46 protein-coding genes and 1 tRNA gene (1 of these 47 only partly in view) are annotated in these 57671 nt (G+C 68.0%); 17 read left to right on the top strand and 30 right to left on the bottom strand.

The features are described from left to right. From GWI72_RS12585 to GWI72_RS12560, 6 genes are all read right to left on the bottom strand, one after another. A protein-coding gene (locus tag GWI72_RS12585) for an alpha/beta fold hydrolase (RefSeq protein WP_161708827.1) crosses the window boundary here: on the bottom strand, positions 1–12 show its start. Its footprint begins 852 nt before the window's first position; the window shows 12 of its 864 coding nt (coding positions 1–12); its start codon is at positions 10–12; its stop codon lies off the left edge, out of view. Further along, positions 9–1070: a branched-chain amino acid ABC transporter permease gene (locus tag GWI72_RS12580; protein WP_161676546.1), complete on the bottom strand. Its 1062-nt coding sequence runs from the start codon at positions 1068–1070 to the stop codon at positions 9–11. The genes GWI72_RS12585 and GWI72_RS12580 overlap by 4 nt, the downstream gene beginning before the upstream one ends. Positions 1071–1080: 10 nt before the next feature. Beyond that, a complete protein-coding gene (locus GWI72_RS12575) occupies positions 1081–2109 on the bottom strand; it encodes a branched-chain amino acid ABC transporter permease (protein WP_161676545.1) in 1029 nt (342 codons plus the stop codon). Next, positions 2106–2831 carry an ABC transporter ATP-binding protein gene (locus GWI72_RS12570; RefSeq protein WP_161676544.1) on the bottom strand — a complete coding sequence of 242 codons (726 nt, stop codon included), beginning with the start codon at positions 2829–2831 and terminating at the stop codon, positions 2106–2108. The genes GWI72_RS12575 and GWI72_RS12570 overlap by 4 nt, the downstream gene beginning before the upstream one ends. Beyond that, a complete protein-coding gene (locus GWI72_RS12565; RefSeq protein ID WP_161708826.1) occupies positions 2824–3603 on the bottom strand; it encodes an ATP-binding cassette domain-containing protein in 780 nt (259 codons plus the stop codon). Before GWI72_RS12565 ends, GWI72_RS12570 begins: the two co-directional genes overlap by 8 nt. Positions 3604–3957: 354 nt before the next feature. Next, positions 3958–5181 (bottom strand): substrate-binding domain-containing protein, encoded by a 1224-nt coding sequence (locus tag GWI72_RS12560; RefSeq protein ID WP_161676542.1) that lies wholly within the window; start codon positions 5179–5181, stop codon positions 3958–3960. 363 nt (positions 5182–5544) lie between these two features. Between GWI72_RS12560 and GWI72_RS12555 the strand changes: the two genes are divergently transcribed. From GWI72_RS12555 to GWI72_RS12545, 3 genes are all read left to right on the top strand, one after another. Then, positions 5545–6189, top strand: a complete 645-nt coding sequence (locus GWI72_RS12555; protein WP_161708825.1) for an NUDIX domain-containing protein — start codon at positions 5545–5547, stop codon at positions 6187–6189. Between the two features lie 65 nt (positions 6190–6254). Then, positions 6255–7727: an aldehyde dehydrogenase family protein gene (locus tag GWI72_RS12550; RefSeq protein ID WP_161708824.1), complete on the top strand. Its 1473-nt coding sequence runs from the start codon at positions 6255–6257 to the stop codon at positions 7725–7727. A gap of 38 nt (positions 7728–7765) precedes the next feature. Further along, positions 7766–8518, top strand: a complete 753-nt coding sequence (locus GWI72_RS12545) for an SDR family oxidoreductase (protein WP_161708823.1) — start codon at positions 7766–7768, stop codon at positions 8516–8518. 127 nt (positions 8519–8645) lie between these two features. Here GWI72_RS12545 and GWI72_RS12540 read toward each other — a convergent pair whose 3' ends face one another. The 6 genes from GWI72_RS12540 to GWI72_RS12515 form a co-directional block, all read right to left on the bottom strand. Then, on the bottom strand, positions 8646–9200 hold the full coding sequence (locus GWI72_RS12540) for a DUF934 domain-containing protein (RefSeq protein ID WP_161676538.1): 555 nt from the start codon (positions 9198–9200) through the stop codon (positions 8646–8648). 21 nt (positions 9201–9221) lie between these two features. Further along, positions 9222–9986 (bottom strand): phosphoadenylyl-sulfate reductase, encoded by a 765-nt coding sequence (locus GWI72_RS12535; RefSeq protein WP_161708822.1) that lies wholly within the window; start codon positions 9984–9986, stop codon positions 9222–9224. Continuing rightward, a complete protein-coding gene (locus tag GWI72_RS12530; protein WP_161708821.1) occupies positions 9973–11631 on the bottom strand; it encodes a nitrite/sulfite reductase in 1659 nt (552 codons plus the stop codon). The genes GWI72_RS12535 and GWI72_RS12530 overlap by 14 nt, the downstream gene beginning before the upstream one ends. Positions 11632–11685: 54 nt before the next feature. Beyond that, positions 11686–11982 (bottom strand): DUF2849 domain-containing protein, encoded by a 297-nt coding sequence (locus GWI72_RS12525; RefSeq protein ID WP_161676535.1) that lies wholly within the window; start codon positions 11980–11982, stop codon positions 11686–11688. A 50-nt stretch (positions 11983–12032) separates the two neighbouring features. After that, on the bottom strand, positions 12033–13484 hold the full coding sequence (gene cysG / locus GWI72_RS12520) for a siroheme synthase CysG (RefSeq protein ID WP_161676534.1): 1452 nt from the start codon (positions 13482–13484) through the stop codon (positions 12033–12035). Between the two features lie 201 nt (positions 13485–13685). Beyond that, positions 13686–14852 carry an acetyl-CoA acetyltransferase gene (locus tag GWI72_RS12515; RefSeq protein ID WP_161676533.1) on the bottom strand — a complete coding sequence of 389 codons (1167 nt, stop codon included), beginning with the start codon at positions 14850–14852 and terminating at the stop codon, positions 13686–13688. A 433-nt stretch (positions 14853–15285) separates the two neighbouring features. Between GWI72_RS12515 and GWI72_RS12510 the strand changes: the two genes are divergently transcribed. Then, on the top strand, positions 15286–16080 hold the full coding sequence (locus GWI72_RS12510) for a glycosyltransferase family 2 protein (RefSeq protein WP_161676532.1): 795 nt from the start codon (positions 15286–15288) through the stop codon (positions 16078–16080). Here the strand turns inward: GWI72_RS12510 and GWI72_RS12505 are convergent. Then, positions 16077–17267 (bottom strand): HD domain-containing phosphohydrolase, encoded by a 1191-nt coding sequence (locus GWI72_RS12505; protein ID WP_161708820.1) that lies wholly within the window; start codon positions 17265–17267, stop codon positions 16077–16079. The two genes, GWI72_RS12510 and GWI72_RS12505, sit on opposite strands and share 4 nt — an antisense overlap. Before the next feature lie 346 nt (positions 17268–17613). On the opposite strand from GWI72_RS12505, the gene GWI72_RS12500 reads away from it, so the two are divergent. Together GWI72_RS12500 and GWI72_RS12495 are read left to right on the top strand one after the other, a co-directional pair. After that, the gene (locus tag GWI72_RS12500; protein ID WP_161708819.1) at positions 17614–18885 is read left to right on the top strand and encodes a BaiN/RdsA family NAD(P)/FAD-dependent oxidoreductase; all 1272 of its coding nucleotides are present in this window, start codon (positions 17614–17616) and stop codon (positions 18883–18885) included. Next, positions 18882–19334 (top strand): YaiI/YqxD family protein, encoded by a 453-nt coding sequence (locus tag GWI72_RS12495; RefSeq protein WP_161708818.1) that lies wholly within the window; start codon positions 18882–18884, stop codon positions 19332–19334. The genes GWI72_RS12500 and GWI72_RS12495 overlap by 4 nt, the downstream gene beginning before the upstream one ends. Before the next feature lie 366 nt (positions 19335–19700). Here the strand turns inward: GWI72_RS12495 and GWI72_RS12490 are convergent, their stop codons facing one another. The 4 genes from GWI72_RS12490 to GWI72_RS12475 form a co-directional block, all read right to left on the bottom strand. Next, a complete protein-coding gene (locus GWI72_RS12490; RefSeq protein WP_161676528.1) occupies positions 19701–19946 on the bottom strand; it encodes a hypothetical protein in 246 nt (81 codons plus the stop codon). Between the two features lie 475 nt (positions 19947–20421). Next, the gene (locus GWI72_RS12485) at positions 20422–21813 is read right to left on the bottom strand and encodes an aspartate aminotransferase family protein (RefSeq protein ID WP_161676527.1); all 1392 of its coding nucleotides are present in this window, start codon (positions 21811–21813) and stop codon (positions 20422–20424) included. 52 nt (positions 21814–21865) lie between these two features. Then, positions 21866–23332 (bottom strand): glutamine synthetase family protein, encoded by a 1467-nt coding sequence (locus tag GWI72_RS12480; RefSeq protein ID WP_161676526.1) that lies wholly within the window; start codon positions 23330–23332, stop codon positions 21866–21868. Between the two features lie 122 nt (positions 23333–23454). Further along, positions 23455–24393, bottom strand: a complete 939-nt coding sequence (locus GWI72_RS12475) for a GntR family transcriptional regulator (RefSeq protein ID WP_161708817.1) — start codon at positions 24391–24393, stop codon at positions 23455–23457. A gap of 217 nt (positions 24394–24610) precedes the next feature. On the opposite strand from GWI72_RS12475, the gene GWI72_RS12470 reads away from it, so the two are divergent. The 9 genes from GWI72_RS12470 (at position 24611) to GWI72_RS12430 (ending at position 35903) form a co-directional block, all read left to right on the top strand. Further along, positions 24611–25996, top strand: coding sequence for a glutamine synthetase family protein (locus tag GWI72_RS12470; protein ID WP_161708816.1), 1386 nt, complete (start codon positions 24611–24613; stop codon positions 25994–25996). A 228-nt stretch (positions 25997–26224) separates the two neighbouring features. Next, positions 26225–27310, top strand: a complete 1086-nt coding sequence (locus GWI72_RS12465) for a polyamine ABC transporter substrate-binding protein (protein ID WP_390806624.1) — start codon at positions 26225–26227, stop codon at positions 27308–27310. A gap of 116 nt (positions 27311–27426) precedes the next feature. Further along, entirely contained in the window at positions 27427–28587 is a 1161-nt protein-coding gene (locus GWI72_RS12460) for an ABC transporter ATP-binding protein (protein ID WP_161676522.1), read from the top strand. A gap of 27 nt (positions 28588–28614) precedes the next feature. Next, complete coding sequence (locus tag GWI72_RS12455) at positions 28615–29541, top strand: ABC transporter permease subunit (RefSeq protein WP_161676521.1); 927 nt, start codon at positions 28615–28617, stop codon at positions 29539–29541. Beyond that, positions 29538–30362 carry an ABC transporter permease gene (locus GWI72_RS12450; RefSeq protein ID WP_161676520.1) on the top strand — a complete coding sequence of 275 codons (825 nt, stop codon included), beginning with the start codon at positions 29538–29540 and terminating at the stop codon, positions 30360–30362. The genes GWI72_RS12455 and GWI72_RS12450 overlap by 4 nt, the downstream gene beginning before the upstream one ends. 227 nt (positions 30363–30589) lie before the next feature. Next, the gene (locus GWI72_RS12445) at positions 30590–31717 is read left to right on the top strand and encodes a GNAT family N-acetyltransferase (protein ID WP_161708814.1); all 1128 of its coding nucleotides are present in this window, start codon (positions 30590–30592) and stop codon (positions 31715–31717) included. A gap of 285 nt (positions 31718–32002) precedes the next feature. Then, entirely contained in the window at positions 32003–32698 is a 696-nt protein-coding gene (locus GWI72_RS12440) for a CoA transferase subunit A (protein ID WP_161676518.1), read from the top strand. Positions 32699–32716: 18 nt separating this feature from the next. After that, positions 32717–33346: a CoA transferase subunit B gene (locus GWI72_RS12435; RefSeq protein ID WP_161676517.1), complete on the top strand. Its 630-nt coding sequence runs from the start codon at positions 32717–32719 to the stop codon at positions 33344–33346. Positions 33347–33719: 373 nt separating this feature from the next. Beyond that, positions 33720–35903: a putative bifunctional diguanylate cyclase/phosphodiesterase gene (locus tag GWI72_RS12430; RefSeq protein WP_209000104.1), complete on the top strand. Its 2184-nt coding sequence runs from the start codon at positions 33720–33722 to the stop codon at positions 35901–35903. 88 nt (positions 35904–35991) lie between these two features. Here GWI72_RS12430 and GWI72_RS12425 read toward each other — a convergent pair whose 3' ends face one another. The 6 genes from GWI72_RS12425 to GWI72_RS12400 all read right to left on the bottom strand — a co-directional run bounded on the left by GWI72_RS12425 (position 35992) and on the right by GWI72_RS12400 (position 45733). After that, positions 35992–37737 (bottom strand): ABC transporter permease, encoded by a 1746-nt coding sequence (locus GWI72_RS12425; RefSeq protein WP_209000103.1) that lies wholly within the window; start codon positions 37735–37737, stop codon positions 35992–35994. Between the two features lie 89 nt (positions 37738–37826). After that, complete coding sequence (locus GWI72_RS12420; protein WP_161708813.1) at positions 37827–38879, bottom strand: Fe(3+) ABC transporter substrate-binding protein; 1053 nt, start codon at positions 38877–38879, stop codon at positions 37827–37829. Positions 38880–39098: 219 nt separating this feature from the next. Beyond that, positions 39099–41828, bottom strand: a complete 2730-nt coding sequence (locus GWI72_RS12415; protein WP_161708812.1) for a GNAT family N-acetyltransferase — start codon at positions 41826–41828, stop codon at positions 39099–39101. A gap of 459 nt (positions 41829–42287) precedes the next feature. Beyond that, positions 42288–43118, bottom strand: coding sequence for a universal stress protein (locus tag GWI72_RS12410; RefSeq protein ID WP_161676514.1), 831 nt, complete (start codon positions 43116–43118; stop codon positions 42288–42290). A 109-nt stretch (positions 43119–43227) separates the two neighbouring features. Next, positions 43228–44898 carry a thiamine pyrophosphate-binding protein gene (locus GWI72_RS12405; protein ID WP_161708811.1) on the bottom strand — a complete coding sequence of 557 codons (1671 nt, stop codon included), beginning with the start codon at positions 44896–44898 and terminating at the stop codon, positions 43228–43230. Between the two features lie 412 nt (positions 44899–45310). Further along, positions 45311–45733, bottom strand: coding sequence for a hypothetical protein (locus GWI72_RS12400; RefSeq protein ID WP_161708810.1), 423 nt, complete (start codon positions 45731–45733; stop codon positions 45311–45313). Between the two features lie 234 nt (positions 45734–45967). Between GWI72_RS12400 and GWI72_RS12395 the strand changes: the two genes are divergently transcribed. After that, positions 45968–47560, top strand: a complete 1593-nt coding sequence (locus tag GWI72_RS12395) for a bifunctional aminoglycoside phosphotransferase/ATP-binding protein (protein WP_161708809.1) — start codon at positions 45968–45970, stop codon at positions 47558–47560. A 4-nt stretch (positions 47561–47564) separates the two neighbouring features. Here the strand turns inward: GWI72_RS12395 and GWI72_RS12390 are convergent, their stop codons facing one another. From GWI72_RS12390 to GWI72_RS12380, 3 genes are read right to left on the bottom strand one after another with little or no spacing between them, the layout of a single operon-like run. Next, the gene (locus GWI72_RS12390; RefSeq protein WP_161676509.1) at positions 47565–47885 is read right to left on the bottom strand and encodes an AzlD domain-containing protein; all 321 of its coding nucleotides are present in this window, start codon (positions 47883–47885) and stop codon (positions 47565–47567) included. Then, positions 47878–48552 (bottom strand): AzlC family ABC transporter permease, encoded by a 675-nt coding sequence (locus tag GWI72_RS12385; RefSeq protein WP_209000102.1) that lies wholly within the window; start codon positions 48550–48552, stop codon positions 47878–47880. The genes GWI72_RS12390 and GWI72_RS12385 overlap by 8 nt, the downstream gene beginning before the upstream one ends. A 50-nt stretch (positions 48553–48602) precedes the next feature. Further along, entirely contained in the window at positions 48603–49430 is an 828-nt protein-coding gene (locus GWI72_RS12380) for a sulfite exporter TauE/SafE family protein (protein ID WP_161676508.1), read from the bottom strand. Positions 49431–50020: 590 nt separating this feature from the next. On the opposite strand from GWI72_RS12380, the gene GWI72_RS12375 reads away from it, so the two are divergent. Beyond that, on the top strand, positions 50021–50281 hold the full coding sequence (locus GWI72_RS12375) for a hypothetical protein (protein WP_161676507.1): 261 nt from the start codon (positions 50021–50023) through the stop codon (positions 50279–50281). 300 nt (positions 50282–50581) lie between these two features. Here GWI72_RS12375 and GWI72_RS12370 read toward each other — a convergent pair whose 3' ends face one another. The 4 genes from GWI72_RS12370 to GWI72_RS12355 form a co-directional block, all read right to left on the bottom strand. Next, a complete protein-coding gene (locus GWI72_RS12370) occupies positions 50582–50986 on the bottom strand; it encodes a PIN-like domain-containing protein (RefSeq protein ID WP_161708808.1) in 405 nt (134 codons plus the stop codon). Then, complete coding sequence (locus tag GWI72_RS12365; RefSeq protein WP_161708807.1) at positions 50983–51684, bottom strand: DUF433 domain-containing protein; 702 nt, start codon at positions 51682–51684, stop codon at positions 50983–50985. Before GWI72_RS12365 ends, GWI72_RS12370 begins: the two co-directional genes overlap by 4 nt. A gap of 192 nt (positions 51685–51876) precedes the next feature. Further along, positions 51877–51953, bottom strand: a tRNA-His gene (locus GWI72_RS12360). Between the two features lie 242 nt (positions 51954–52195). Further along, positions 52196–57412 (bottom strand): ATP-binding protein, encoded by a 5217-nt coding sequence (locus GWI72_RS12355; protein WP_209000101.1) that lies wholly within the window; start codon positions 57410–57412, stop codon positions 52196–52198. Positions 57413–57671: the final 259 nt, after the last annotated feature.

Below are 57671 nucleotides of genomic sequence, written 5' to 3'. Positions count from 1 at the left end.
GGCCTCCCTCATGCGCGGCCTGCGCGCAGCCGGCCAACGACACCGGTCGGGAAGAAATAGACCGACAGCACGAACAGGACGCCCAGCCACATCAGCCAGCGATCCGGAGCCACCAGCGCCGAGAGCAGCGGAATGCCCGCCGTCGCCCCTTCCGCCAGTCCCATCAGGGCCTGCAGGTAGGTCTGGGCCAGGATGAACAGCGTCGCGCCGATGACCGCGCCATACATCGTGCCCATGCCGCCGATCACCACCATCAGCAGGATGTCGACCATGATCTCCATCGACAGGGTCGTCGCCGGGCCGGTGTAGCGCAGCCACAAGGCGAGCAGCACGCCCGCCATCGCCGCCATCATCGCCGACAGCACCGTCGCCGCCGTGCGGTAATGCACGGCCTTGTAGCCGATCGCCTCGGCGCGGAAGCCATTGTCGCGCACCGCCTTCAGCACGCGGCCGAAGGGCGAGTTGACGATCCGCACCAGAGCAAGGAACAGCACCAGCGCCACGCCGAAGATGAGATAATAGCTCAGCACCTTGCCATCGATGCGCAGGCCCAGCACCGGCTCGTCGAACAGCCTGAACGCCGGCGTCAGTTCGCGCGGGATCCGGTAATTGAGCCCGTCCTCGCCGCCGGTGAGGAAGGAGAGCTGCGACACCAGCACGGCGAAGGCGCTGGCAATCGCCAGCGTCACCATGGCGAAGAAGATCGCCTTCACGCGCAGCGAGAACAGCCCGATGGCCAGCGCCAGCAGCGCCGCGAGGCTCACCCCGCACAGCGCGCCGAGCCCGGCTGCGGCAAAGCTGGCCCCGCCCAGCGTCAGCCCGAGCGCGGTGCCATAGGCGCCGAGCCCGAAGAACATCGTGTGGGCGAAGGAGACGATGCCGGTGTAGCCGATCAGGAGGTCATAGCTTGCCACCAGCACGATGAAGATGCAGATGCGCGCGGCCGTCTCCAGCGGCTTGCTGCCGGGAAACAGGAACGGGGCAAAGGCAAGGCCGACCAGGATCAGCACGAGCACAACGGTCAGCAGCGGGCTTCCCGGCCGGTCGCCGGACAGGAGTTTCATCAGCATGGCGTGCTCCTCACTTGGCCTTGACGACGGGGTAGAGGCCCTGCGGCCGCCACATCAGCACCACCACCATCAGTCCGATGGTGGAGACGAGCGCCACCTTGGGCGCGGCAAAGGCGGTGTAGTTGGCCAGAAGCCCCACCAGCAGCGCGCCGATGAAACAGCCCTCGACCGAGCCGAGACCGCCGATGATGACGACGATGAACACCAGCACCATGATCTCCGAGCCCATGTGCGCGGTGATGGTTTCCTGATAGAGGCCCCACATCACGCCGCCCAGACCGGCGAGCGCCGAGCCGACCATGAACACCACGAGGAACAGCCGGCGGATGCGGTAGCCGAGCGCTTCCACCATCTCGCCGTTCTCCACGCCGGCGCGCACCAGCAGGCCGACCTTGGTGTGCTTGAGCACATGCCGCATGGCGACGAACAGCGCCAGTCCGATCCCGACCGCCACGAGCCTGTACTTCTCGATGGCCGCGTCGCCGATCACCCAGGAGCCCTGCAGCGCCAGCGGCCGCGACAGGTGCAGCGCGTCCGGTCCCCAGACCACATGGATGAGCTGCTGCGCGATGATCATGCCGCCCATGGTGACTAGGATCTGCTTCAGGTGCTGGCCATAGACCGGCTTGATGATCACCTTCTCGAAGCCGTAGCCCATCAGGCCCGTGGCCAGCATGGTCACCGTGATGGCGATCAGCATGGCCGCCAGGTTCATGAGCACGGAGGGATGCGCCGTCCATCCGGACAGCCACGTCAGCACGGTGAAGCCGATGAAGGCCCCGACGGCGACGAAGGCCCCGTGGCCGAAGTTGATGATGTCCATCAGGCCGAACACCAGCGTCAGGCCCGAGGCCATGATGAAGATCATCAGCCCCATGGCGAGGCCCGCCACCGTCAGCGTTGCCCAGGTCGACGGATTGCCCGTCACCACCAGCCCGCCCAGCATCAGCAGGGGAACCAGCAGCAGCGGCGCCTTGTCCGCCAGTCGTTCGGCAAGCGGCCGCGCCTCGATGCGGGGCCGGATCAGGGTCTCGCTCATTGATGCGCCTCCAGGCTCAGTCCCATCAGCCGCTCCTGCAGGCCGGCATCGGCCACCAGCGTGGCCATGTCGCCGGCATGCACGATGCGGCCATCATCCATCACGGCCACCGTGTCGCCGAGGCTCGAGGCCATGGCGAAGTTCTGCTCGACCAGCAGGATGGTGGTTTCGGTTTCCTTGAGCTGGCGCAGCGCATCGGTCATCGAGGCGATGATCGCCGGGGCCAGCCCCTTGGTCGGTTCGTCGATCAGGATCAGGCGACGCGGCTCGATGATCGCGCGCGACACGGCCAGCATCTGCTTCTGCCCGCCTGAGAGGGTCCCGGCCGACGCGGTCCAGAAGGTGCGGATCGGCGGGAACAGGTCCTGCACCCAGGAAAGCCGCCTGGCGTCGATCGGCCCGGACGTGGCGGCGAGCGTCATGTTCTCCGCCACCGTCAGGTCCGTGAAGATGCCCATGTTTTCCGGCACATAGGCAATGCCGGCGCGGGCAATCGACGGCGTGTCCAGCTGGGTGATGGCCCGGCCGTCGAAGCGGATCTCGCCCCGGCTCGCCCGCCACAGGCCCATGATGGTGCGCAAGCTGGTCGTCTTGCCCGCGCCGTTGCGGCCGAGCAGCACCGACACTCCGCCTTGCGGCACGGTCAGCGAAACGCCCTGCAGGATGTGATAGGGCCCGATGTGGGTATGGACGCCGTCCAGCGTCAGAAGCGGGTCAGCCATGGGCAGCCTCCGTCACGCGCTTGCCGAGATAGGCTTCCTGCACCACGGCCGAACTGATCACCGCGGCCGGTTCGCCATCGGCGACCAGCGCCCCGTTGTGCAGCACGATGATGCGGTCGGCGAGGGTGCGGATCACGTCCATCTTGTGCTCGACCAGCAGGATGGTGCGATCCTTGTCGGCCTTCAGCTCCTGGATCAGCTTCAGGATCACGGGCACCTCGTCGACGCTCATGCCGGCGGTCGGCTCGTCGAACATCAGCACCTGCGGTCCCAGCGCGATCAGCAGCGCCACTTCCAGCTTGCGCTGGTCGCCATGCGGCAGGGCGCTGACCGTCTGGTTGGCCTTGTCGAGCAGGCGCACTTCGGCCAGCACATGTTCGGCCCGCTCGATCAGGCCGACGTGGCTGTCGGCCATGGAGAAGAGATCAAGGCCGAGGTTGGCCTTGGCCTGGGCAACCAGCCGGACATTCTCGCGCACCGTCAGGGTGGGAAACAGGTTGGTGAGCTGGAACGCCCGGCCGATGCCCTTCAGCGTCCGGTCCGGGACGCCGAGCCGCGTGATGTCCTCGCCGTTCAGGACGACCTTGCCATGGCTCGCCCGGAGCTGGCCGGAGATCAGGTTGAAGTAGGTCGTCTTGCCGGCGCCATTCGGTCCGACAATGGCTGTCAGCGTGCCGCGCTCGAAGGCGCAGCTGACATGGTCCACGGCCACATGCCCGCCGAAGCGGATCGTCAGCTCATGGGTTTCCAGAATGGGATGTTCACGCGCCACTGGATCGTTCCATGCGGGGTTGCGGGGAAGGCGAGATTGGTGTTCCGGGGCCACGGCAGCCCCGGCGAGACGCAGCGCCCCTCTCTCCCCTTGAGGGGGAGATGTCTGCGACAGCAGACAGAGGGGGGCACGGCGGTCCAGCGCAGTCAGCGCGAGACGAGAGTGCCTGGTACCCCCCTCTGCCCCCATCCGGGGGCATCTCCCCCTCAAGGGGGGAGAGGAGGCTGCGGCACTTGGTTTCAGGCCCAGACCCGCACCATTTGCTCATCCTCCACCCCCTCCCCACGAAGGGGAGAGGAAAGAGGGCACGCTGCACGGCATCCGGCCAAACCCTGTCCGGCCTGACTGACCAGCTTACTTCTTGTTGCGGATCGGGATGTTCATGTCCTCGATCGTCAGCTCGCGCACGAGTTCCGGGATGCCCCAGGCCACGTTCGGATCGACCTTGATCTTGAAGTGATACATCGACTGCAGCGCCTGATGGTCCTCGGGACGGAACACCATCTTGCCCTTGGGCGTCTGGAACTCCATGCCCTGCATGGCGGTGATCAGCGCTTCCGTTTCGGTCGACCCGGCCTTCCTGATCGCCTCGACAATGGCGATGCCGGCCGTCATGCCACCGGCGGTGAAGAAGTCCGGCGGCGACTCATGGCGCTTCCGGTGCTCGGCGACCAGCCAGTCGTTCACCGGGTTCTTCGGGATGTCGTAGTAGTAATAGGTCGCGCCTTCCATGCCCGGCAGCGCCTTGTAGGCGGCCATCGCGGCCAGGATGTTGCCGCCCGTGGCGATCTCGATGCCGAAGCGCTCCGGCTCCATGGCCTTGATCTTGCCGATCGGGTTGTTGGCACCGGCCCAGATCACGAACAGGAACTTGCGGCCCGGCTGGTCCTTCATCGCGTCGAAGATGCGCTGGGCGCTGGCGGTGAAGTCCTGGGTGTCGGTCGGGACATATTCCTCGAAGGCCAGCTTGGCGCCGGTCGGGCCGAGCGCTTCCTTGAACGCGGCCACGCCGTCGCGGCCGAAGGCATAGTCCTGCGCCAGCGTGGCGATGGTCACGCCCTCCTTGCCGAGCGCGACGGCGTTGGCGATGGCGTCCTGCGAGGAGTTGCGGCCGGTGCGGAAGATGTAGCGGTTCCAGGCCTCGCCCGTGATGCTGTCGGCCACGGCCGGCTCGACGATCAGCAGCTTCTCGTATTCCTCGGCAACCGGCAGCATGGCCAGCGCAACACCGGAGGCAACGGGGCCAACCGCGATGTCGGCATTGTCGTCGCCATAGGCTTCCGCGAGCACGGCCTTGGCGATGTCCGGCTTGGTCTGGGTGTCCTTCTCGATCACCACCAGCTTGCGGCCGTTCACTTCCATGGTGCCGCCGGTGGCGTATTCGAGACCCATCATCAGGCCGATATGCGACTGCTTGGCATAGGCTTCCAGCGGGCCGGTCTTGTCATAGACATGGGCGATGCGGATGTCCTCCGCCTGGGCCGGGCTGACCAGTCCCGCAAGCGGGGCGGCAGCGGCAAGGCCGAAGACGGTGGCCAGCGCCAGGCGTCTCAACGTCGACTGCAAGTTCGATTTCATGGGCAACATCCTCCCGAGTGCCGGACGCGCTCCCCCGCGCCCTGAAACATCCGGCCCCGCAAATCCCTTGCAAGATCAGTCCAGCCCCGGGCGGGGCTGCGGTGGCGATGGGGCACATGCCGAACTGATGTCCAGACCTGACCGGGCCGAACCGTGCTTGCGGCAAAAGCCGTGCTGCGCTGGTTCATGTCGCGCGGGTCCGGGTCGGGCAGGCCGGTACGGCGGCAACCGGATGCCAAATATGAAACCTGAATCATGCGTCATGTCAAATGACAGTTTCGCGTCTGGCGCGAATTTGTGTCGCGCGGCTATCCTGCATCGGACACCGAACAGGAGCATGACGCCCGCCATGACCAGGGTCCGATGAGCAAGCCGTCCGTCCCGCCCGCCGCCTCCCTCGCCGGGGATGCCGCCGGCATCGAGATCCTCTCCCGGCGCGAGGTCTACCGGGGCCGGGCGACGGTCGAGGAAGTCACCTTGCGCCAGCGCCGGCGCGACGGTGGCCACCAGGAGATCACCCGGGAGATTGTCCGCTATGGCCGCAACGTCGTGGCGGTGCTGCCGCTCGATCTGGAGCGTGGCTGCCTGCTCCTGTGCCGCCAGTTGCGCGTGCCCATGCTGGTGGACCAGGGGGATCCGCGCCCGTTCGAAGTCTGTGCCGGTCGGCTGGAGGAGGGGGAGGACGCGGCCGACGGGGCGCGGCGCGAGCTTCTGGAGGAGTTCGGCGTCGCGGCCCTGAGCCTGACGCCGGTGATGGTCTGCTACACCAGTCCGGGCATCCTCGGGGCGCGCGCCGACCTGTTTCTCGCCGGGTATGACGGCGCTGCCCGTGCCGCGGGTGGCGGCCTCGTGGCGGAAGGCGAGGACATCGAGGTGCTGGAGGTCGGCTTTGCCGAGGCGGCGCGCCTGCTGGCCGAAGGCCGGCTGCGGGACGCCAAGTCGGTGATCCTGCTGCAGCATCTCATGCTGAGACACCCGGACCGGTTCGGGCCCCTGGCCGGCCCTTGAGCGCATTGCGGCCCTTGACGGGTTCCGCTAGCGTTCCGGGGACAACCGACGCGGGAGACGCAGCGATGCCGGAGGGAACGGGCCACACAGGCGAGATACTGCGGCCGGGCGCCGTCATCGACGGCACGGTCGGCCCGGCCACCGGGGATGACCGCTTCGACAGCCTCTGCCCCTCCGATGGCCGGCTCATCGCCCGCATCCCGCGCTGCGACGCCGCCGATGTCGGCCGGGCCGTTGCCAGCGCCCGCCGCGCGTTCGACGAGGGCCCCTGGCCACGCCTCACCGCGCTGGAGCGGGGCCGTCTGCTCACCCGGCTCTCGGCCCTCGTCAGCGACCACGCCGGGGAACTGGCGGCTCTCGAGTCGCTCGACACCGGCAAGCCGCTGCGCCAGGGCAAGGCCGACATCCTCGCCCTCGCCCGCTATTTCGAGTTCTACGGCGGCGCGGCCGACAAGGTGACGGGCGACACCATTCCCACCGCCGACGGCTTCCTCGCCATGACCCTGCGCGAACCGCTCGGCGTCGTCGGCGGCATCATCCCGTGGAATTATCCGGCGCAGATCATGGGCCGCGTCGCCGGGGCCGCGCTCGCCATGGGCAACACGCTGGTGCTGAAGCCGGCGGAGGAGGCCTGCCTCAGCGTCCTGCGCGTCGGCGAGCTGGCGCTGGCAGCCGGCTTTCCGGCCGGCGTCTTCAACGTGGTTCCGGGGTTCGGCCACGAGGCCGGCGCTGCCCTTGCCAACCATCCGGGCCTTGATTTCCTCACCTTTACCGGCTCGCCCGACGTCGGCGTGCTGATCCAGACGGCGGCGGCGCGCAACCACATCGGCTGCACGCTGGAACTGGGCGGCAAGTCGCCCCAGATCGTTTTCGAGGATGCCGATCTCGAACAGGCCGTGCCGGTCATCCTCAACGCCATCTTCCAGAACTGCGGCCAGACCTGTTCGGCCGGCAGCCGGGTCCTGGTGCAGCAGGGCCTCTGGCCGCCGCTCGCCGAGGCCTTGCGCGCCCGCGTGCGCACGCTGGTCGCCGGTCCCCATGACCGCGATCTTGATCTCGGCCCCCTCATCTCGGAAGGCCAGCTGCGCCGGGTGCGGTCCTTTGTCGAGCGGGCGGCCAGCGACGGCATTCCCCTCATTGCCGAAGGCGCCATCGCCCCCGATGCCCCGCAGGGCGGCTTCTACGTGCCGGCCCGGATCTACGGTCCCGTCCCGCCGGACCATGTGCTGGCGCGCGAGGAAGTGTTCGGCCCGGTCCTGTCGCTGATCCCCTTCCGCGACGAGGCCGAGGCGGTCCGGCTGGCCAATGGCACCGACTACGGCCTGGTCGCCGGCGTGTGGAGCCGCGACGGCCAGCGCGCCCTGCGCGTCGCGCGGCAGGTCCGCGCCGGTCAGGTCTTCGTCAACGCCTATGGCGCGGGCGGCGGCATCGAGCTGCCCTTCGGCGGCTTCAAGAAATCCGGCCACGGCCGCGAAAAGGGCTTCGAGGCGCTGTATGAATTCTCGGCGACCAAGACCCTCGTCCTGCGCCATGGTTAGCCGGCAAAATAACTAATCGAAACCGGGGAGGAACAGGCATGGCAGACAGGCTGAAGGGCAAGGTGGCGGTGATCACCGGGGCGGGGTCCGGCTTCGGCGAGGGCATGGCCAAACGCTTTGCCGAGGAAGGCGCAAGGGTCGTGGTGGCGGATCTGAACGGCGACGCCGCGGCCCGCGTCGCCGGCGAGATCGGCGCCTCTGCCGTCGCGGTGACCGCCGACGTCACGCTGCGCGCCGATGTCGAGCGCATGATCAAGGCCGCATCCGGGGGCTTCGGCCGGCTCGACATCCTCATCAACAACGCCGGCTATTCCCACCGCAACAAGTCACTGCTCGAGGTCTCGGAAGAGGAGTTCGACCGCATCCTCGCCGTCAACGCCAAGGCGATCTACCTGTCCACCCTCGCCGTCGTGCCCATCATGGAAGCCCAGGGCGGCGGCGTCATCCTCACCACCGCCTCGACTGCCGGCCTGCGCCCCCGTCCGGGTCTCACCTGGTACAACGCCTCCAAGGGCTGGGCGATCACCGCCTCCAAGTCGATGGCGGCCGAGCTGGCGCCAAAGAACATCCGCGTCAACGCGCTCTGCCCCGTGGCCGGCGAGACGGGCATGCTGCATCTCTTCATGGGCGAGGACACGCCGGAGAAGCGGGCGCAGTTCAAGGCCTCGATCCCGCTTGGCCGCCTGTCGAAGCCGACGGACATGGCCAATGCCGCGCTGTGGCTCGCCTCCGACGAGGCCGAGTTCATCACGGGCGTGGCGCTTGAGGTGGACGGCGGCCGCTGCATCTGAGCGGCCACCGGATCGGCGCAGGACCGCACCGGGACCCGGCGCACCAGTCACGAGCACACCCGTCCTGCGCGCCGGCACGACAGTTGCCAGGCAGGCGGCGGGGCAGGCGGCAGGGCAGGCGGCGGGGTTACCCGGCTGCCTGCGTCGGCTTCTGCGGGGCGGCAGGGCGGCGGGCCCAGGGCCGCGTGCCGGCGGGGATCTCGGCGACCGTGCCCACCGGCTGCAGGTAATGCGTCACCTCGGGCCAGTGGCCGGCCTTCAGCGCCGCCTCGATCTGCGGCTTGACGATCTCGAAGCTGGACACGCCGCAGCGGCGCATCAGCGGGATCTGGTCAAGGATGAAGTCGCCGATGGCGCGGATGTCCCCGGCGTAGCCGAGCTGTTCGCGCAGGATGCGGGCCGCAGAAAAGCCGCGCCCGTCGGTGAACTTCGGAAATTCCACCAGCACGCGCGGCAGACGGGCCAGATGCGGCTCCAGCTGCTGCACGTCCTCGCCGGCCGCAATCACCACGGCCGCATCGTCTCCGGCAGCGATCACGGCCGCAGGATCGGCGAGGAACCGGGCCAGCGACACCTTGCGACGCTGGCCGTCGGCGAAGGGATGGGCCGGCAGCGTCTCGTCGGCCTCAAGGCGCACCCAGGCTTCTTCGGTAAAGGCGCCATTGGCGTAGATCTTGGTCATGCGGGATGCGTCCTTGCAGCGTCAGGTGTTGCCCTGGCCCGGCAGCGGGCTGGCGGACAGGGAAAGATGGATGCCGCATTCGGTCTTGGCCTGACCGCGCCAGCGTCCGGCGCGCGGGTCTTCCCCCGGGGCGACCTTGTCGGTGCAGGGCAGGCAGCCGATGGACGGATAGCCCTCGGCGACCAGCGGATGCGGCGGCAGGTCATGCGCCTTGGCGTAGCCGAGAATGTCGGCCGCCGTCCAGTTGGCGAGCGGGTTGACCTTGACGCGGCCATCCTCGGCCTCGAACACGGGCAGGGCAGCGCGGGTGGCGCTCTGGAACCGCTTGCGGCCGGAGATCCAGGCGTCAAAGCCCTTCAGCGCGCGGGCCAGCGGCAGCACCTTGCGCACGTTGCAGCAGGCATCCGTGTCGGTCATCCAGAGCATGCCGGCCGGGTCGATGGCGGTCAGCTCGTCCCGCTCGGGCCGCGCGACGCGCACATCGGTGAGGCCAAGATGTTCCACCAGCGTATCGCGGTAGCGCAGCGTCTGCGAGAACAGCTTGCCCGTGTCGACGAACAGAACCGGCGTCGACGGATCAACCGCCGCCACCATATGCAGCAGCACGGCCGAGTCGGCCCCGAAGGATGACACCAGCGCGATGCGGCCACGGTAGTGGCTGGTGATGGCGTCGCTCAGGATCTCGAGCGGCGCCGCGCCGTCATACTGGGCCGCAAAGGCGCGGGCTTCCGCGCCCGCCCCCAGATCCGGGTCGAGGGCCAGACCGGCCAGATCACTCAGCCCCATAGAGCGCCTCCTTGAACGGGTCTTCACCAAGGCGGCGGTAGACCTGCAGGAAAGTCTCGTCCTTCGAGCTGCGCAGCTTCAGGTAGGTGTCCACCAGCGTCTCGATGGCGTCCACCACCTCGTCGGAGGAGAAGCCGCGGCCGATGATCTCGCCGATCGAGGACTGCTCGTCGGCCGAGCCGCCGAGCGTGATCTGGTAGAACTCCTCGCCCTTCTTCTCGAGGCCGAGAATGCCGATGTGGCCGACATGGTGATGGCCGCAGGCGTTGATGCAGCCGGAGATCTTGATCTTCAGCTCGCCGATGTCGCTCTGCCGCTCCGGCGCGCCGAAGCGTTCGGAAATCCGCTGTGCCACCGGGATGGAGCGGGCCGTGGCAAGGGCGCAATAGTCCATGCCGGGGCAGGCGATGATGTCGGTGATGAGCCCGGCATTGCCCTCCGCCATGCCGGTCTTCACCAGCACGTCGAAGATTTCCGGGAGGTCATCAAGCGCCACATGCGGCAGGATGACGTTCTGCTCGTGGCTGATGCGGATCTCGTCGAAGGCATAGCCCTCGGCGAGATTGGCGATCACGTCCATCTGCGCGTCGGTCGCGTCGCCCGGGATGCCGCCGATCGGCTTCATCGACAGGGTCACGCTGGTGTAGCCCGGCACCCGGTGCGGGTTGAGGTTGTGCGCCACGAAGCGGGCGAAGGCCGGGTCGGTGGCCTTGCGCGCCTCGACCTTGGCGCTCGTCCCGGCGCGCGGGTCCAGCTGCGGCGGGGCGAAATAGGTCTCGATGCGGCGCACTTCCGCGTCCGGCAGGCGCAGGATGCCGAAGCGGATCTTCTCGAACTCCGCCTCGATATCCGCCTTCAGATCCTCAAGGCCCGTCTCGTGCACGAGGATCTTGATGCGCGCCTTGTACTTGTTGTCGCGGCGGCCATAGCGGTTGTAGACGCGCAGGATCGCTTCCGAATAGGCCAGGAGGTCTTCCTCGGGGAGGAAGTCGCGCACCTTGCGGCCGATCATCGGCGTGCGGCCAAGACCGCCGCCGACGAAGACGACAAAGCCGATCTCGCCGGCCTCGTTGCGGGTCAGCTGCAGGCCGATGTCATGCACCTGCACGGCGGCGCGGTCATGCGGCGCGCCGGTGATGGCGACCTTGAACTTGCGCGGCAGGAACGAGAATTCCGGATGCAGCGACGACCACTGGCGCAGGATCTCCGCATAGGGGCGCGGATCGGCGATCTCGTCGGCGGCCGCGCCGGCGAAATGATCCGCCGTCACGTTGCGGATGCAGTTGCCGGAGGTCTGGATGGCATGCATCTCGACTTCGGCCAGCTCTTCCAGGATGCGCGGCGTGTCCTTCAGGCTCGGCCAGTTGAACTGGATGTTCTGGCGCGTGGTGAAGTGGCCATAGCCCTTGTCATAGGTGCGCGCGATATGCGCCAGCTTGCGCATCTGGCGGCTGTTCAGCGTGCCATAGGGAATGGCGACGCGCAGCATGTAGGCGTGCAGCTGCAGGTAAAGTCCGTTCATCAGCCGCAGCGGCCGGAACTCTTCTTCAGACAGCTCACCCGAGAGGCGGCGGCGCACCTGGTCGGCGAACTGCGCGGTGCGTTCCTGAACGAAGGCCTGGTCGAATTCATCGTAGCGGTACATGGCGCGTCTCCGGCAGGCGGAAGGCTTCGTGGTCTTCCCCCGCAAATCTCGTTGTCAGGCAGTCTCGCGGGCCTGCTTGCCAAGGGCGGGATGGGTGGTGGGGCCGGCGGCGCGGATCTTCTCGCGGAACCGCGCCGGCTCGAGCCGGCCGTCGGTCTCGATCACGTCGATCTCGTACGGCTCGACGATCAGCCGGGCCGCAACAGCCTGTGCGCCAAGGGCGAGCGCGGCGGCGATCTCGTCCTTGTCCGCAAGCACGCGCGCCGCGCCGATCAGCTCGACCCAGGTGCCGTCAGCGCCCAGAAACACGACCTCGCCGTCGATCAGACGGTTGGCGGTGATGACCTTCATTCCTCTCTCCTCGGGCCGCCCCGCGACGGGCGGCGTCCTGTTCGGTGCCGTCAGGCGGCGATGATGGCCCGCGCGCGCGCGGCAATCGGTTCGGCCTTTGCAAGCGCAGCCTGCGCAACCGCCTCGCCGATGACGATCAGCGTCGCGCCGGAAATGTCGGTCCGCTCACCGAGCGCCGGCAGGTCGGCGAGCGTGCCGGCAAACTGGCGCTCCTCCGGATGGGCGGCGTTCTCGATGATGGCGACCGGCGTGGTGGCCGCAAGGCCGGCCTCGATCAGCCGCTGCGACACCGCAGCGGCCACGGTGCGGCCCATGTAGACGGCAACGGTCGCGCCCTTCAGCGCCAGGCCGGCCCAGTCGGGCAGGGTCTCGCTGTCGGCGTTGTGGCCGGTGGCAAACACCAGCGTCGAGGCGACCCCGCGCAGGGTCAGCGGGATCTGGGCCGAGGCGGCGGCGGCAAAGGCGGCGGTGACGCCGGGCACGACTTCAAAGCCGATGCCGGCGGCGCGCAGGGCGTCCATTTCCTCGCCCGCCCGGCCGAACACCAGCGGATCGCCGGCCTTCAGGCGCACCACCTTGTGGCCCTCCTGCGCCAGCTCGACCAGCACGGTGTTGATCTGGTCCTGCGGCACGGAATGGGCGCCCTTGCGCTTGCCGACCGAAATGCGCTGCGCATCGCGCCGGCCCATGGCCACCACGGCGTCCGGCACCAGCGCGTCATGGACGATGACATCGGCTTCCTGCAGCAGGCGCTGGGCCCGCAGGGTCAGCAGATCCTCGGCACCGGGACCGGCGCCCACCAGCCAGACGAAACCGCTCTCGTCCTGGGCCGCGTTCAGCAGGCGCTGCGCTTCCACGCGCGCCACATCCGGGCGGCCGGCATAGAAATTGGTGGCAACGGGGCCGGAGAAGAACTTTGCCCAGAAGCGGCGGCGCGTCGCGCCATCGGTCAGGACGCGGGCGGCGGTCTCGCGCAGGCTCTCGGCCAGACGGGCAAGATCACCGGTCGAGCGCGGCAGCAGGCCCTCGATGCGGGCGCGGATATGCCGGGCCAGCACGGGACCGACGCCGGTGGAGGTGATGGCCACGGCAATCGGGGCGCGGTTGACCAGCGCGCCGGTGTAGAAGTCGCAGAGCTCCGGCTTGTCGACGGCGTTGGCCGGAACACCGAGAATGCGGGCGGCCTCGACGACTGCGCGGTCCAGCCGCTCGTCCTCGCGGGCGGAGAACACCAGCGCCGCACCGTTCAGGTGGCGCGGGCGGAAATCCTCGGCAATGTGATGCGCGCCGACGGCGGCGATGACCTCGGCCAGCTCCGGCTCGATCTCCGCGGACACCACCTCGATGAGGGCGTTGGTCTCGCCCAGCAGCCGCACCTTCGCCGCCGCCTCGCCGCCATGACCGACCACCACGACGCGACGGTCCGCCACCTTGTGGAAGGCGGGGAACACGTCGAGGCGCGACAGGCGCTTCAGATCGGTCGTTTCGCTGCGAACGGACATGGCCGCACTCCGGGCGATGAAAAACTATGCTCACAATACCGGCACGCCGCGCAAAATGCCGGGCATTGTTTTTCAAAGTTCTGAACCCGGGGAGAAAATGCTCCTGTAGCAGCGAATTTTGCCGGAAACGGCGGGGCAGGGCCGGTGCATCCGGCCGCCCGCCCTGCGCATCTTCGCGAGGCGGGCGCTCCGGGGCGGTCCTTACTTCATCGCCTGCAGGATCGAGACATAGTTGGCGACGGCCGCGCCGCCCATGTTGAAGATGCCGCCGATCGAGGCGTCCTTCACCTGGATGCCGCCGGCCTCGCCGGTCAGCTGCATCGCGGTCAGCACATGCATCGACACGCCGGTGGCGCCGATCGGGTGGCCCTTGGCCTTCAGGCCGCCGGAGGGGTTGACCGGCAGCTTGCCGTCCATCTCGGTCCAGCCTTCCAGGATGGCGCGGGCGCCGTCGCCTTCCTTCACCAGGCCCATGGCCTCGTACTCGATCAGCTCGGCGATGGTGAAGCAGTCATGCGTCTCGACGAAGGAGAGATCATCCAGCGTCAGCCGGGCATTGGCCAGCGCCTTGCCCCAGGCGGCCTGGCAGCCCTCGAACTTCAGGATGTCGCGCTTCGACATCGGCAGGAAGTCCTGCACATGCGCCATGGCGCGGAAGGCAACGGCCTTCTTCATGCCGAGCGCGGTGGCCGGATCGGTCAGCACCAGCGCCGCCGCCCCGTCGGAGACCAGCGAGCAGTCCGTGCGCTTCAAGGGGCCGGCGACGAAGGGGTTCTTGTCGCTTTCCTGGCGGCAGAACTCGAAGCCGAAGTCCTTGCGCATCTGGGCGTAAGGGTTGTTGACGCCGTTCCTGTGGTTCTTGGCCGCGATCTTCGCCAGCGCGTCGGACTGGTCGCCGTGGCGCTGGAAATAGGCGTCGGCGATCTTGCCGAAGACGCCGGCGAAACCGGCCGGGATGTCGCCCTCTTCCTTGAGATACGAGGCCTTCAGCAGGTTGCGGCCGACCTCCGGTCCCGGCGTCGTCGTCATCTGCTCGACGCCGACCACGAGCACGAAGCGGGCCGCGCCCGTGGCGATCGCACGCACGCCCTGATGCACGGCGGCCGAGCCGGTGGCGCAGGCGTTCTCGACGCGGGTGGCAGGCTTGAAGCGCAGGGCCGGATCGGCCTGCAGCACCAGCGAGGCGGTGAAGTCCTGCGCCGAGAAGCCGGCGTTGAAATGGCCGAGATAGATCTCGCCCACGTCCTGCGGCTCGATGCCGGCGTCCCGGATCGCGTCGGCGGCGGCCTTGACGATCATGCTCTCGACGGTTTCCTCGGCATGCTTGCCGAAGGGCAGATGGGCCCAACCCACGATGGCTGCGGTCATGTTCCTGATCCTTCCCTGGCGTCGGCGGTGCGCGGCGCTGTGCTGGGGTCTGACGCCCCGGTCCGGCCGTGTCGGTTCAACGGGCCGGGCAGGGGGCAAGTCACAAGCTGACTTGCTGCGAAGATAGAGCGCCGCCGGCACGCCTTTCCAGTCACTTGTGCATCCACCGTTTGGCGGATGTTGCGTTGCGGAATTATTTCGCGGCCGCAGCGCTGCGCTTCATCAAGCTGTCACCTGCCGTTGCGATACAGGCGACGTTGGCAATGACCCTTTGACGTGTTTCAGTGCTTTGCGATCAGTCCGGGCCGGGCGGGGCATCCCTCCCGGCTCTTTTGCTTCTGTCCGCAAGCGCGCCCGCCTCCGCCGGCCGCCCCCTTCCGCCTCCAGCCGTTTTTGACTACAGGGAGAGACCCGAGCGCCGAAAGCAGGATCCATGAGCGAGCGTCTGCCCCTGTCCGTCTTCATCATCGCCCGTGACGAGGCGGACCGCATCGCCGAGACGATCCGCTCGGTGCGCGACTGGGTTGACGAAGTCATCGTCATCGACAGCGGCTCGGTCGATGCGACGGTGGCGGTGGCCGAGGCCGAGGGCGCGCGCGTGGTCTTCAATCCCTGGCCGGGCTACGGCCCGCAGAAGCGCTTCGGCGAGGACCAGTGCCGCAACGACTGGCTGTTCAATCTGGACGCTGACGAAGTGGTGACGGCCGGCCTTGCCGGGGAGATCCGCACGCTGGTCGGCTCCGGTGGCCATCTGGCGGCCGACGGCTGGCGGGTGATGATCCGGGATGTCTATGCGCATGAGGCCGAACCGGCCGCCTGGGCCTATGGCTATCACCAGATCCGGCTCTATGACCGGCGCAAGGGCCGCTTCTCCGCCTCCACGGTGCACGACACCGTGCGGCCGGAGCCCGGTGCCAGGCTGGCGGATCTCAAGGGCGTCGTCGCGCATCACTCGATCCGGTCGCTCACCTTCCAGGTCGAGAAGTACAACCGCTACTCGACCATGCAGGTCAACGACATGCAGGCCCGCAGCCGCTCCCTGCCGCGCTGGCGCCTCGTCACCGAGTTTCCCTTCGCCTTCCTCAAGGCCTATGTGGCGCGCCGGTATGTCCGCTACGGCTGGTGGGGGCTGGTGCTGTCGGTCAACTACGCCCACGCCCGCTTCCTGCGCGTGGCCAAGGCCTATGAGGCCGAGCTGCGCGCCGCCCGGCCCCCGGTGGACCGCTAGGCCGGAACGGCTTCCGCGGCCCGTTCGATGCGGCGCACCCGGATGGGCTGGCGGAGGCCGGACAGCCGGTCGAACTGGGCCAGCCGCTTGATCGTCGTCTCCGTCAGCTGGTGTCCGCGGGAGAGCACCAGCTCGTGCGTCCCGTCGGTCAGGATGTCGTCCACCAGCACGTCGCCCGGGTGCAGGGCGCGGATGTGGCAGGCCACGATCTTGATCTCCTGCGACTTGTCCAGCTCGTCGGCCAGCAGCGTCTCGCGCACCAGCGCCAGCAGGCGCGGATCATACTGCCTGCGGTTGATCGACAGCGCCTCCAGCGCCGCCATGTCCAGGCCGCTGTCCGGGCTCGCGTACCACAGGTCGGTGAGGATCTTGAGGATCCGCGAGTTGAGCGGAATGTCCTTGCCGACCGGCCCGTCGGCGGGAAAGCCCGAACCATCGAAGCCGCGACCGGAATAGTACAGCACGTCGGCGATCCGCTCGAACTGCGGGATGTTGCGCAGCAGGTCGCGGGTCTGTTCCGGCGCCCGCGACAGCAGCTCGCGCTGCGGATCGGTCAGCGACTTGGCGGAGCGGTAGCGGGACAGGATGTCCTTGGGCAGCAGGGCCTCGCCGAGCGGCGAGAACATCACCGCCATCTCCAGCTCCCAGGTCTTCTTGATGTTCAGCGCCTTGGCGATCTTCAGCGCCCACTGGCGGATGGTCGCGGTCTTGCGGAAGGCATCCGAATGGAACAGGGACAGCATCTCGATCAGCAGCTTGACCGAGCCGGCCAGCGTCTTCTCCAGCAGCGCCCGCTCGCGGATGACCCGGGCATGGTGCGTCAGGCCGTTGGCGATGGCCGCTTCCATCTCCTCCACCGCGCAGGGCTTGTTGAGATACATCAGCACATTGGCTTCGTTCACGGCCCGCTTGGCCACCTCGACGGTGCGGTCGTTGGTGAGCAGGATGCGGGCCGCCGCCGGGTGCGTCTCGATCAGCCCGCGCAGGAAGTCGATGCCGTCGATGCCGGGCAGGTGCAGCGCGGCGATGACGACGCCGATGTTCGGATGGCCGTCGAGAAAGATCGAAGCTTCCAGCGAGCTCGCGGCGGATGCGATCTTGTACTTCTGGCCGAGAAGCTGCTGGAAGGCAGACGTTACCTTGGCGTCGCCGTCCACCACGAGGATCTGGTTTGACACTTCATGCATCGCTGATGCTCCTTTCGTGTCACCCTCTTGCCAGGTTCGCCGGACGACTGTATTTGTCGCTGGCGTTTGTTATGGCCTTCTGCTTCCTTACCTAGGGATATGAGGCGGCGTAATCTCCTAATAAAACATTTTTTCTGTTTCATTTTCAGGAATAACCTTTTCATCTGGCAAACCGGATCGCTAAAGTTGAAGCAATGGGCCTGTCACGCCGCCCGATCCGGCCGCTCGCCCCTTCGCCCGCCGCCGCCGGTTGGTCCGGCTGCCCGTTCTGCTGCAGGGCGGTTGCGCCCCGAGCCGGGACAGGGCAAAACTCGCGGCCTCACTCACCCCCCGGGATCCCTGCCTCATGCCGCAAGACACCAGCCCAAGCCGCGCTGCCCCCGACCAGGCCGAGGTGCTGATCATCGGGGCCGGACCGGCAGGCCTGATGGCGGCCGACCATCTGGCCGGACTGGGCCACGCCGTCACCGTCTGCGACCGCATGCCCTCGCCGGCGCGCAAGTTCCTGATGGCCGGACGCGGTGGTCTCAACCTCACCCATTCCGAGCCGCTCGAGCGCTTTCTCACGCGCTACGGCCCGGCTGCGGCGGCGCTGGAGCCGGCCATTCGCGCCTTTAATCCCGATGCCCTGCGCGCCTTTGCCCTCGATCTGGGCCAGGAGACCTTCATCGGCAGCAGCGGTCGCGTCTTCCCGCGCGCCATGAAGGCCTCGCCCTTCCTGCGCGCCTGGCTGTCGCGGCTGGAGGCACGGGGCGTCCGCCTGATCTCCCGCCTTGTCTGGGACGGGTTCGCCGGGCCGGGCACGTCCCGCTTCCTTGCGGCCGATGGCAGCCCGCGGCTCATGGCGGCGCGCGTCACGCTGCTCGCGCTGGGCGGCGCCAGCTGGCCGCGTCTCGGCAGCACCGGCGGCTGGGCCACGCCGCTGCGGTCCGAAGGGGTCGAGCTTGTTCCCTTCCAGCCGGCCAATTGCGGCTTCACCGTGGACTGGCCGGCGGATCTTGTTGCGGGCTTTGCGGGCACGCCGCTGAAGCGGCTCGCCGCCCGGCATCGCGGGCACACGGTCCGGGGCGAGGCCGTGCTCACCCGTCAGGGGCTCGAGGGCGGTCTCGTCTATGCCCTGTCCGCTGCCCTGCGCGACACGCTCGCGGCCGAGGGCGAGGCTCTGCTCGAGCTCGACCTCAGGCCGGATCTCGATGCGGACGAGCTGGCCCGGCGGCTTGCGCGGCCGCGCGGCAAGCAGTCGCGCTCGACCTTCCTGCGCAAGGCAGCGGGGCTCACGCCGGTGGAACAGGCCCTGGTGCGGGCGCTCACGCCCCGGCTCGAGGCGCCGGAGGATCTGGCGGCCCAGATCAAGGCGCTGCCGGTCCGCCTGACCGGCACTGCCGGCATGGACAGGGCCATCTCCAGCGCCGGCGGTGTGGCCTGGTCGGCGGTCGCGGCCGACTATTCGCTCAAGGTCCGCCCCGATGTTCACGTGGCCGGCGAGATGCTCGACTGGGAGGCGCCCACGGGGGGATATCTGCTGCAGGCGTGTTTTGCCACCGGGCTTGCTGCGGCCCGCGGCATGGCCGCGGCTCTCGCCCGCGACACCGGCCAGGCCGGAGGAACCCCGTCATGACCGTGCTGTATGTCGATGCCGACGCCTGCCCCGTGAAGGAGGAGGCCGCCCGGGTTGGTGCCCGCCACGGCCTGCGCATCGTCTTCGTCTCCAACGCCTGGATGCGCCTGCCCGACGACCCCGGTGTGGAGCGGGTCATCGTGCCCGGCGGCCTCGACAAGGCTGATGACTGGATTGCCGAGGCGGTCCGGCCCGGCGATGTGGTCGTCACGGCCGACGTCCCGCTCGCGGCGCGCTGCGTCAAGGGCGGGGCGGACGTTCTTGGTCCCACCGGGCGACCCTTCCACGACGTGGGCATGGCACTGGCCATGCGGGACCTGAAGACCCAGCTGCGCGAGGCCGGCGAGATCCGCGAAAGCGGGCCATCCTTTTCCCGGCTCGACCGGTCGCGCTTCCTGCAGGCGCTGGAATCTGCGGTCCGCGCCGCGCGGCGCAAGTCTCAGGCCTGACCGCATCCCCTCCGGCCTGCTCCCGTCCGAACAGGCAGAAGGCCCCGCCCGGATCGGGCGAGGCCTCCTGGTGGCCTTGCGGCTGCCTTTCGGCGGTGGCCAGGGCTTGAAAACACGGCCCTGCATCTGAAACGGTCATGCTGAAAAGGACGTCTGAAAACTGCTGCCTCAAAAAAGCGTGGCCCAATAGATCCGGCCCTAAAAAATTCCGGCCCAAAAAAACGGCCCCAAAAACGGCCCCAGAAAACGATCCTGAAAACTGCGACCTGAACGTCGGAACCTGCAGATCGTGACCTGACGTTCTCGTCTCCCGTCCCCTGCGTCCCGCGCGGCGGGGCAAGGGAGGCTGCCCGGCGGCTTGCGCTCTCAGTCGCGCCGCAGCGCCACCCGCGCCGGTGCGGCCGGGGTTGATCTTGCAAGCGGGGTCACGAGGGCCAGGCCGACAAGGCTACCGGCGACGAGGCCACTGGCGATGAGGCTGCCGGCGAGGGCTGCCTCCGCGTCGAGGCCGGGATGACCGCGCTCTGCGGCCTCCGCGCCGGTGGTGAGGATCAGCACGGCTCCGGCAATCAGCGTCAGGGCGGCGACGGTCTTCTGCATGGTGTTCGACATGATCCTGATCCTTCTGCCCGAGCGGCCGTCCTGCGGGTCTGGCGGGGCGGCTGGCGGCCGGTTTGCGACCGCAGCCGCCTGTGACGACCGACAGGACCGAGAGTATCAGGTCGCCTCGGGCAGGATGTGACCCCTGTCACGATCCGGCGGCTTTCGCGGCGGATGCACGGACTGGACAAACGCCCCGCCAGCAATCCGGCCGTTATCCCGACCCGGCCGGGCGCCAGCGAAGCGCCGGGCCTGATCCAGACGTCAGCCGCGCGATCCGCGACAACGCCGCTCCAGTGCCGCTCCTGGGCCTGTCCATGCGGCAGGGATCAGAGCCGGCTTGCACTCGCACAGACATGCTGGGTTCCGGATCGGCGGTTCGCTCCGCTCACCTTGTCCGGAAGGACGACCGTGGCTGAAATCAAAAACCCCGCCAGAAGTCTGGCGGGGTTGATATGTTCAAGTCCTTCGGCGATCGACGCCGGCCTCAGATCATGCCGCGGCGCTTCAGCTCGGCATGGGTGTCGTCCAGCGTCTTCTTGGCGATGGCCACCAGCTGGTCGGCCTCGCCGTGGGTGATGACGAGCGGCGGCGAGATGATCATGCTGTCGCGCACCGCGCGCATGATCAGGCCGTTGCGGAAGGAGATGTCGCGGCACATCGTGCCGACCGTTCCCGTGTTCGGGAAGGCCTTCTTGCGGTTGCCCTTTTCCGGCACCAGCTCGAGCGCACCGACAAGACCCGTCATCCGCGCCTCGCCGACCAGCGGATGCTCGCCGAGCGCCCGCCAGCGCGCCTGCAGGTAGGGGCCGATGTCATTGGCGACACGCTCCACCAGCTTCTCGCGCTGGATGATCTCCAGGTTCGCCAGGGCTGCGGCCGCGCAGGCCGGATGCCCCGAATAGGTGTAGCCGTGGTAGAACTCGCCGCCCTTGTCGATGACGCCGGCCGCCACCTTGTCGGAGACGAGCACGCCGCCCATCGGCAGGTAGCCGGAGGTCAGGCCCTTGGCGATCGGCATCAGGTCGGGCTCGATGCCGTAATACTCCGAGCCGAACCAGGTGCCGAGCCGGCCGAAACCGCAGATCACCTCGTCGGCGACGAACAGGATGTCGCGCTCCTTCAGGATGCGCTGCACCTCCGGCCAGTAGGTCTCCGGCGGGATGATGACGCCGCCCGCCCCCTGGATCGGTTCGGCGATGAAGGCGGCAACCTTGTCCTCGCCATGGTGGTCGATGGCCTTTTCCAGCTCGCGCGCCGCCCAGATGCCGAATTCGGCCGGGCTCATGTCGCCGCCTTCGCCGAACCAGTAGGGCTGCGGGATGTGGCGCACGCCCGGCACCGGCAGGTCGCCCTGCTCATGCATGGCCTTCATGCCGCCGAGGCTGGTGCCGGCCAGCGTGGAGCCGTGATAGCCGTTCCAGCGGCCGATGATGATCTTCTTCTCCGGCTTGCCCATCTGGTCCCAGTAGAAGCGGACCATGCGGAACACGGTGTCGTTGGCTTCCGAGCCCGAGGAGCAGAAGAACGTCCGGTTGAACTGCGGCGGCGACACTTCGGCGAGCTTTTCCGCCAGCGCGATCACCGGCGGATGCGTCGTCTTGAAGAAGGTGTTGTAGTAGGACAGCTCGGTCATCTGCCGGTGCACCGCATCGGCGATTTCCTCCCGGCCATGGCCCACCTGGGCGCACCACAGGCCGGCCATGCCGTCGAGAATGCGGTTGCCATCCGAATCCGTCAGCCACACGCCCTTGGCGGCGGTGATGATCCGGCTGCCTTCCGCGTTCAGCGCCTTGGTGTCGGTGAACGGGTGGAAGTGGTGTGCCGCGTCCAGCGCGCGCAGCTGCGCGGTCGGATAGCGATTGGATACAGCCGTCATCTCGAACTCCGGTAGCAAGGGGTGGCGCGGGGGCAGGCCCCGCGCCCTCAGGTCACACGTTGAGCAGCAGGTATTCCCGTTCCCAGGGGCTGATCACCGACATGAAGGTTTCAAATTCTTCCTGCTTGATCGCGCGGTAGGTGGCGAAGAACTTCTCGCCGAACACCTCGACGAGATCCTCGCATTCCTCGAACAGGGCCAGCGCCTCCATCAGGCCGCGCGGCAGCGACTGCTGGATGTTGCTGGCGTCCGACATGCGCGGCTCGTCGGGCTGCAGCTTGTTCTCGATGCCGAGATAGCCGCAGGCGAGCGAGGCCGCGATGGCGAGATAGGGGTTCACGTCCGAGCCCGGCACGCGGTTCTCGAGGCGCCGCGCATTCGGCTTGGAATAGGGCACGCGCAGGCCGACGGTGCGGTTGTCGTAGCCCCAGAACACGTTCACCGGCGCCGCCGTGTTGCGCGAGAAGCGGCGGTAGGAGTTCACGAAGGGCGCCATGATGCAGGTCACATGCGGCAGGTACTGCTGGTGACCGGCGATGAAGGACAGGAACTCGCGCGTCGCCTCGCCATCCTTGTTGGAGAAGATGTTCTCCCCCGTCTCGATGTCGGTCACCGACTGGTGGATGTGCATCGCCGACCCCGGCTGGTTCGACATCGGCTTGGCCATGAAGGTGGCGTACATGTCGTGCCTGAGCGCGGCTTCACGGATGGTGCGCTTGAACAGGAAGACCTGGTCGGCCAGCTCCAGCGGGTGGCCATGGCGCAGGTTGATCTCCATCTGCGCCGCGCCTTCCTCGTGGATCAGCGTGTCGATCTCGAGGCCCTGCTTTTCCGACAGGTCATAGATGTCGTCGATGAGGTCGTCGAACTCGTTCAGCGCCGAGATCGAATAGGACTGGCGGCCGGCTTCCGGACGGCCCGAACGGCCGGTCGGCGGCTCCAGCGGATAGTCCGGATCGGTGTTCGGACGCACCAGGTAGAACTCGATTTCCGGCGCGACCACCGGCATCCAGCCCTTTTCCTCGTAGAGCCCGAGCACGCGCTTCAGCACGTTGCGCGGCGCGGTTTCCACCGGGATGCCGTCGCGCGTGTAGGCGTCATGGATGAGCTGCGCCGTCGGGTCGGTTTCCCACGGCACGGTCGTGAGCGTCGAGAAGTCCGGGCGGAAGTAGAGGTCGCCGTCGATGGGGTTGTGCTGGAAACGGTCGTCGTCCTCCGGATAGTCGCCGGAGATCGTCTGGGCGAAGATGGAGGACGGCATCGTCATCACCGGACCGGAGATGAATTTCTGCGTCGGCATCATCTTGCCCCGGGCAACGCCGGCAAGATCGGGCACGATGCACTCGATGTCCTCGATCCCGCGCTCGGCGAGCCAGGTCTGCGCAGCGTCCATGTCAGCCACCCCGCGCAGGCTGGTCAGGGTCGGGGCTTTCTTCTTCTTGCTCACGGGTAGGCTCCTGATAAGGCGTGATCCGGTCTGCCGGCCCCGGCCTGGGGCACGCAGCGGAGGCCGCCGCATCTTGCCCCGGTCGCGCGTTCCGTCAAGGCACGCGGTCGCCGGAACTGTGCAAGGGCCGTCGCCAGACGGGAGTGCCGAAGCGTTCCAACAGATCGTATTTTGTGATCACAAAACTGCGTTCGTCAACCCCCCTCCTGTCCGGAGCGGGGGCGCCGGCCGCCGGCCCGGCGTCGCGGGCCCGGGGCGGCGGGCGCGCCGCCGGGGGCCGCGGGCGCGGGGGGCAGGGCAGGCCCGGCCAGGGGCGTTGTGGGGAGCGTCGTGGGGCGCGGGGCGGGGGCGCCGGCGCGGTCGAGGAAGCTCATGCCTTCCTGGATGTCGGCCTGGATCGCGGCCGCCAGGGCCTCGCCGTCCCGCGCCCGGATGGCGCGCACGGCCTCCTTGTGGTGGTCGATCAGGATCGCCGTTCCCACCCGGCCGTAAACCGTGCGCATGTAGGGGGCGAACTGCAGCCACAGGCTTTCCACCAGCGGCAGCATCACCTGCGAGCGGGCCGCGCCATAGATCCGGAAATGGAAGGCATGGTTCTGCGTCAGGTAGGCCTCCGGGTCGCCGGTGGCGATGCTGACGTCCATCTTCAGGTCGATGTCCTCCAGGTCGCGCGCTGCCGCCTTGTCCAGAAAGGGCAGCGCCCGTCTGGCCAGTTCCGGCTCCAGAAGCACCCGTGTGGCAAGGATTTCCTCGAACCGGCTCTCGGTCATCTCGGGCACCTGCACCCGGCCGCTCGGCTTGAGATGCAGCGCGTTCTCGGCCGCAAGCCGCTGGATGGCCTCGCGCACCGGCATCGGGCTGACGCCCAGATCCTGCGCCAGTCCGCGCAGCGTGACCGCCTTGCCGGGGATGAAGCGGCCGGTCAGCAGGGCCGTGCGCAGGCTCTGCTCGACATGGTCCCGCGCCAGCCTGCGGCCCGGCGCGGAGGGGGTAGCCAGTCCGCTGGCCAGTCCGCCGGGAAGTCCGGTGACAGGGCCAGTGACAGGACCAGTGACGGGGCCCGTGTCGGGCGGCACGGGCGGCCTGCCGTTGGACGGCCGCGGGTCGGGGGGCGGGGTCGGGCTGCGGGGCATGGGGCGTCCTGGGTCCTGATGTGCGGGGGCGTGGCTGCCGGCGACCACCGTCGGGTTCCGTTGCGTGCGTTGCAGCATCTCTTGCGGTGGCGCTTCCTTGACAGCCTGTTCCGGACGTGATCACATTTTCGTCGGTTTCGCAATGATCGAAAGCGCCGCCGCAACGCCTCTTCCGAGGGAAGGGGGCCGTGCGGCGGGCAGCCCAAGGAGAACCGACATGCAAACAGTCCCCCGCCAGACCTGGGTTCGCCCGGCCGACGAGGGCTGGGAAGAGGTGCTGGAAAGCTTCCTCGCCGAACATCCGGACATTGACACGTTCGAGGTCATCCTGCCCGATACCAACGGCGTGCTGCGGGGCAAGTGGCTGCCCGGCACCGCCATCCGCAAGGTCTTCGAGGAGGGCGTCGCGCTGCCCTTCGCCCTGTTCGGCCTCGACGTCTGGGGACGCGAGGTCGAGGAGACCGGCCTGCACATCGAGACCGGCGACATGGACGGCGTCTGCTGGCCGATCGCCCGCACCCTCAAGATCGTGCCCTGGACCGAGCGCAAGACCGCCCAGGTGCTCATGCACATGTATGACCGCGCCGGCAGTCCCTTCCTCATCGACCCGCGCCATGTGCTCGCCCGCATGACCGGCAAGCTCGCCGAGCACGGCCTCACCGGCACCTCGGCCTTCGAGATGGAATTCTATCTCTTCGAGGAAAGCGACGGCGACTGGAGCGGTCCGCCCAAGCCGCTGTTCTCCACCCATCTGGGGCCGGCGCGGCAGAACATGTATGCGCTGTCGGACCTGGAATCCCTCATGCCGCTGGTCGACGAGATCCGGGCCGGCGCCGAGCTGCAGGGCATTCCGGCCGATGCGGCCGTGTCGGAAGCCGCGCCCGGCCAGTTCGAGCTGAACCTGCATCACCGCAACGACCCGCTGCTGGCCGCCGACGATGCGGTGCTGCTGCGCCGGCTTGTGTCGGGCGTGGCGCGCAAGCACAAGCTCAAGGCGTCCTTCATGGCCAAGCCCTTTGCCGACTGGCCGGGCAACGGCATGCACGTGCACGTGTCGCTGGAGGACAAGAAGGGCAACATCTTCGCCGATCCGGTGGAGGGCGAGAAGAAGCTCATGCACGCGATCGCCGGCCTGATCGACACGATGCCGCAGTCGTTGCTGCTCTACATCTGCACCTTCAACGGGTTCCGGCGCATGCAGCCGGGCTCCTACGCCCCGACCTCGATCTGCTGGGGCTTCGACAACCGCTCCGTGGCCCTGCGCGTTCCCGCCAGCAAGCCGTCGGCCTCGCGCATCGAGCACCGGATCGCAGGTGCGGACGCCAACCCCTATCTGGTGCTGACCGGCGTGCTCGCCGGCATGCTGGAAGGGCTCAAGGCCAAGGCCGAGCCGCCGCCGCCGGTGGAAGGCAATGCCTATGACAAGGGCTTCAAGCGGCTGACGCCGTGGATGGACGAGGCCATTGACGCCTTCGTCGCCTCGGAGCGCATGAAGGAGGCGGTCGGCGCCCACATGCACAAGGTCCTGACCGACATCAAGCGCGAGGAGCTGAACGCCTTCGGCCGCGAGATTTCATCGCTGGAGCGGCAGACCTATCTGTGATGCCGAAAGAGTGACCGGTTGAGGAGCTGTGCATGCCTGAAAAAACATCACAGCTCCTCCAACCAACTGTTGAGCATGGAGGATTTCGCTTTTAGTCTCAGGGCGGAATGTCGCATTTATGTCGCGCGGACGCGCGACAAGGGCGTTCACAAGATCAAGCCGCAAAGCGGCGGAAACTGGGGCTTGCGGGCAAAGACAGACAGGCTGGAGTGGAGACGAAAAGGCATGTTGAAGACCATTCTCATGGGCGCTGCGGCGCTCGCCGTCATCGCGGGTCCGGCTCTTGCGCAGGAACGCGTCGTCAACGTTTACAACTGGTCGGACTACATTGACGAATCGATCCTGGAGGACTTCACCAAGGAGACCGGGATCAAGGTCAACTACTCGGTCTTCGACAGCAACGAGATGCTGGAGACCAAGCTGCTCGCCGGCGGCACCGGCTTCGACATCGTCGTTCCGACGGGTTCCTTCCTCGGCCGCCAGATCCAGGCCGGCGTGTTCCAGAAGCTCGACAAGTCGAAGCTGACGAACATCGGCAACATGTGGAAGGACATCGAGGAGCGTCTGGCCAAGTACGACCCGGGCAACGAATACGCCATCAACTACATGTGGGGCACCACGGGCATCGGCTACAACGTCGAGAAGATCAAGGCGATCATGCCGGATGCGCCCGTCAACTCCTGGGACATGTTCTTCAAGCCGGAAGTGGTGTCGAAGTTTGCCGACTGCGGCATCTTCGTGCTCGACACGCCGGAGGAAATCGTCCCGGCGGCGCTCAACTACCTCGGTCTTGATCCGGACAGCAACAACCCGGACGACATCGAGAAGGCGGGCGAGCTGCTGATGAAGGTCCGCCCCTACATCCGCAAGTTCCATTCCTCGGAGTACATCAACGCGCTGGCCAATGGCGACATCTGCATGGCCGTGGGCTGGTCGGGTGACATCCTGCAGGCCCGTGACCGCGCTGCCGAAGCCAACAACGGCGTGACCATCCAGTACACCATCCCGAAGGAAGGTGCGCTGATGTGGTTCGACAACATGGCGATCCCGGCCGACGCCAAGAACGTGGCCGAGGCGCATGAGTTCATCAACTACATCATGCGTCCCGAAGTGGCGGCCAAGGCCTCGAACTACGTGTTCTACGCCAACGGCAACAAGGCGAGCCAGGCACTCCTGAACAAGGAAGTGATCGAGGACACCGCGATTTACCCGGACGATGCGACGGTCAAGAAGCTGTTCACCGTGTCGCCGAAGGACGCCAAGGTGAGCCGCGTCCAGAACCGCGTCTGGACCAAGGTCAAGAGCGGCAGCTGATCTGAGCGCGGGCCCGGCGGATGCGCCGGGCCCGCATCACGTGATGGGACGCCTCGGCCAAGTTTCGCCGGCCCCCGGAGGGCCGCAGCCGCGGTGGTTATGCGAGGGGGTGAATCTTGGCCAAGAAACCGATTGGGCCGGTGCGGCGGGCGTTTGCGCCCTGGGAAAACCCGCAATCCGTTCCGTTTATCGAATTTCGCAATGTCACCAAGCGCTTCGGTGATTTCGTCGCGGTCAACAACCTCAGCCTGAAGATCTACGAGCGCGAGTTCTTCGCGCTGCTCGGCGGGTCGGGCTGCGGCAAGACCACCATGATGCGCATGCTTGCCGGCTTCGAGACCCCGACCGAGGGCGAGATCTTCCTCGACGGGCAGCCGCTCGCCGGCGTGCCGCCCTACCGGCGGCCGGTCAACATGATGTTCCAGTCCTATGCCCTGTTCCCGCACATGAGCGTGGAGGCCAACATCGCCTTCGGCCTGAAGCAGGAAGGCATGGCGAAGGACAAGATCGACGAGCGCGTGGCCGAGATGCTGCGCCTCACCAAGCTCGAGAAGTTCGCGCGGCGCAAGCCGCACCAGCTGTCCGGCGGCCAGCGCCAGCGCGTGGCGCTGGCCCGCTCGCTCGCCAAGCGCCCGAAGGTGCTGCTGCTCGACGAACCGCTCGGCGCGCTGGACCGCAAGCTGCGCGAGGAGACCCAGTTCGAGCTGATGAACCTTCAGGAAGAGCTGAAGATGACCTTCCTTGTCGTGACCCACGACCAGGAAGAGGCCATGACCATGGCCGATCGCATCGCCGTCATGGATGCGGGGCGCATCATCCAGATTGCCACGCCGGGCGAGATCTACGAGATGCCGAACTCGCGGTTCGTTGCCGACTTCATCGGCGACATCAACCTCTTCGAGGCGAAGGTCGTCTCGCGCGAGGCCGGGGTGACCCGGCTGGCGGTGAGCGAGGCCGATGGCGGCTTCGAGATCGAGACCAGTGCCGAGACCCAGGCCGCGGCGGGCGATACCGTCTGGTATGCGATCCGTCCCGAGAAGATCCAGATTGCCCTGGCCGAGCCGGATGCCGCTCCGCAGCCCAACCGGATCCGGGGCGAGGTCTGGGACATCGCCTATCTGGGTGATGTGTCGATCTATCATTCCCGCGTCGGTGATACGGTGACCATCCGCTCCACGGTGGCCAACCGCACCCGTCTCGTCGAGCGGCCGATTGCCTGGGACGATCAGGTCGTCCTCAGCTGGGGCCGCGATGCCGGTGTCATCCTCACGGCCTGACGGCCAGTCCACAAAGGGAGTTCGCCCATGGAAGAGACTGGCGCGGACAAGATGAAGACGAGGCTGGGCCGCCTGTTCGTGATCGGCGTGCCCTATCTGTGGCTGCTGGTGTTCTTCCTGGCGCCCTTCTTCATCGTCTTCAAGATTTCGCTGTCCCAGACGGCCGTTGCCATCCCGCCCTACCTGCCGGTGTTCGACTGGTCGGCCGGCTGGAACGGGTTCGTCGAGACGTTGTCGGAGTTCAACTTCGCCAACTATGTCTGGCTGACGGAGGATGACCTCTACTGGCGCTCCTACGTGTCCAGCGTGGTCATTGCCTTCACCGCGACGCTGATCACCCTGCTGGTGGGGTATCCTCTGGCCTATGGCATGGCGCGCAGCCCCAAGGCCTGGCGCCCGACGCTGCTGATGCTGGTCATCCTGCCGTTCTGGACCTCGTTCCTGATCCGCGTCTACGCCTGGATCGGCATCCTCAAGAACGAGGGGCTGCTCAACCAGTTCCTGATGTGGCTGGGCGTCATCAGCGAGCCGCTGGTCATCCTGAACACCAACACGGCCGTCTATATCGGCATTGTCTATTCCTATCTGCCGTTCCTGGTGCTGCCGCTCTATGCCAGCCTCGAGAAGATGGATGAATCCCTGCTCGAGGCTGCGCAGGATCTCGGGTGCCCGCCCTGGAAGGCGTTCTGGACCATCACCTTCCCGCTGTCGCTGCCCGGTGTCGTGGCCGGCTGCTTTCTGGTGTTCATCCCGGCGGTGGGCGAGTTCGTGATCCCGGATCTCCTCGGCGGTTCCGAGACGCTGATGATCGGCAAGACCCTCTGGATGGAGTTCTTCAACAACCGCGACTGGCCGGTCTCCTCGGCCGTGGCCGTGGTGCTGCTGCTGATCCTCGTCATCCCGATCGTCTACTTCCAGCATCACCAGCAGAAAACAGCGGAGAAGGCGGCATGAGAACGGGTCCCTCCTGGTTCAACATCACGTCGATCGTGCTCGGCTTTGCCTTCCTGTACCTGCCGATCCTGATCCTCGTGATCTTCTCCTTCAACGAATCCCGGCTGGTCACGGTCTGGGCCGGGTTCTCGACCAAGTGGTATGGCGAGCTTCTGAACAATCAGCAGCTCCTGCAGTCCGCCTTCGTGTCCTTGCGGGTGGCGTTCCTGTCGGCGACGGCCGCGACGGTCCTCGGCACCATGGCGGCGCTGGTCCTCGTGCGGCTCGGGCGGTTCCGGGGGCGCACCCTGTTCTCCGGCATGATCTACGCGCCGCTGGTGATGCCCGAGATCATTCTTGCCCTGTCCTTCCTGCTGCTGTTCGTGGCCATCGACCAGCCGCGCGGCTTCTGGACCATCGTCCTGTCGCACACGACCTTTGCCATGTGCTTCGTGGCGGTGGTGGTGCAGTCGCGGCTCGTCGGCTTCGACCGCTCGCTCGAGGAGGCGGCGCTCGATCTGGGCTGCCCGCCGGCGCGCACCTTCTTCGTCATCACGCTGCCGCTGATCCTGCCGGGCGTGGTGGCAGGCTGGATGCTGGCCTTCACCCTGTCGCTCGACGATCTGGTGATCTCAAGCTTCACCACCGGTCCGGGGGCGACGACGCTGCCGATGATGATCTATTCGCAGGTGCGCCTCGGGGTCACGCCCGAGATCAACGCGGCCTGTACCATCCTCGTCGGCATCGTCACCGTCGCCGTGATCGTGACCTCTGTGGTCACCCGCCGCTCCGAGCTGCGGCGTGAACGCGACGAGCGTCGCGCGGTGGCCGCCACCGGCTGACCGTCCCGCCCGAGCCTTGCGTCCTGCACGCCCGCCGCAGTCCTCGACCTGCGGCGGGCGTTTCCGTTTCAGGGGTCCCTCGCTGATTTTACGAAGCATCAAGCATTGATTCAGACTTCGCGGCTACGCTGCTGGCATTGATCCCGGGCACGCCCCGGTTGCGTTTCAGTGATCGGTTTGTGTCGGGGATTCCTGTGCAGCCCAGTTTTGCGGATCGCCTCGTGCCAATGTTCAGAATTCCTGAGGCCGGCAGCAGGTTTGCAACGATCCTGCACCGCAGCCCAGACCGCGACCAGCTGGAACGTCTTTACGAGACGTTGCCCGGCGGGGCGGTTGCGACGCCGTTCCAGACCCCGGCCGTGCTGGACGCGCTGGCGCGTCATGTCGTCACCGGGCAGGGCGGACAGCTCCGGCTGCTGGAGATCCGCGAGGAGAGCCTCGGCAGTCCCGTGCTGATGGTCCCGCTCTGCGTCAGCCGCCGTGGCCCGGTCCGCATGGGCGGGCTGCCGGACTTCGACCTGTTCGACCAGTGCGCCCCGGTGCTGGCGGCCGACGTCGAGCTCGATCCCGAGACCGCGCCGCATCTGTGGACGCATGTGATCGAGGCGCTGTCCGACGTCGATCTGGTCGATGTGAAGAAGATCCCGCCGCGCATCGCCGGCCGTCTCAACCCGCTCTATGCCATTGCTCCTGCCACCGAACCTTGCCCCATGTACACGCTCGACCTGACGGCCGGGCAGGGCGAGGACGGCTGGCGGCGCAAGCATGTCTACAAGGAGGCGCGGGGCAAGTTCCGCAAGCTCCAGGCCGAGGGGATCGACTTCGTCGAGGCGACAACGCCTGCCGAGCGCGCCGATGTCATGGCCGAGCTGCGACGGCAGCGCAGCCTGCGCTTCCAGGAAAAGCAGTGGCACAACACGCTGGAAGAGGATCCGGCCCAGGTCCGCTATTTCGACGATCTGCTGCGCGAGGGCGGCAACCGCCAGCCGCTGCGCCTCTTTGCCCTGCGCGACGACAGCCGCTTTGCCGGCGCCATCTGCGCCATGTCGGAGGGCCTTGCCCTGTCGGCCACGCTCATCTCCATGGGCGGTGACGAGTGGCGCCGCTTCTCGCCGGGGCTGGTGCTGTTCGCGCGCCTGATCGACTGGGCCGAGCGGCAGGGCTACACGGAGCTGTGTTTCGGCGCCGGCGTGCAGTTCTACAAGACCCGTTTCGGCGGTGATCCCTGGCCGATGCACGCCCTCACCCGGCCCCTCACCACCGCCGGCAACGCCTATCTGGCCCTGCGCCGGCTGAAGTCGATCGCCCGCCGGCTGCGGGACGAGACCGCCCGCCTGACCGCCCAGGACGCCTGATCCGGGAGCGGGCCGGCGCCGCATCACCCTTCAGTCCCTCTTTTCCCGAGTTTCGTGACATCCGGCCTTCAGACAGTTGACGGCGGCCGAAAATACCGGTCTTGTTGCGTCGCAACCTGACCGCGACGTCATGTCGGCATGGCGGTCCGGGCTCGCGCGGGAGGACCAGGCGTTCCGGGCATCCGGTCGCCGGTTGGATACGCGACGTGACGCCGGACCGGGCGCCCGGTCCGGTGCGACAGCCCGGCAGCCAGGCCTCAGCCGGTCGGTCTTGAGGAGACAACGATGAACAAGGTATACCCGAACGCGAAGGCCGCTCTCGAGGGCCTAGTGTTTGACGGAATGACCATCATGGCCGGCGGGTTCGGCCTGTGCGGGATCCCGGAGAACCTGATCATTGCCCTGCGCGACAGCGGCGTGAAGAACGTGACGGCGATTTCCAACAACGCCGGCGTTGACGACTTCGGTCTCGGGCTGCTGCTGCAGACGCGCCAGATCCGCAAGATGGTGTCGTCCTATGTCGGCGAGAACGCCACCTTCGAGAAGCAGTATCTGAACGGCGAGCTTGAGCTGGAGTTCAATCCGCAGGGCACGCTGGCCGAGCGCATCCGCGCGGGCGGCGCCGGCATCCCGGGCTTCTACACCAAGACCGGTGTCGGCACCCTGATCGCCGAGGGCAAGGAGCACAAGGACTTCAACGGCGAGACCTACATCCTCGAGACCGGCCTCGTCTCCGACCTGTCGCTGGTCAAGGCATGGAAGGCCGACAAGGAAGGCAACCTGATCTACCGCAAGACCGCGCGCAACTTCAATCCGATGATGGCCACCGCCGGCAAGATGACGGTCGTGGAGGTCGAGGAGGTGGTGGAGATCGGCGAGCTGGATCCGGACCAGATCCACACCCCGGGCATCTTCGTTGACCGCATCGTGGTCGGCACCTTCGAGAAGCGCATCGAAAAGCGCACCACCCGCGCCGCCTGAAGCCGAGGAGACTGAGCAATGGCCTGGACTCGTGACGAAATGGCCCAGCGGGCCGCGCAGGAGCTGGAAGACGGTTTCTACGTCAACCTCGGCATCGGCATCCCGACGCTGGTGTCCAACTACATTCCCGAAGGCGTCCACGTGACGCTGCAGTCGGAAAACGGCATGCTCGGCATGGGTCCGTTCCCGACCGAGGACGAGGTCGATGCCGACCTCATCAATGCCGGCAAGCAGACGATCACCGAGCTGCCGCACACCTCCTATTTCTCCTCCGCCGACAGTTTCGGCATGATCCGCGGCGGCCATATCGACCTGTCGATCCTGGGCGCCATGGAAGTGTCGGAGACGGGGGATCTCGCCAACTGGATGATCCCGGGCAAGATGGTCAAGGGCATGGGCGGTGCCATGGATCTGGTGGCCGGCGTCAAGCGCGTCGTGGTCATCATGGACCACACGTCCAAGGCCGGCGAGAGCAAGCTGCTCAAGGCCTGCACCCTGCCGCTCACCGGTGTCGGCTGCGTTGATCGCATCATCACCAATCTCGGCGTGTTCGACGTGACGCCGTCCGGCCTCAAGGTTGTCGAGCTGGCCACGGACGTGACGCCGGAGGAAGTCAAGGCGGCCACCGAGGCAAACCTCGCGTTCTGATCAAGTAAACGGGCAGGAACATCATGCTCCTGCCCGTTTTTCATTTGACGTAACGGACGTTTCAGACGTCCGGATTATTCCTTTATCGACATTTTGCTTCGACTTGATATCGGATCTTGTTTCATTCTGGATCAGGTGCAGACTGTTTCCGGCGCCCTCCCGCAGAAGAAGTTAACATCCCTGCGCCGGCTCATGGTGCCGGTGCCGCGGTCGCCCGGCCCGTGAGGGCGGAAGTCTGCGCCCCTTTCTTTGCCGGATAAGGGTGAGCGCGGGTTTCGATCCCGCCCGGAATTTGTTGCGGCGCATCAATCGGACCGTCAGGGTTTTCTGGCATGACCTTGGCAACGGACCGCGCCGGCGGTCAGGGGGTGACATGCGCTCTTGGTTCGCCAGTCTGAACAGCTGGGCCCGCGTGCGGGCATCGGCCCTGCGCACGCGCTTCACCCTGTTCGTCGTCTCGCTCTGTGCGGCGATGATCATGGTGATGGTCGGCGTCGCCAGCTACCTCGACTACCGCGACGAGGAGGCCAAGGCGCTCGCCAACATCCGCGCCGTCGCCAACACCGTCAGCCGCCTCGCCATCCCCCAGCTCACCAATCACCATTACCTGATCATGGCGCAGGAGCTGGAGAGCATTGCGGCCAGCGGCATGGTGCAGACCGCCAAGGTCTATGATCCGAAGCGCTCGATCCTGATCGATTCCGATCCGGCCACCAGCCTGTTCGACCGCAGTCCCGTCGCGCCCCTCCTGACCGAGGCCGTCACCGCAGCCCAGCCGATCGAGCGCATCGACAGCGCCGGCGTGCATGTGGCGCTGCCGGTCTGGAGCCGCGACGGCCGGATCGTCATCGGCGCGGTTCTCGTCAGCGCAAGGCATCCGGACCTGGCGGCGATCGTGGCGCCGATCTGGGAACGCAATGCCATCGTGGCCGCGCTGCTGCTCGCGCTGGCCGTTCCGCTCGTGCTGAAATTCGGCTCCAGCTTCCTCGAGCCGATCCAGGAGCTGACCCGCATCGCCCACCAGATCAGCGGCGGCGACATGGATGTGCGGTTCCCCACCGAGCGGGTGGACGAGATCGGCGTGCTCGCCCGCGCCTATGGCGGGATGATGCAGCAGATTCGCTCCAGCATGGAGCAGATCAACAAGCTGGCCTTTCTGGATGGGGTCACCGGGCTGCCGAACCGGGAGTTCTTCCGCCAGCATTTCGCCCGCTGGCAGAAGCATGCCGATGGCTCGCCCCGCCGCATGGCGGTGATGTTCATCGACCTCGACCGGTTCAAGCGGGTGAACGACAGCTACGGCCACGACTGCGGCGACCTGCTGCTCGGCCAGATCGCCCGCCGCTTCGAGACCATCCTGCTGGGGGACCGGGCCGGCGAAAGCCCCGGTGCCATGGTGCACGGGCCGCTGCGTCGCATGGCGCGCTTCGGCGGCGACGAGTTTGCCCTGCTGATGCCGCTGCCCGACAGCGGCCTTGAGCCCGCCGTCAGCCTCGCCGAGCGCCTGCTTGCGGCCGTCGAGGAGCCCTGTCTGGTCAATGGCCAGGAGCTGACGGTCGGGGCCAGCATCGGGCTTGCCGTCTATCCCGATGACGGCACCGATGTCAGCGCCATTCTCAAGCACGCCGACATCGCGATGTATGCCGCCAAGGCGGCCGGCGGCAACACGCTGCGCGTCTACAGCCATTCCGACGGCGAGGTGCCCGCGCGCGAGCGCCTGCGGCTGGAGACCGACCTGCGCGTCGCGCTGGCCAGCGACCAGATCACGGTGTTCTTCCAGCCCAAGGTGGACGTGGACACCGGCCATGTCACCGGGGCCGAGGCGCTTGCCCGCTGGAATCACCCCCGGCGCGGCCTGCTCACGCCCGGTGCCTTCATCGAGATTGCCGAGGAAACCGGCCTGATCCTGCGGCTTGGCGACCGCGTTCTGGAGCTGGCCTGCCGCCAGGGCCGCGCCTGGATCGACGCCGGCCAGCCGTTGCCGCTGGCGGTCAATGTGTCCATGCGCCAGCTCGAATGGGCGGGTTACACCGACCGGGTGCTGGAAATCCTCGAGGCCACCGGGTTTCCGCCATCCATGCTGGAACTGGAACTGACCGAGACGGTCGCCATGGCCAATTCCGAGCAGGTCCGTTTGGTCACCGAGCGCCTGCGCCGGGCCGGCATCCGCTTTGCCATCGACGATTTCGGCACGGGCTATTCCAGCCTCGGCCACCTGCAGCACCTGCCCTTCGACACGTTCAAGATCGACCGCTCCTTCATCTCCGGCCTCGAGGTCGAGGGCAGCAACCGCCTCATCGTCGAGACCATCCTGTCGATGGCCCGCAGCCTGAACTACGAGGTGGTTGCCGAGGGGGTGGAAACCCTGGAGCAGCTCGAGGTGCTGCGCGCCACCGGCTGCAAGACCGCCCAGGGCTATCTCTTCGGCATGCCGATGGCGGCGACCATGTTTGCCTCGTGGCGCCGTGCCTTCCAGCCGGCGGTTCCGCCGTCGGCGCTGCCGTCCCTGGCGGCGGCCCGTCCGGGTTCCGGTCAGGAGCGGCCGGCGGTCGCCTGAGACCAGCTCTCGATGAGCCTCACGTGCTGAGGGCTGCTCAAGCCCCCTGGGCGCCTGAACCTTTGTCAACGCGTGATGGGTCGGCGTCTCAGGGCCCGGGAATGAGTGGCCCTGGCGTCTGCCCCCCGGTGGTGCGCCGGCTGGCCCGCGTGCGGAAGGTCTGTGCGCTGGTCCGCGCCAGCAGGATCACGGGCGCAAGCCCGAGCACCACGATCGTCAGGGCCGGCAGGGCTGCGTCCTCGAAGGCCTCGCGCGAGGCGGCCTCGAACACGGTGGTTGCCAGCGTGTCGAAGTTGAAGGGGCGCAGCAGGATCGTCGCCGGCAGCTCCTTCATGCAGTCGACGAAGGTGATGAGCAGCGCCGACAGCAGCACGGGTTGCAGCAGCGGCAGGTGCACCTCGCCAAGGATGCGCCCGGACTGGCGGCCGAGGGTGCGGGCGGCCATGTCGAGATTGGGCGAGATCTTGCCGAAGCCGTCCTCGATCTGGCCATGCGCCACGGCGATGAAACGCACCACATAGGCGTAGATCAGCCCGGTGCCGGAGCCGAGCAGCAGCAGGCCGGTGCTGATGCCGAACAGCTGTTCCATCAGCGCGTCCAGGCCGTTGTCGAAGCGGGCGAGGGGGATGAGGATGCCGACCGCCAGCACCGTTCCGGGAACCGCGTAGCCGATGGCCGCGATGCGCGCCGCCAGGCGCAACCGGCCCGACTTGCGCAGGCGCACGGCAAACACCAGCACCACCGCCAGGGCGACGATCACCAGGCTGGCGATCCCGGCCAGCAGCGCGCTGTTGGCGGCGGCGGCCAGGAAGTCCGGGTCGGCCAGCATTTCCAGCCGGCGGGTCGAGCGCTCGATCAGCAGGCTTGCCGGCACGACGAAGCCGAGCAGCACCGGCAGGCTGCAGGCCACCAGCGCGCCGGCCGCGCGCCATCCGGTCAGCCGGTACGGGGTTGGCGCGTGCTGCTTGCCCCGGTTCTGGTCGAAGCGCTGCCGCGCCCGGGCCCGCCGTTCCAGCGTCAGCAGGGCGAAGACGACGACCAGCATCGCGCAGGCCAGCTGGGCTGCTCCGGTCAGGTTCGAGCGGTTCAGCCAGGTGTCGTAGATCGAGAAGGTGAGCGTCTTGACGCCGAAGAAGGTCACCGCGCCGATGTCGTTCAGACATTCCATCAGCGCGAGCGACACGCCCACGGCGATCGCCGGCCGCGACATCGGCAGCGCCACCCGCAGGAACAGCCGCAGCGGTGTCGCGCCGAGGGTGCGGGCCACGTCCAGCGGCCCGGCCGACTGCAGCAGGAAACTCGCCCGCGCAGTCAGGTAGACATAGGGGTAAAGCACGGCCGACAGCACGAAGATCGCGCCACCCAGCGAGCGGATCTCTGGAAACCAGTACTCGCGCGGCGAGCTGAAGCCGAACAGGGCGCGCACGGCCGACTGCACCGGTCCGGCGTACTGCAGCACCTCCACATAGGCGATGGCAATGATGTAGGTCGGCACGGCCAGCGGCACCAGCAGCGCCCAGTCGAACAGCCCGCGGCCCGGAAAGCGGCACATGGTCACGAGCCAGGCGGTGGTCACGCCCACCACCGTCGTCACCAGTCCGACGCCCAGCATCAGCCAGAAGGTCGTTGCCAGTGCGCCCGGCAGCACGGTGCTGGCGAGGTGCCCCCACAGGCCCTCCGAGGAGCCGGATGCCAGCAGCGCCAGCGAGGCCAGCGGCATCAGCACGATTGCCGCGGCCGCCCAGGCCAGCGCCAGCCAGAGGCCGTCCTGCCGCCGGGCAAGAGGCGGAGAGGCGGAAGCTGTCGGGGAGGCGGGCGGCGTCGGATGCGTCATTGCCGTGTCATAAGCCCGTTGCGGCGGCCAAAAGCAAGAGGGCGCCGCGAAGTCCTCGCGGCGCCCGTCCGGGGTGTCTGGCAGTCGGCTCAGCTCGCCGGGCCGTCGTCGAAGCGCACCTTGTCGACCAGCTCGCTGGCCGCCTTGCGGTTCTTGGCGATCTCCTGGATCGACAGGGTGTCAGCCTTCAGCGTGCCGAAGGACTGGACCAGCTCGGAGGGGGCAACACCCGGGGTCACCGGATACTCGAAGCTCGCCTCGGCATAGATCTGCTGCGCCTTCGGCGTGGACAGGAACTCGACCAGCTTCAGGGCGTTGTCCTTGTTCGGCGCGTGCTTGGCCATCACGATGCCGGCGATGTTGACATGCGTGCCACGGTCGGCGGCATTCGGGAAGATCATCCGCGCGGACGCGGCCCACTCCTTCTGCTCCGGCTCCTTCTCGTTGGTCATCATGGCGCCCATGTAATAGGTGTTGCTGAGCGCGATGTCGCATTCGCCGTTCTTGATGCCCTGCACCTGGCTGCGGTCATTGCCGGCCGGCTTGCGGGCCAGGTTGTCGCGCAGGCCCACGAGCCACTTCTCGGTCTCCTCGACGCCCTTGTGGGCGATCATCGAGGCGACCAGGCCGATGGTGTAGACGTGCTGGCCCGAGCGGGTGCAGATCTTGCCCTTCCACTTCGGATCCGCCAGTTCCTCATAGGTGATCGTGTCCTGCTGGACGCGGTCCTTCGAGGCATAGATCACGCGGGCGCGGGTGGTCAGGCCGACCCAGTGGCCTTCCGGATCCAGATAGGTCGCCGGGATGTTGGCCTTCACCGTGTCCGAGACGATCGGCTGGGTGATGCCGGCCTGCTTGGCGCCGTCGAGACGGCCGATGTCCACGCTCAGCAGCACGTCGGCCGGCGAGTTCGCGCCTTCGGCAGCGATGCGCTCTTCCAGGCCTTCGTTCGCGAAGATCACGTTGGTCTTGATGCCGGTCTCGGCCGTGAAGGCATCGAGCAGCGGCTGGATCAGGGTCGGCTGGCGATAGGAGTAAATGTTCACTTCACCGTCTGCGAGCGCGACGGGGGCCACCGACACCACGAGGGTCGAGGCCAGCAGCGCGGTGCGGGCGAAGGAAGGAACTGTCTTGAACGTCATGAAATCCTCCAGTCGTCGGGGTTCAAGGCCCCACGAACCCTGTCATCGTTGGGATGACGGTACGGCGGGATATATGAATGTGACGCTCAGGAAAGTCAAGAAAACTCGAGAAATCAATAGTTTAGAACTATTCAAAAGAAAAACTGACTCCGAAAGTCAACAATTTCAGCCACTTCCGGCAGTCCGCGGCGGGGACGACCCGGCACCCGGGCCGGCCGTTCAGTCGGCCTCGAGCTGGGCGGCGGCCTGGGTGACCGCCAGGGTCACGATGGCGATTGCCGCATCGTCCGGCGAGGTCGTGATGGCAAAGCCGAGGGCGCCGCACATGGCCAGCATGCTGGTGTTTTCCTTCAGCACCTCGCCCTTGATCGTCTCGATCCCGTCCACCTGCGCGTAGCGGATGATGAGCTTCATCAGCGCCCAGCCGAGGCCGCGGCCCTTCAGGTCGGACCGCACCATCACGGCATACTCGCCGGTGCGGTGGTCGGGGTCGGCATGCAGCCGCACGACACCCAGCAGGTCTCCGCTTTGCGGGTCAAGCGCGGCCAGCGCCATGGCCCGGTCATAGTCGAGCTGGGTCAGGCGCGACAGGAACTTGTGATTGAAGTCCTTCACCGGGGCAAAGAACCGCAGGCGCAGGTCGTCCGGCGACACATGCTCGAAGAAGGCCCGGAACAGCTCCTCGTCCTCCGGCCGCACCGGGCGGACGAACACGCTCCAGCCGTCCTTGAGCCGCAGGGTCTGTTCCCACTCCTTCGGGTAGGGGGCGATGGCAAGCCGCGAGGTGCCGCTGCGGCCGGCCTGGCGCGAGGGTTCGCCCAGCACCACCCGGGCGTCGAGCGCCACGACACCCTCGGCGCCGACCGCGAGCGGATTGATGTCCAGTTCGCGCAGCTCCGGCAGGTCGATCGACATCTGCGACAGCTTCACCAGCGTCAGCGCCACGGCGGCGCGGTCCTTTTCCGGCTGGCCCCGGTGCGCCGGAAACAGTCGGGCGACGCGGGTCCGCCCGATCAGGTGATCGGCGAGGTTGAGGTCGAGCGGCGGCAGCTCGTGCGCCACGTCCGCCGCGACCTCGACCGAGGTGCCGCCCTGGCCGAACACCATCACCGGGCCGAACAGCGGTTCGTCGGCAATGCCGGTGAACAGCTCCAGCCGCTGCCGCGTGTCGACCATGCCCTGCAGCGTCAGGCCCTGGATGCGGGCCTCGGGGAACTTGGCAGCGATGCGTCCGGTCAGCTCGCGCGCCGCCGCCTCCACCGCCTCCGGCGTGGTCAGGCGCAGCCGGATGCCGTCGACATCCGACTTGAACGGCAGGTCGGCCGACCAGACCTTGACCACCAGCGCCGCATGCCGGGTCAGCATCGCCGCCGCCAGGGCGGGCAGCTCCGCCGGGTCGGTCACCAGATGCGTCTCGATCATCGGGATGTCATAGGCGGCCATCAGCGCGGCGGTCTCTGCCGGGTCCAGCATGGTCCGCCCGCTCTCCAGGGCCCGCCGCAGCATCTGCCGCGCCCGCACGGGGTCCGGCGTGAACTCGGCCGGCAGGCTCGGCGGGGCGGCCATCAAGGCGTCCTGCGCCTCGGCGCTGCGGATCAGGTGCTGCGCCGCACGCACGGCCTCGGCCGGGCTGGCGAAGACCGGCACTTTCGCCTCGTCGAGGGCCGCGCGGGGCAGCGGGTCCTCGCCGATCAGCGCCGCGATCAGGGTCTTGCGCCGGCCCACCCGGCGCTGGTCCGCCCTTGCCGCCGTGGCGATCGCGCCGGCCACCGCCTCGGCCTCGACGAAGGGATGGGGCGCGGCCAGCACCAGCACGCCGTCGGGGGCCGGATCGGAAAGGATCGCGGCGATGGCGGCGGAGAAGGCCTCCGGCGTCGCCCCGTCCGGCAGCGTCAGCGGGTTGCCGGGCATCGACCCGGGGCGTCCGAGCGGCTCCAGCAGCGCGAGCGTCTCCGGCGCGAGCCCGGCCAGTTCGCCGCCGCCCTCCGTCAGCCGGTCGGCCGCCAGCGTCGCCAGGCTGCGGCCATTGGCGATCACGGCCATCCGCCGGCATTGCGGCGCCCGCACCCGCGACAGCGTTTCGACTGCCTCGAACATCTCGTCGAGATCGCCGACCCGCAGGATGCCGGCCCGGCGCAGGGCGCTCTCGAACACCGGATCACGGCGCGTCACCTTGCCGGCATGGGTCTTGCCGGTGGCGAAGGCGTCGCGGCTGCGGCCGGTGCGCATCAGCACCACCGGCTTGCCGCGGGCAGCCGCACGGGCAGCGGACAGGAACTTGCGCGGGGTGCTGAGGCTCTCGATGTGCAGCAGGATCGCCCGGGTCCGGTAGTCGGCGGCGAAATAGTCGATCAGGTCGCCCACATCCACATCCGACCGCTGCCCGAGGGCGCAGATGCCGGAAAAGCCGAGCCGCCGGGCCTTGGCCCAGGAGACGATGCCATTCACCACCGCGCTCGAGCGGGCAATCAGCGCCAGGTCGCCCGGCAGCGGTGCGTCGCGGGTCAGCAGCAGGTCCAGCTTCGCCTGGGGTGCCGCCACGCCGATGCTGCCCGGCCCGATCACGCGCAGGCGATAGGGCTGCGCCGCCTTCAGGCAGGCCGACAGCACGGCGGCCGGATAGGCATCATAGCCCGGCGCCGCCAGCAGGACACAGCGCGCCCCGGCAATGGCGGCAGCGGTGACGAGATCCTCCGCCGCCTCCGGTGGCCCGAGATAGACGACGAGATCCGGGGCAAAGGCAAGGGCGGCCAGGCTGTCTGCGGTGGCGAGCCCTCCCTGCGGCAGTCCGTCAGGCAGGGGCAGGTTCACCAGCGCCGTCGGCCCGGCATGTCCGGCGGCCGCGAGGCGGCCGAGCAGATGCGCCAGCACGCGCGGATCGTGGCGGTTGGGGCCGGCGAAGACGATGCTCCTGGGCAAGAAGGCGGCTTCCAGGTTGCGGATCGTCACGGCCAGTCTCCCCCGAGCCCAGTTTCGTCAAGCCCAGTTTCGCTTGGCCCAGTTTTCCCTGAGCCCAGTCTTCCTGAGCCAACTCTCGTTGAACATGGTCCTGCCGTCTGGGGCAGGGGTCCCGGACGGCAGGGCGATGATCAGGCTATAGCGGAAGTGTGTCGCGGCTGTGTTGATGTCCAGACCACCCCTGCACAATCCCCACCCGGTCGCAGGGGGCGCCCGGTCAGGGACATGTCAGGGACAGGTCGGGGACACGTCGGGGGAGGGGGCTTCAGCGCACCGGCCGGTTCTTGCCGTGCCGGCGTTCCGCCGGCCAGCCCATCACCGGCCAGCGGTCACGTGGCCCATATCTCGAGGCCCAGGCCCCATGTCCCAAGCCCCGTGTCCCAGGCCCCGTGGCCCAGCTCTCACGACCCAGCTCTGAGCGCCCGGGCGACAACCGGGCGCCGCTCCGGTTCAGTGGGCCATCAGCACCGGAACGGTCATGGCAGCCAGGATATCGCGGGTCGCGCCGCCGAACAGGAACTCGCGCACGCGGCTGTGGCCGTAGCCGCCCATCACCACCAGGTCATTGCCATTGTCGCTGACATAGTTAAGCAGCGTGTCGGCGACCGAGGTCTGCGGGTTGGTCACCACGTCGACGGTCACGTTCAGGCCGTGGCGGGCGAGATAGGTCGCCATGTCCGCGCCGGGCTCCCCGGCCATCTTGCGGCCCTTGTTGACGATCAGCACGGTCACCTTCTTGGCCATGGCAAGCATCGGCAGGGCCGCATGCACGGCCCGGGTGGCCGTCGGGCTGCCGTCCCAGGCGACGAGCGCGTTCTCAAGCTTGGGCGAGGCCGCGCCGATGTAGGGAATGAGCAGCACCGGCACACCGCTTTCAAACAGCGCCGTCTCGATCACCAGTTCCCGCATCGGCTCCGGACGGTCCGGGTTTTCCTGCCCGATGACGATCAGGTCGGTCAGGCGGCAATGGCGCAGCACCGGCTCCAGCGGCCCGCCCGTCATCACGTCGGCGATGCGTCCCTCGCCCTTGACGCCGCCCAGCCGGGCCAGCTCGTTGAAGGCGGCCAGCGAGGTCTGCGCGGCGGCCAGCGCCTGCTGGCGGCTGGCCTCGATGAAGTCGGCCGGCAGCGGCGCTGCGGCAAAGGCGGGCACGACCGGCTCGAAGGCCAGCGAAAGTCCGGTGACATGGGCGTCGCACCGCGCCGCCAGATCAATTGCGTAGCGGGATGCCGTCTGGTCGCCTGCGAGATCCGTGAGTGCCAGAATGTCCTTCAGTGCCATGGTGTCCTCCGTCCGATGGCCCCCCGTCGGGCCTGTCACATCCGACAATAGGTGCAAGGGCGGTTCCGGACTTTGACGTGCATCAACACCGCAGGAAAACGTCTTCCCTTCAGGCCTTGGCGGCCTCCGCTGCCGCCCGGATCTCAGACAGCGAGGCCGCCGGCGTCAGCGCTTCGGGGTCGAGGAGCAGATGCAGCACCGCCGGCTTGCCGCTGGCCTTGGCCCGGGCGAGGGCGGGCCCGAACTCCGCCGTCTCCCGCACCGTCTCGCCATGGGCGCCATAGGACCGGGCAAGGGCGGCGAAATCCGGATTGACCAGCTTCGTGCCGGAGGGGCGGCCGGGATAATGCCGCTCCTGGTGCATGCGGATGGTGCCATACATGCCGTTGTCGATGACCAGCACGATCACGGCCGCATTGTCCTGCACGGCCGTGCCCAGCTCCTGCAGGGTCATCTGGAAGCAGCCGTCGCCGGCAAAGCAGATGACGTCGCGCTCCGGGAAGGCGAGCTTGGCGGCAATGGCGCCGGGCAGGCCATAGCCCATCGAGCCGGACGTGGGTGCGGCCTGCGTGGCGAAGCGGCGGAAACGGTGGAACCGGTGCAGCCAGGTGGCATAGTTGCCGGCACCATTGGTGAAGATCGTGTCCGCGGCCATCTCGGCCTCGATGTGCTCCATCACGCCGGCCATCTGCAGCGCGCCCGGCGTCTGCGGCCGTGCGCCGGACCAGGCCAGATAGTCGGCATGGGCCGCGGCAGCCTGTCCGGCGTTCTTCGGTGCGGTCGGCGGCTGCAGCCCCTCGACGGCCTTGCAGAAGCCGGTCGGCGCGGCATTGATCGGCAGGCTGGCGCGATAAACGCGGCCAAGTTCCTCTGGGTCCGGATGCACATGCACCAGCTGCTGCGCCGGCTCGGGGATCGACAGCAGCGAATAGGACTGGCTCGGCATCTCGGACAGGCGGCCACCGACGAGCAGGATCAGGTCGCTGGCCTTGATGCGTGCCAGCAGCTTCGGATTGGCGCCGATGCCGACATCGCCGGCGTAGTTCGGATGCAGGTTGTCGAACAGCATCTGCCGGCGGAAGGAACAGGCGACCGGCAGGTCGAAGCGCTCGGCAAAGCGGGTGAAGGCGGCCACCGCCTCCTCGGTCCAGCGGCTGCCGCCCAGAATGGCGATCGGGCGTTCGGCTGCCCACAGGCGCTTCTGCAGGTCGGCCATCTGGGTCAGGCCCGGGTGGGTCTCCACCTGCCGCCAGGGCTGCGGCTGGCTCACCTCGGCAAGGTCCACCAGCATGTCTTCCGGCAGCGCCAGCACCACCGGACCCGGCCGGCCGGAGGTGGCGACATAATAGGCGCGGGAGATGAACTCCGGCACGCGCTCGGCGTGGTCGATCTCGGCCACCCACTTGGCAATGCCGCCGAACATCTGCCGGTAGTCGACTTCCTGGAAGGCCTCGCGCTCGCGCATGCCGCGCTCGATCTGGCCGATGAACAGGATCATCGGCGTCGAGTCCTGTGCCGCCACATGCACGCCGGCGGAGGCGTTGGTGGCGCCCGGGCCCCGCGTCACCATGCAGATGCCGGGACGGCCGGTCAGCTTGCCATGCGCTTCCGCCATCATCGCCGCGCCGCCTTCCTGACGGCAGATCGTGATGGGAATGCGCGCGTCATGCAGGGCGTCGAGAACGGCGAGATAGCTTTCGCCCGGCACGCAGAACACGCGCTCCGCGCCGTGGATTTCAAGGGCCTCAACGAGGAGCTGCCCGCCTGTCTTCTGCGCCATGTCCGTCACCCGCCATCATTGCGGGGGCACCCCGCAAGGGAATCTCCCTGTGCTATAGCGCAGATCGGGCCGCCGCGACATTCAAGCCGGGGCGCACATGCACGGCTTTTCGCAATGGGGTTATTCCAGTGTGGAATGCGAAAGGGCGATATGACGGGTTTTTCCCCTTGATAAGGGTAGCCAGAGCGCCGTTTTGGAATGAAAACGGCGCGCAGCAGAAAGCCGCGCGCCGGTGTGCTGAAGGTCGCCTCGATCGTCATCCCGGCTCTGCGCCTTGCTTGGCCGGATGATGTGAGTGTGGTCGAGTTGTTTCAACACGCACGGGCGCGCAGCAGACAGCCGCGCTGCCGCGTTAAAAGAACAACTCAAATATGACGCTACGGAATTTTCCTTGCCGGCGTGACTTCACCGCTCAGACGGGCTGCACCGTGACCACCTGGAATGTGTGCAGGTCGCCGTCCTCGTCGCGGATCGAGACATACTCGCCCGGCTCGAAGGCGTGCGCCCCGAAGCGGTAACCGGCCTCGTCGTCATCGTCGCCCTCGATGTCATAGCGGAAGGCCCAAGAGCCGCCCGGCCGGTGCATCAGATGGCCGATCTCGTCGTCCTCGCTGCCCCAGAAGCGGCGCACGCGGCAATGGTCGCGGGCCTTCTTCCAGGCTGCCGCGTCGATATGCGCGGTCGCGTCCAGCGGCGCGACGAACTCGTAGCCGTGCTGCGCCGAGCCGTTGGGGTGCTCCTTCGTGCGGGCGAGGTTGAGGCGGATCTTCTTCAGGCCGAGCGTTGCGCCCGGGTTGGTTCCGGACGTGGCGTCGGGGGTGGATCCAGTGGTCATCGGCGTGTCCCTCCATGCCGCCGGCCCTTTGCCGGCAGTCGTGTCTGGCACCACACTGTCACAAGTCTGTCGGCGTTCATTGAGGAAGGTCAATTCGCCGCCGCCCGCTTGGCCCCACTGTGGACGCGGGGGGCAGGCGCCTGCTCCGGACGGACGGGGCAGGAGGTCTCGGTCGAGGGCCAAAGGTGACGGCGCGCGTCGGCGGGGCCTTGAGGATGGGGAGGATCAGCCAGCATGCAGTCGGGTTTCGGCACAGGCGCAGCAGCAGGCGCTCACGCCCAGGCGGAGGCGTCCGCTTTCCTTGACGCCCTCGTGGCCGCCACGCCGGGGGCGCGGCGCATCGACACCCACGCCAATGTCGTCGTCCTGCTCGGCCCGGACGCCTACAAGATGAAGCGCGCCGTGCGCTTTCCCTTTCTCGACTATTCCACGCCGGACCGGCGGCGCGCCGCCGTGTCGGCCGAGCTTGCCCGCAACCGGCTGTTCGCGCCCGGTCTCTATCTTGGCGAGACCGGGATTTTCCGGCGGCCGGACGGCACCCTGGCCCTCGGCGGCCCCGGCGAGCTTGTCGAGCCCCTCGTCCACATGCGGCGCTTCGACGAGACCCTGACGCTTGACCGGCTGGCCCAGGCCGGTCCCCTGCCGGAGGCCGTGCTCTCCGGACTGGCGGCGGCGCTGTCGGCGGCCCATGCCTCCGCTCCCTTGCGCGAGGCAGGGCCCTGGCTCGACGACCTCGCCGCCTATGTCGAGCAGAACCACGCCGCCTTCCTTGCCTGTCCGGACCTGTTTGCCGAAAGCGCGGTCACCGCCCTGACGGTGGCCTCCCGTGCGGCTCACCGGCGTCTGTCTGACCTGGTGCGGTCCCGTGGCCGGCGCGGGCTCGTGCGCCTCGCCCATGGCGATGCGCATCTGGCCAACGTGGCGCTGGTCGGCGGTGTGCCCGTGCTGTTCGACGCGGTCGAGTTCGACGAGGCCATCGCCACCGGCGACGTGCTCTATGACCTCGCCTTTGCCGTCATGGATCTGGTCGAGCGCGGCCAGCCGGCCGGCGCATGCCATCTGCTCAACCGGTATCTCGATCTCACGCCGCTGGAGGACGGGGAAGAGGGGCTTGCGGCGCTGCCCTTCTACCTGTCCCTGCGCGCGGCGATCCGGGCCAAGATCGCCGCCGCCAGCATTGCCACGCAGCGCTGCGCGACGGCGGCCGAAGGGCAGCGCCGGGCGGCCCGCGCCTATTTTGCCCTTGCACTCCAGGCGCTCGAGCCGGCCACGCCAGGTCTGGTGGCGGTTGGCGGCCTGTCCGGGTCGGGCAAGTCGACGCTGGCCCGGGCCCTTGCGCCGGACCTCGCTCCGCTGCCGGGGGCCCGGGTGCTGCGCTCCGATGTGGAGCGCAAGCGCCAGCTTGGTCTGGCCGAGACCGATCCGGCCCCGGCAGCCAGCTACACGCAGGCGATGAGCGATGCGGTCTATGCCGCGCTGTACGCACGGGCCCGGGCGGCGCTTGCCGCCGGTCATTCGGTCATCCTCGACGGCGTCTTTGCCCGCCCGGCCGAGCGGGCGGCGGTCGGGGCGCTGGCTGCCGCGCTGGAGCTGCCGGTCACGGGGCTCTGGCTGGAGGCCGACGCGGCGGTCCTTGCCGCCCGCGTCGAGGCCCGCAGCGGTGATGCCTCGGATGCCACCGCCGCCGTTGTGGCCCGCCAGCTGACCTACGACATCGGGCCGCTGGACTGGCAGCGCCTGCCGGCCGGCGGCGATCCGGCGGCAACGCTGGCGTTGGCCCGGGCTGCGCTGGGTCTTGTGGCATCCCGGCCCGCGCCGTCGGCTTGAGGTCCTAAAGCCCGGCCGCGCGGGCGGCGGCTGCTGCGGCCACGCCCAGGAACACGGCGATGATGTCCTTGCGCAGGACAGCCATGGCGGCGGCTGCGACCGCGAGGCAGAGGGCCGCCGGCAGGCCGCCCTTCAGCGCGATCGGCAGGATGGTAGAGACGATGATGGCACCGGGCAGGGATTCCAGCCCGCGCCGCACGCGCGGGGTCAGCGGCACCCGGCCCATGATCCAGTAGCCGCCCGCCCGCATGGAATAGGTCGCCGCCGTCATGGCCAGCACGGTCAGGAAGAACAGGCCGTCGATGCTCCAGGCGCTCTCAGCCACGGGCCTGCTCCTTCGGCTCCGGATCGTCGATGAAGGCACCTGCGACCGCGCCGGCGATGGCACCGGTCAGCACGAACCAGTAGCCGCCGATGAGCTGCCAGCTCGCCACCGCGACAACGGCGGCGACCAGCCAGCTCAGCGTCTGCCGCCGGCCCTTCCAGATCGGGATCAGCATGGTGATGAACAGGGCAGGCATCACCAGGTCCAAGCCCCATTTCTGCGGTTCGGCAAAGAGCTGCCCGAGGTAGTAGCCCGGCACCACCGAGACCGTCCACAGCAGCCACAGCAGGATGCCGCTGCCGAAATAGACCCCCCAGTCCCGTCCGCCCTCGGCGTGGTAGCGCAGCGCCAGCAGCCAGTTCATGTCGGTGAGGAAATAGAGGCTCGGATAGACCTGCCAGGCCGGGGAGGGGCCGAGCCAGGGCCGCAACGACGCCCCCAGCAGCAGCATGCGCAGGTTCACCGCCGCGGCGATGCCCGTCATGGCGATCAGCACGGTGGGTGTTACGGGATCGCGGTACAGCTCCATGGCGACGAACTGCGAGGCCCCGGCAAAGACGAAGGAATTGATCAGCATCGTCTCGGCCAGCGTCAGGCCCTTCTGCGCGCAGACGGTGCCGAACACGGCCGCAAAGGTGATGATCCCCGGCACCAGTGGCAGGGTCATCCGCGCGCCCAGCCATAGGCCGGGCGCTGTCATCGGTGCGCGGTGGTCCATCAGGTCAGCACGTCCCAGATCATGCGTGCGCCGGTGAAGAACAGGAAGGCGGCGAACACCAGCCGCAGCTTGGCCGGCGGCAGCGTGTGGGCGAGCTTGGCGCCAATGGGGGCGGAATAGACCGAGGTCGGCACGATCAGCAGGAAGGCGACCAGGTTGACGTAGCCCAGCGAGAGCGGCGGCAGGTCCGGGTTGCCCCAGCCGTAGAACATCGCCAGCAGCGTCCCCGGGACGGCGATGATCAGGCCGATGGCCGAGGCGGTGCCGACGGCCTGCCGGATCGGATAGGAGAACAGGGTCAGGATCGGCACGCCGAGCGTGCCGCCGCCGATGCCCATCATCACCGAGATGCCGCCGATGATGAAGCCCAGCAGCTCGCGCAAGGGGGCGCCCGGCAGGCTGTCGGCGAGGCCCGATCCCTCCTTGCGCAGCACCATGTTGAGCGCGACGATCAGCGCCACGGTGCCGAAGATCAGCGTCAGCATGCCGCCCGACACATTGCCGGCCGTGACGCCGCCGGCGATGACCCCGACCGTGATCGGCAGCCACCAGCGTTTCAGCAGCGCGGTGTCGACGCTGCCCCGCTTCTGGTGGGCCCGCGCCGAGGAGGCGCCGGTGACGATGATCGTGGCAAGCGATGTTCCCACCGCCAGATGCATGGCCACGCTGTCGCTGACGCCGATCAGCGGCAGCACGTAATAGAACACCGGCACGATGACGATGCCGCCGCCCACCCCCAGAAGCCCGGCGATGATGCCGGTGATGAAGCCGGTGGCAAGCAGCGATCCGGCGAGGATCGCCACGGTGGCAAGGGAAAGATCGTCCATGATGACCCCGAATGGCCGCGGTCCGCTCGGGCAGCGGCTCCGCCGTCGGGCGGGACCGTGCCGGATCGGACTGGCCGGACTGCGACAGGTTGGTTCAGGCCGGATCCGGTCCGCAGGCCGCAGCCGCATGCTTGCGCATCCGTGCCGGGGCGGGCCGTGCCCGGGTCCCCTCCGGCTCGACCGCGCGTCCGGGGCAGACGGATCGCGGCGCGGCCGGAACGGCCCTCCTGTCACTATACCGGGCCATGACCGTTTGGCCAGATCCGTTTGCCGGCCTCAGGGTCGCTTGACCTCTCCCTTGCGTGCGAAGGCGTTTTTCCCTCCGGGCGAAAATCACCCGGGGGCTGCCCGGATCCCGCCGCTCGCCGCCCCGTCCCCACCCGCGCTGCCGACCCGCGCTGCCGACCTGCGCTGCCGACCTGCAAGGAGGGGCCGGACCGGTGCCGGAGGGGCGGCGGACCGGTCCATCGAACGAGGCGTCGAAACGGCTCTAAGAAGCTGTTTTCGTTGCGGTTAATCGGGTTTCGTGGTAGGTTTTGAAACCATGCGGACAGGCATGGGATGCGCGCGTTACCAGCCCGGAGCCAGCCATGTTTCACACCTATGTCGAAGCGTCCGTCCTTGCCGCTGACGGTCGCCCGAAGAAGGTCGACATCGACCGCGCAACCTTCCTGATGGACAAGGATCTCTACGCCGCGGCACTCTTTGCCATGGGCGTCGCCCGCCGCGCCGGCCAGCTCGCCGACGAGGACAACGGCGCCCAGTTCGTCTGGACCGACTACTGCCGTCGTCATCTCGAGAAATACGGCCAGCCCTTCAACCCGGACATCGACCCGGACTGGGACAGCTGACCCCTGACCCCTGACCCCTGACCTCTGACCCCTGACCTCTGACCCCTGACCTCTGGCCCCTGACCCCTGACCCCGATCTCGTCCCGGTTTTCACGCCGGAACTTGCCTCGGTGCTGGTCCCGGTTTTCATCCCGGTGCTTGTCTCGGTGCTGGCCGCCGGGTGTGGCTCAACGCCTGCAACCGCCGTGGCCTGCCCCGCGCCCTCCCGCACCACGCCGCAGCCGGGGGAGGCGGGGGGGGAGCCAGATTCTGTCTTTGCCGCACGACAAGGTCGGTTTGGTTTGCGCTTGCGCGCCTTTCCTAAAGTCGCAAGGTTTGGAACTTGGTCGCTTTGCTATGGTGCCAGGGAACACGAAACCCACCTTCGGCCATTTGTGCTTGTCCTAGGATCTGGGGCCACCAACGGACCAGACGCTCTGCCTGATGCCAGAACGTCTGCCCTGACCATTGACGATCCAGGACGAAAATGGTGTGACCGGCCTGCCTCAGGGCCAGTCTTTCGGCGTCGTTGTTCTTTGTGAAGCGGTCAATCGAGAGGATCACCCATTTCCCGTCCAAGCTTGAGATCCACTCAAGGTCCGGCGTGCTGGCGGGAAAACGATGTCGCAGGTGTATAACGGTCCGAACAGAGGGTTCGGTCTTCGACAACTCGCGAATTGCACAGGCTATAAAGGGCGAGATATTGTTGTCGAAGAAGACGTTCAAGCGGCCAGCTGCTCCTCGAAACGAACTGCAGCCTCTACCTCCCGTCGATCGACATCAAATACACTTGCAACCTTGGAGAAATTGCGTCCCTCCGCGATGTAGGAGGCGTACAGGATGTCGGTTGGCACTGCTGCGCTGCGAACAATCGGTGTGCCAAACTGGATCTGAGGATCCAGGACAACCAGCGTGTTGTCTTTGCCCAGGGGGTACCAGCGTCTGGCCTCGGAACCATCATATTCGACGCCAGCGTAGAGGGACGGGGTCACGATTTCTGTGAAGATGTATTGCTGCCGAGCTGGTTCAAGCAACCGAACGTTGCCTTCGGCTTCTACGATCTCGCTGAAGATGCGTTTCCCGTCAGTCAGAAAGCGCTGCATTGTTAACGGGTAGTCAGTTTCAAACATCGCACGCGCTGCATTGGCCGTTGCGCGAATGGTGCGCAGGCTGACACCGTGCCGGGCGAACGCGTTCACCAGCCGCAACTCCAGCAGGTCACGAAAGCCGATAACCGGTTCCTCAAGGTCGGTGCCAGCCAGCTGGCTCCGCCAGAGGGGCTCAATGAACCTTGTCTCGCCGCGATCTTTCCGGTTGTATCCGAGCATCCAGCGTCGAACAGAGCGAGGGTTTGCGCCGACCAGCCGCGCAGCCTGAGGCAAGCTGTAAAGCCCTGTCCCGATCAGTTTGGTGTCGATGCTCATGACTCGGCTTTTCTGGATGGCAATGCAACCATTCGTCGACAATGAATCAACCGGGTACATTCTGCAAGAGCAGGTCTGAGTTCACATGCCCCGGAGCAATGTCCGGACATCCGAGCCATGCGCCCATGACGCTCGCGCGTCGAGACAATTGGCCGTCACCTAACGAGACACACAAGGCGGGAAAAGGTGAAATGGTACAGACGGGTGGATTCGAACCACCGACCTTCGGAGCCACAATCCGACGCTCTAACCAACTGAGCTACGTCTGCACGGGGCGGCAAGGCGGCCAAGGCCTTGCGAAGTGGCGCGGAACATACTTTGCAGTCGTTCCCTTTGCAAGGGGGTATCTATCCGAGGCCGCCCGCGATCTCAAGCGCCATTTCACGTCGCGCACAAAAAGATCAACAGGCGAACGAGTTCAAGGGCATAGACCTGGGCAGCCCCGTTGCCGCCCCGGTCACTAACCCCGGTCACTGGCCCGGTCGCCCACCCGCAGTCGCGAGCCCGGTCCTCATTCCGCCAGCACGCGCTGCGGCGGGAAGGTGATCTCCACCAGCGTGCCCTGGTCCGGCACGCTGTCGATCTTGAAGCCGGCGCGGTTGGCCTCCACCAGCGCCTTGGTCAGCGGGAGGCCGAGGCCGGTGCCGCCGCCATGACGGGCGGTGTGGACCTGACGGAAGGGTTCGAGCGCTGCCGCCAGGTCCTTGGCGTTCATGCCCGTGCCCGTGTCGCGCACCCGCAGCACCACCTCGCCGCTCGTCTCCAGCGCCGTGGAGACGATCACCTGTCCGCCCGACTTGTTGAACTTGATCGCGTTGGACAGGAGGTTCAGCACGATCTGGCGCAGCGAGCGCAGGTCCGCCACCACATGGGGCACGGTGCCGGGCAGGCTGGCGCGGATGATCACCCGCTCCCGGTTGGCCTGCGGCTGCATCAGGGCCACGCATTCGCGCACGATGTCGTTCGCCGACACCGCCTCGAAGGTCAGGTCCAGCTTGCCCGCCTCGATCTTCGACAGGTCGAGCAAGTCGTTGATCAGGCTCATGATGTGCGAGCCGGAGGTGCGGATGTCCTTGAGGTATTCCTTGTAGCGCTCGTTGCCGATGGCGCCGAAGCGCTCCTCGATCATCACCTCCGAGAAGCCGATGATGGCGTTGAGCGGCGTGCGGATCTCGTGGCTGATCTTGGCCAGGAAATCGGACTTCTGCGAGCTGGCGTTCTCCGCCTGCCGCTTGGCCTTGGTCAGCTCCTCTTCGGCTGCCTTCCACTGGGTGATGTCGCGCAGCACCGCGCAGAACTTCAGCCCCTCGCCGGAGCCGAGCCGGCCGATGGTCATGAACAGCGGGATCAGCCCGCCGGACGACACCTGCCCGATCACCTCGCGGCCATCATTGAGCACGCTGGCGACGCCGTTGCGGGCCAGCCCGTCGAGATAGTCCAGGGCCGAGCGGTGGCTTTCCGGGGCGAGATAGGCCGTCAGCGGCGCGCCGACCAGATCCGGCCGTGCCGCGCCGAACAGCGCCTCGGCCGACCCGTTGGCCTTGAGGATCGTGCCGAACCGGTCGAGCAGCAGCACGCCGTCCGTCGCGGTCTCCAGGATGGTGTCCATCTCGGCGATCTGCTCGCGCGCCAGCGACAGCGCCAGGTCCGTGTCGGGCGAGGGGGCTGCCACCGGCTGCGGCCGCTCGACGATGGAGACCATCAGCCCGCGTCCGCCGTTCCACGGCACGGTGTGCATGCGCGCATCGACCGGCGAGAGCCGGCCGTTGGCCCGGCGCAGGATCATCGCCTCGTCGATGGTGCCTTCCAGCCGGTCGCCCGGCAGGTGCTCCGGATCGACGAACATGGCCTCGAAGCCGCCCGCCTCCTCCAGCGCCTCGATGTGCGGATAGCCAAGCAGCGCCAGCAGCGTCTCGTTGGCATAGAGCACCTCGCGGTCGCGCACGATGCCGATGCCGATCGGCAACCGGTCAAGAAGCCGGGGATCGATCGGCTCGGCCGGCGGGGCCACCGGGCGCTGCGGTTCGGCCGGTGCCGCCGCCGCGGCGGCCGGGTCCGGCTGGAGCAGAGCAGCGGGGGCCTCGTCCTCCTCCTCCTCGAAGTCGCCTTCGAGCCGGGCCCCGAGCGCCTCGGCAATCTTGCGGAAGGCGGCCCGTTCCGGCTTGGTCAGCCTGGACGTGTCCACCGGCACCAGCCGCGGCACATGGGTGCCGCCCGGACCGGTGAAGGGCACCACCTGGCCTTCCGCCCGACGCCCTGTCCCACGCTCACGCTCCGTCTCACGCCCGGTCGCCGGCGCAATCTCTGGCGCGATCTCTGGCCCAGTCTCGTTCTCAGTCTCGTTCTCAGTCTCTGGCCCGCTCTCGGGCTCGTGCTCCGGGATCTCGGCCACGTGAGCCGCACCCTCTGCCGGCAGCTCCGGCGTCCCGGCACCGGCCATGTCGGCGGACGCTTCGGACCGCGTGTCGGCGAGGCTCGCAGCCGGCGCATCCGGCACGGGCTGGGGCTCGGGCAGGGCTTCGGAGAGCGTTTCGGGCAGGGTATCGGACATGGCATCGGACAGGGCATCGGGCAGGGCCGCCCCGTTGTCGCCTGCCTGCAGCGCGGCCGCGACAAGGGCCATGACAGGGGCCGCAACTGGAGCCGCGACAAGGGCCGCACCGGGGGCCACGCCCGTGGCCGCGGCGTCCGGGCCGGTCTCCGGCGTGCTGCCGTCCGCCCCGGTCAGGCGGGCGACCCGGGCCTCCGCCAGCTGGTCGGTCCCGTCATGCACCGGAGCAAACTCAGCCGGAGCAAACTCAGCCTGAGCAACCTCAGCCGGAGCAGTCTCCACCGGAGCGTCCTCGAGCTGTGCGTCGATGACCGGGCTCTCCAGAACCGGGCTCTCCAGAACCGGGGCATCCAGACCCGGCGCGTCCGCAGGCGCTTGCACATCAGCGTCGGGCAGGGACGTACCCGGAACGTCAATCCGCGCTTCGGCGGCGGCCGGCGCAGCGTCTGCGCTGTCGGTCGGCCGCGAGGCTTCGGGGGCCGGAGCCGGTGCTTCGCAGTAACCGCGCTGCGGCGCGTTGTCCGCGGCCTGCCGCGCGGCGCGACGCTCCAGCACGGCATCGAACTCCCGGGCCAGCGTGCGCACGGCCTTCTCGATCTCCTTGGGCGGAAGCGGCTTGTCCGAGGCAATGCCCACCTGTCCGCTGCCTGCGGCCGGCCGGGGCGCTGCGGCCGGATCGGTGTCGAACAGGTCACCCTCCGGCTTGCGTTTCAGCGTCGAGGTCGCCTTGAGGTCTTCCAGCCACGAGGCGGCCGGCGCGCTCAGCGGCGCTGCATCGCCCGGCGTGACAGCCACAGGCTCGGCGGCCGCGGGCGTGGCGGCGGCGGCAGGCTCGGCCTTGCCGGCTGTCCCGGGGACCTCGCCTCCGGCGAGCTCCGCGGTCTGCTCGAGCAGGGCGGCGGCAAAGGCGTGCGACGTCTCTTCGGCCTGTGTCTCCAGCGCAACCGGGTCCGGCGCAAGCGTCTCGGGGGTCAGGGTCTCCGGCGCAACCGTGTCCGGCGCAACCGGGGCTGGCGCGACCGTGTCCGGCGCGACCGGCGGGGCCGACCGGGCGCTCGTGGCCGCCTGCACGCCGGCGACCAGCGCGGCAACCGTCGCACTCATCACCTGGGCCGGCGGATCGGAACGGGTGGCCGAGGCGACCGGCCCGGCGACCGCCACCGTCGTCGCGCTCCCCGTGCCTGTATCTCCCGTGCCTGTATCTCCCGTGCCCGTATCTTCCGTGCCCGTGTCTTGCGCCCCTGTGCTCACCAACGTTGGGCCGGCAGGCTCATCCAGCGGTGCTGCCACGGCCGCAATCGCAGCCGTCTCCGGCGGTGTCGCCGCGTCGCCGGCGCCCTCCGTCCGCACGGTCGCGCCGGCTGCCGGGGTCGCAGGTCCGCTCCCGCTCAGGGCCGTCCCGGGGACGCCGGCTCCATCGGAACCCTCACCGTCGGCCCGGTCCTGGTCCTGATCCTGATCCTGATCCCGGTCTTGGCCCGGTTTCGTCTCCACATCCGCCTGCGCGATTGCGGCAAGGTCTGCCGCCATGCCTGCGGCCGCGCTCAGCGGTCCGGCCGCCTCTGTGCGCTCCGTCGTGGTCGGCACATCCGCCGCAGGCGGCAGTCCGGCCGGGCCGGCCGGGTTCGGTTCTGCCGTCGCCGTCTCCGGGTCGGCGTCCGCATCGGCCAGCGGCAGCTCCTCATCCTCCAGCGCGTCGGCCGGACGAATGACGCCAAAGCCGCGATAGCCCTCGAACACGCGCTTGCGGTCGAAGGCGGGCAGCGCGGCCATGTCCACCGGAACGCGCAGGCCCGCGCCGGGAACAGGCCAGTTGACGGTCTTGCCGCTCCAGGTGTCCCGCCGCGACAGGGCACGCGCGATGCTGCCACGCGGGTCAAGGTCGAACCGCTCGGCCACCTCGCCCCAGGTGAGGCCCACGATGTCGGCCGCGCGGCTGCCCAGCACATCGGCAAACTCGGGCGACAGGAAGGTGAAGCGCTGGTCGACGTCCATCTGCCAGGCAAAGCGCACCGGCCGGTCGCGGCTGGCGAGGCTTGCTCCGCCGCTCGCCGCGCCGGCTGCCGATCCTGCAGCCGCCCGTTCCGGCTCCGCCGCCTCGACCGCCGCCGCCACATCCTCCGTCGCCACATCCTCCGTCACCGGCGCAAGCGTGTCGGCCGTCACGGGTGTGAGGGGACCAGCTGCCGTCAGTCCGTCAGCCGGCAGCGGCGTGCCGTCCGGCTGGGCCGTGTCGGGTGCGGCAGCCTGCGGGGCCTCGAATGTCATGTCCGGCGCAAGGTCGGTCCCCGGTGCAAGGTCGGTCCCCGGGGCAAGGACGGTCCCTGGGGCAAGGACGACCGCAGCGGCCGTTTCCGGCGCCAGCGGGCTCGCGGCCGGCTGCAGCGGGCTGGCCGCAAGGTCATGGGCAAGCACGGCGGTCGGTTCGGGCCCGCTCGCGTCAGTCGGCGCCGGGGCCGACACCGTCACGGCCTCTCCGGGCGTCTCCCGCTCTGCGTCCTCGCGCAGCGGGACGTCCACGGCGGCGGCCTGCACGCCTTCGGCCGGCGCGGCGCCGTCCTGCCCGGTGTCCGCATCGAGGATCAGCAAGGCGCGCGCCTGTCCCAGCGGCAGGCGGATGAGGGGATGCAGCCGGCCCGAGAGGGTGAGAACCTCGTCGGTGGGCGGCACATGCGCCGGCAGGGCAGCCGCTCCTTCGCCGGCCCGGGCGAGCACCTGTCCCCTGCCGTCGCTCAGCGCCAGGATCATGTCCGGCGCGGCGGCGGCCACCAGCGCCAGGAAGTCGGCATCCGGCCGCTCGGCCCGCACCGGGCCATCCCCCGCGACGATCAGGGCTGCGCTGTCGCCGGAGGCAAACCGCAAGCGGCGGCACTGGCAGGTGAACAGCACCACCTTGAGGCCCTTGTAGAAGCGCAGCCGTTCCAGGCTTGGCCTGTCGGTCGGGCCCTGCGTGGCGATGCGGGCCAGATGCGGTCGGGCCTGGGCGCGGTCCAGGCCCGGCAGGCTGGCCAGGTCCTGTGGCGAGCGGGCGTCGAAAAAGGCAGCGCCGGCGGCATTGGCCCACAGGATCCGGTCGCCGGTGGCGGCCCAGAGCCAGGCTGGCCGGTCTGCGGCGATCAGCGGCGCCAGGTCGGCATGGGCGCTGAGCGCCAGGAAAGTCGTCAGGTGCTGGTCCATCGGGTTCCCTCCGCCGCTCCGGTGTCTCGTCCGGTCCTGCCGCACCCCCGTGCGCAGAGGCCAGGTCGGACGGCAGCCGCAGCCCGCCGGCCGGTAAACACCAAGTTAATACTGCCAAAGCCCGAAGGCGTCCACGTTCGGCGCTGCCATGCCAGACACGGGCTTGCCTTGTGGTTAATCTGAAAGGGTTTTTTTGAACGACCCGGCAGTTTTGCCCGGTGTTCCGGAACAGGTTGCGACGGCGTTTCCGGAGCCCGGC

It is taken from the genome of Pannonibacter sp. XCT-53 (genome assembly GCF_009915765.1).
Lineage (GTDB): Bacteria > Pseudomonadota > Alphaproteobacteria > Rhizobiales > Stappiaceae > Pannonibacter > Pannonibacter tanglangensis.
The sequence above is the reverse complement of the archived record's forward strand: the minus strand, read 5'-3'. Positions and strand labels throughout refer to the sequence as shown.

Excerpts from the sequence above, each read along its gene's own strand:
- GWI72_RS12540 (WP_161676538.1), bottom strand. The coding sequence starts at position 9,200 with ATGACCAAGATCTACGCCAATGGCGCCTTTACCGAAGAAGCCTGGGTG.
- GWI72_RS12430 (WP_209000104.1), top strand. The coding sequence starts at position 33,720 with ATGCGCTCTTGGTTCGCCAGTCTGAACAGCTGGGCCCGCGTGCGGGCA.
- GWI72_RS12440 (WP_161676518.1), top strand. The coding sequence starts at position 32,003 with ATGAACAAGGTATACCCGAACGCGAAGGCCGCTCTCGAGGGCCTAGTG.
- GWI72_RS12545 (WP_161708823.1), top strand. The coding sequence starts at position 7,766 with ATGGCAGACAGGCTGAAGGGCAAGGTGGCGGTGATCACCGGGGCGGGG.
- GWI72_RS12580 (WP_161676546.1), bottom strand. The coding sequence starts at position 1,070 with ATGCTGATGAAACTCCTGTCCGGCGACCGGCCGGGAAGCCCGCTGCTG.
- GWI72_RS12570 (WP_161676544.1), bottom strand. The coding sequence starts at position 2,831 with ATGGCTGACCCGCTTCTGACGCTGGACGGCGTCCATACCCACATCGGG.
- GWI72_RS12490 (WP_161676528.1), bottom strand. The coding sequence starts at position 19,946 with ATGTCGAACACCATGCAGAAGACCGTCGCCGCCCTGACGCTGATTGCC.
- GWI72_RS12375 (WP_161676507.1), top strand. The coding sequence starts at position 50,021 with ATGTTTCACACCTATGTCGAAGCGTCCGTCCTTGCCGCTGACGGTCGC.
- GWI72_RS12400 (WP_161708810.1), bottom strand. The coding sequence starts at position 45,733 with ATGACCACTGGATCCACCCCCGACGCCACGTCCGGAACCAACCCGGGC.
- GWI72_RS12525 (WP_161676535.1), bottom strand. The coding sequence starts at position 11,982 with ATGAAGGTCATCACCGCCAACCGTCTGATCGACGGCGAGGTCGTGTTT.
- GWI72_RS12485 (WP_161676527.1), bottom strand. The coding sequence starts at position 21,813 with ATGACGGCTGTATCCAATCGCTATCCGACCGCGCAGCTGCGCGCGCTG.
- GWI72_RS12395 (WP_161708809.1), top strand. The coding sequence starts at position 45,968 with ATGCAGTCGGGTTTCGGCACAGGCGCAGCAGCAGGCGCTCACGCCCAG.
- GWI72_RS12420 (WP_161708813.1), bottom strand. The coding sequence starts at position 38,879 with ATGACGTTCAAGACAGTTCCTTCCTTCGCCCGCACCGCGCTGCTGGCC.
- GWI72_RS12500 (WP_161708819.1), top strand. The coding sequence starts at position 17,614 with ATGCCGCAAGACACCAGCCCAAGCCGCGCTGCCCCCGACCAGGCCGAG.
- GWI72_RS12475 (WP_161708817.1), bottom strand. The coding sequence starts at position 24,393 with ATGCCCCGCAGCCCGACCCCGCCCCCCGACCCGCGGCCGTCCAACGGC.
- GWI72_RS12445 (WP_161708814.1), top strand. The coding sequence starts at position 30,590 with ATGTTCAGAATTCCTGAGGCCGGCAGCAGGTTTGCAACGATCCTGCAC.
- GWI72_RS12480 (WP_161676526.1), bottom strand. The coding sequence starts at position 23,332 with ATGCGGCGGCCTCCGCTGCGTGCCCCAGGCCGGGGCCGGCAGACCGGA.
- GWI72_RS12510 (WP_161676532.1), top strand. The coding sequence starts at position 15,286 with ATGAGCGAGCGTCTGCCCCTGTCCGTCTTCATCATCGCCCGTGACGAG.
- GWI72_RS12470 (WP_161708816.1), top strand. The coding sequence starts at position 24,611 with ATGCAAACAGTCCCCCGCCAGACCTGGGTTCGCCCGGCCGACGAGGGC.
- GWI72_RS12515 (WP_161676533.1), bottom strand. The coding sequence starts at position 14,852 with ATGACCGCAGCCATCGTGGGTTGGGCCCATCTGCCCTTCGGCAAGCAT.
- GWI72_RS12455 (WP_161676521.1), top strand. The coding sequence starts at position 28,615 with ATGGAAGAGACTGGCGCGGACAAGATGAAGACGAGGCTGGGCCGCCTG.
- GWI72_RS12560 (WP_161676542.1), bottom strand. The coding sequence starts at position 5,181 with ATGAAATCGAACTTGCAGTCGACGTTGAGACGCCTGGCGCTGGCCACC.
- GWI72_RS12435 (WP_161676517.1), top strand. The coding sequence starts at position 32,717 with ATGGCCTGGACTCGTGACGAAATGGCCCAGCGGGCCGCGCAGGAGCTG.
- GWI72_RS12385 (WP_209000102.1), bottom strand. The coding sequence starts at position 48,552 with ATGACCCTGCCACTGGTGCCGGGGATCATCACCTTTGCGGCCGTGTTC.
- GWI72_RS12550 (WP_161708824.1), top strand. The coding sequence starts at position 6,255 with ATGCCGGAGGGAACGGGCCACACAGGCGAGATACTGCGGCCGGGCGCC.
- GWI72_RS12410 (WP_161676514.1), bottom strand. The coding sequence starts at position 43,118 with ATGGCACTGAAGGACATTCTGGCACTCACGGATCTCGCAGGCGACCAG.
- GWI72_RS12425 (WP_209000103.1), bottom strand. The coding sequence starts at position 37,737 with ATGACGCATCCGACGCCGCCCGCCTCCCCGACAGCTTCCGCCTCTCCG.
- GWI72_RS12575 (WP_161676545.1), bottom strand. The coding sequence starts at position 2,109 with ATGAGCGAGACCCTGATCCGGCCCCGCATCGAGGCGCGGCCGCTTGCC.
- GWI72_RS12365 (WP_161708807.1), bottom strand. The coding sequence starts at position 51,684 with ATGAGCATCGACACCAAACTGATCGGGACAGGGCTTTACAGCTTGCCT.
- GWI72_RS12380 (WP_161676508.1), bottom strand. The coding sequence starts at position 49,430 with ATGGACGATCTTTCCCTTGCCACCGTGGCGATCCTCGCCGGATCGCTG.
- GWI72_RS12505 (WP_161708820.1), bottom strand. The coding sequence starts at position 17,267 with ATGCATGAAGTGTCAAACCAGATCCTCGTGGTGGACGGCGACGCCAAG.
- GWI72_RS12450 (WP_161676520.1), top strand. The coding sequence starts at position 29,538 with ATGAGAACGGGTCCCTCCTGGTTCAACATCACGTCGATCGTGCTCGGC.
- GWI72_RS12530 (WP_161708821.1), bottom strand. The coding sequence starts at position 11,631 with ATGTACCGCTACGATGAATTCGACCAGGCCTTCGTTCAGGAACGCACC.
- GWI72_RS12405 (WP_161708811.1), bottom strand. The coding sequence starts at position 44,898 with ATGGCGCAGAAGACAGGCGGGCAGCTCCTCGTTGAGGCCCTTGAAATC.
- GWI72_RS12355 (WP_209000101.1), bottom strand. The coding sequence starts at position 57,412 with ATGGACCAGCACCTGACGACTTTCCTGGCGCTCAGCGCCCATGCCGAC.
- GWI72_RS12495 (WP_161708818.1), top strand. The coding sequence starts at position 18,882 with ATGACCGTGCTGTATGTCGATGCCGACGCCTGCCCCGTGAAGGAGGAG.
- GWI72_RS12555 (WP_161708825.1), top strand. The coding sequence starts at position 5,545 with ATGAGCAAGCCGTCCGTCCCGCCCGCCGCCTCCCTCGCCGGGGATGCC.
- GWI72_RS12535 (WP_161708822.1), bottom strand. The coding sequence starts at position 9,986 with ATGGGGCTGAGTGATCTGGCCGGTCTGGCCCTCGACCCGGATCTGGGG.
- cysG (WP_161676534.1), bottom strand. The coding sequence starts at position 13,484 with ATGTCCGTTCGCAGCGAAACGACCGATCTGAAGCGCCTGTCGCGCCTC.